59 protein-coding genes and 1 pseudogene (1 of these 60 running past the window's edge) are annotated in these 55,796 nt (G+C 51.3%); 34 read left to right on the forward strand and 26 right to left on the reverse strand.

Going from position 1 to position 55,796, the window contains the following annotated elements; genetic code table 11:
- Positions 1-95 precede the first annotated feature (95 nt).
- On the forward strand, positions 96-881 hold the full coding sequence (locus OOF89_RS16950) for a ParA family protein (protein ID WP_266080805.1): 786 nt from the start codon (positions 96-98) through the stop codon (positions 879-881).
- Entirely contained in the window at positions 878-1,357 is a 480-nt protein-coding gene (locus OOF89_RS16955; RefSeq protein ID WP_266080806.1) for a hypothetical protein, read from the forward strand. Before OOF89_RS16950 ends, OOF89_RS16955 begins: the two co-directional genes overlap by 4 nt.
- 21 nt (positions 1,358-1,378) lie before the next feature.
- On the opposite strand, the gene OOF89_RS16960 is transcribed toward OOF89_RS16955, so the two are convergent.
- The 4 genes from OOF89_RS16960 to OOF89_RS16975 all read right to left on the reverse strand — a co-directional run bounded on the left by OOF89_RS16960 (position 1,379) and on the right by OOF89_RS16975 (position 6,136).
- Complete coding sequence (locus tag OOF89_RS16960) at positions 1,379-2,587, reverse strand: Cdc6/Cdc18 family protein (RefSeq protein WP_266080807.1); 1,209 nt, start codon at positions 2,585-2,587, stop codon at positions 1,379-1,381.
- Positions 2,588-3,253: 666 nt separating this feature from the next.
- Entirely contained in the window at positions 3,254-3,814 is a 561-nt protein-coding gene (locus OOF89_RS16965) for a VOC family protein (RefSeq protein ID WP_266080808.1), read from the reverse strand.
- A gap of 31 nt (positions 3,815-3,845) precedes the next feature.
- Entirely contained in the window at positions 3,846-4,628 is a 783-nt protein-coding gene (locus tag OOF89_RS16970) for a class I SAM-dependent methyltransferase (protein ID WP_266080809.1), read from the reverse strand.
- A gap of 77 nt (positions 4,629-4,705) precedes the next feature.
- Complete coding sequence (locus tag OOF89_RS16975) at positions 4,706-6,136, reverse strand: hypothetical protein (RefSeq protein ID WP_266080810.1); 1,431 nt, start codon at positions 6,134-6,136, stop codon at positions 4,706-4,708.
- Positions 6,137-6,970: 834 nt separating this feature from the next.
- Here OOF89_RS16975 and OOF89_RS16980 point away from each other — a divergent pair.
- From OOF89_RS16980 to OOF89_RS16990, 3 genes are all read left to right on the forward strand, one after another.
- Positions 6,971-8,566, forward strand: a complete 1,596-nt coding sequence (locus tag OOF89_RS16980; protein ID WP_266080811.1) for a hypothetical protein — start codon at positions 6,971-6,973, stop codon at positions 8,564-8,566.
- A gap of 449 nt (positions 8,567-9,015) precedes the next feature.
- On the forward strand, positions 9,016-9,519 hold the full coding sequence (locus OOF89_RS16985) for a DUF6290 family protein (RefSeq protein ID WP_266080812.1): 504 nt from the start codon (positions 9,016-9,018) through the stop codon (positions 9,517-9,519).
- 504 nt (positions 9,520-10,023) lie between these two features.
- Positions 10,024-10,491, forward strand: a complete 468-nt coding sequence (locus tag OOF89_RS16990; RefSeq protein ID WP_266080813.1) for a hypothetical protein — start codon at positions 10,024-10,026, stop codon at positions 10,489-10,491.
- A 208-nt stretch (positions 10,492-10,699) separates the two neighbouring features.
- On the opposite strand, the gene OOF89_RS16995 is transcribed toward OOF89_RS16990, so the two are convergent.
- From OOF89_RS16995 to OOF89_RS17005, 3 genes are all read right to left on the reverse strand, one after another.
- The gene (locus OOF89_RS16995) at positions 10,700-11,257 is read right to left on the reverse strand and encodes a hypothetical protein (protein WP_266080814.1); all 558 of its coding nucleotides are present in this window, start codon (positions 11,255-11,257) and stop codon (positions 10,700-10,702) included.
- Between the two features lie 136 nt (positions 11,258-11,393).
- Positions 11,394-11,846 (reverse strand): hypothetical protein, encoded by a 453-nt coding sequence (locus OOF89_RS17000; RefSeq protein ID WP_266080815.1) that lies wholly within the window; start codon positions 11,844-11,846, stop codon positions 11,394-11,396.
- Positions 11,847-11,972: 126 nt separating this feature from the next.
- Positions 11,973-12,197, reverse strand: a complete 225-nt coding sequence (locus OOF89_RS17005) for a hypothetical protein (protein ID WP_266080816.1) — start codon at positions 12,195-12,197, stop codon at positions 11,973-11,975.
- A 197-nt stretch (positions 12,198-12,394) separates the two neighbouring features.
- Here OOF89_RS17005 and OOF89_RS17010 point away from each other — a divergent pair, with 197 nt between their 5' ends.
- Positions 12,395-12,670 (forward strand): hypothetical protein, encoded by a 276-nt coding sequence (locus OOF89_RS17010; RefSeq protein WP_266080818.1) that lies wholly within the window; start codon positions 12,395-12,397, stop codon positions 12,668-12,670.
- A gap of 327 nt (positions 12,671-12,997) precedes the next feature.
- Here OOF89_RS17010 and OOF89_RS17015 read toward each other — a convergent pair whose 3' ends face one another.
- The gene (locus OOF89_RS17015; RefSeq protein ID WP_266080820.1) at positions 12,998-13,375 is read right to left on the reverse strand and encodes a hypothetical protein; all 378 of its coding nucleotides are present in this window, start codon (positions 13,373-13,375) and stop codon (positions 12,998-13,000) included.
- Between the two features lie 167 nt (positions 13,376-13,542).
- On the opposite strand from OOF89_RS17015, the gene OOF89_RS17020 reads away from it, so the two are divergent.
- Positions 13,543-14,373 carry a hypothetical protein gene (locus tag OOF89_RS17020; RefSeq protein WP_266080822.1) on the forward strand — a complete coding sequence of 277 codons (831 nt, stop codon included), beginning with the start codon at positions 13,543-13,545 and terminating at the stop codon, positions 14,371-14,373.
- Positions 14,370-14,573: a hypothetical protein gene (locus OOF89_RS17025; RefSeq protein WP_266080824.1), complete on the forward strand. Its 204-nt coding sequence runs from the start codon at positions 14,370-14,372 to the stop codon at positions 14,571-14,573. Before OOF89_RS17020 ends, OOF89_RS17025 begins: the two co-directional genes overlap by 4 nt.
- Positions 14,574-15,028: 455 nt before the next feature.
- Here OOF89_RS17025 and OOF89_RS17030 read toward each other — a convergent pair whose 3' ends face one another.
- The gene (locus OOF89_RS17030) at positions 15,029-15,214 is read right to left on the reverse strand and encodes a hypothetical protein (protein WP_266080826.1); all 186 of its coding nucleotides are present in this window, start codon (positions 15,212-15,214) and stop codon (positions 15,029-15,031) included.
- Between the two features lie 630 nt (positions 15,215-15,844).
- Here OOF89_RS17030 and OOF89_RS17035 point away from each other — a divergent pair.
- Entirely contained in the window at positions 15,845-17,134 is a 1,290-nt protein-coding gene (locus tag OOF89_RS17035; RefSeq protein ID WP_266080829.1) for an outer membrane protein assembly factor BamB family protein, read from the forward strand.
- 355 nt (positions 17,135-17,489) lie between these two features.
- On the forward strand, positions 17,490-17,711 hold the full coding sequence (locus OOF89_RS17040; RefSeq protein ID WP_266080831.1) for a hypothetical protein: 222 nt from the start codon (positions 17,490-17,492) through the stop codon (positions 17,709-17,711).
- A 101-nt stretch (positions 17,712-17,812) separates the two neighbouring features.
- On the opposite strand, the gene OOF89_RS17045 is transcribed toward OOF89_RS17040, so the two are convergent.
- Both OOF89_RS17045 and OOF89_RS17050 read right to left on the reverse strand, forming a co-directional pair.
- Positions 17,813-18,067, reverse strand: a complete 255-nt coding sequence (locus OOF89_RS17045; protein WP_266080833.1) for a hypothetical protein — start codon at positions 18,065-18,067, stop codon at positions 17,813-17,815.
- A 132-nt stretch (positions 18,068-18,199) separates the two neighbouring features.
- Positions 18,200-18,811 carry a hypothetical protein gene (locus OOF89_RS17050; protein WP_266080835.1) on the reverse strand — a complete coding sequence of 204 codons (612 nt, stop codon included), beginning with the start codon at positions 18,809-18,811 and terminating at the stop codon, positions 18,200-18,202.
- Positions 18,812-19,378: 567 nt separating this feature from the next.
- Here OOF89_RS17050 and OOF89_RS17055 point away from each other — a divergent pair.
- Both OOF89_RS17055 and OOF89_RS17060 read left to right on the forward strand, forming a co-directional pair.
- Positions 19,379-20,650: pseudogene (locus OOF89_RS17055) on the forward strand (amidase); the annotation flags it as partial.
- A gap of 664 nt (positions 20,651-21,314) precedes the next feature.
- Entirely contained in the window at positions 21,315-21,608 is a 294-nt protein-coding gene (locus OOF89_RS17060; RefSeq protein WP_266080837.1) for a hypothetical protein, read from the forward strand.
- A 145-nt stretch (positions 21,609-21,753) separates the two neighbouring features.
- Here OOF89_RS17060 and OOF89_RS17065 read toward each other — a convergent pair whose 3' ends face one another.
- Genes OOF89_RS17065 through OOF89_RS17075 form a run of 3 tightly spaced genes read right to left on the reverse strand, consistent with a single transcriptional unit; the run spans position 21,754 to position 23,628 of the window.
- On the reverse strand, positions 21,754-21,996 hold the full coding sequence (locus OOF89_RS17065) for a DUF655 domain-containing protein (RefSeq protein WP_266080839.1): 243 nt from the start codon (positions 21,994-21,996) through the stop codon (positions 21,754-21,756).
- Positions 21,881-23,185, reverse strand: a complete 1,305-nt coding sequence (locus OOF89_RS17070) for an MFS transporter (protein WP_266080841.1) — start codon at positions 23,183-23,185, stop codon at positions 21,881-21,883. The genes OOF89_RS17065 and OOF89_RS17070 overlap by 116 nt, the downstream gene beginning before the upstream one ends.
- Positions 23,186-23,187: 2 nt before the next feature.
- The gene (locus tag OOF89_RS17075) at positions 23,188-23,628 is read right to left on the reverse strand and encodes a CopD family protein (protein ID WP_266080842.1); all 441 of its coding nucleotides are present in this window, start codon (positions 23,626-23,628) and stop codon (positions 23,188-23,190) included.
- 72 nt (positions 23,629-23,700) lie between these two features.
- On the opposite strand from OOF89_RS17075, the gene OOF89_RS17080 reads away from it, so the two are divergent.
- The 5 genes from OOF89_RS17080 to OOF89_RS17095 all read left to right on the forward strand — a co-directional run bounded on the left by OOF89_RS17080 (position 23,701) and on the right by OOF89_RS17095 (position 28,763).
- Positions 23,701-24,363 carry a hypothetical protein gene (locus OOF89_RS17080; protein ID WP_266080843.1) on the forward strand — a complete coding sequence of 221 codons (663 nt, stop codon included), beginning with the start codon at positions 23,701-23,703 and terminating at the stop codon, positions 24,361-24,363.
- 87 nt (positions 24,364-24,450) lie between these two features.
- Positions 24,451-24,957, forward strand: a complete 507-nt coding sequence (locus OOF89_RS17085; protein WP_266080844.1) for a halocyanin domain-containing protein — start codon at positions 24,451-24,453, stop codon at positions 24,955-24,957.
- Between the two features lie 684 nt (positions 24,958-25,641).
- Positions 25,642-26,529 carry an NAD-dependent epimerase/dehydratase family protein gene (locus tag OOF89_RS17090; RefSeq protein WP_266080845.1) on the forward strand — a complete coding sequence of 296 codons (888 nt, stop codon included), beginning with the start codon at positions 25,642-25,644 and terminating at the stop codon, positions 26,527-26,529.
- Between the two features lie 165 nt (positions 26,530-26,694).
- A complete protein-coding gene (locus tag OOF89_RS24785; protein WP_456071290.1) occupies positions 26,695-26,826 on the forward strand; it encodes a DUF7837 family putative zinc-binding protein in 132 nt (43 codons plus the stop codon).
- A gap of 407 nt (positions 26,827-27,233) precedes the next feature.
- Entirely contained in the window at positions 27,234-28,763 is a 1,530-nt protein-coding gene (locus OOF89_RS17095; protein ID WP_266080846.1) for a DUF4394 domain-containing protein, read from the forward strand.
- Between the two features lie 130 nt (positions 28,764-28,893).
- Here the strand turns inward: OOF89_RS17095 and OOF89_RS24790 are convergent, their stop codons facing one another.
- From OOF89_RS24790 to OOF89_RS17120, 6 genes are all read right to left on the reverse strand, one after another.
- On the reverse strand, positions 28,894-29,532 hold the full coding sequence (locus tag OOF89_RS24790) for a DUF7344 domain-containing protein (protein WP_456071289.1): 639 nt from the start codon (positions 29,530-29,532) through the stop codon (positions 28,894-28,896).
- A 101-nt stretch (positions 29,533-29,633) separates the two neighbouring features.
- Positions 29,634-30,368: a ferritin-like domain-containing protein gene (locus OOF89_RS17100; RefSeq protein WP_266080848.1), complete on the reverse strand. Its 735-nt coding sequence runs from the start codon at positions 30,366-30,368 to the stop codon at positions 29,634-29,636.
- 184 nt (positions 30,369-30,552) lie between these two features.
- Complete coding sequence (locus tag OOF89_RS17105; protein WP_266080850.1) at positions 30,553-31,227, reverse strand: prenyltransferase; 675 nt, start codon at positions 31,225-31,227, stop codon at positions 30,553-30,555.
- Positions 31,228-31,322: 95 nt separating this feature from the next.
- Entirely contained in the window at positions 31,323-31,991 is a 669-nt protein-coding gene (locus OOF89_RS17110; protein ID WP_266080852.1) for a DUF547 domain-containing protein, read from the reverse strand.
- 194 nt (positions 31,992-32,185) lie between these two features.
- Positions 32,186-33,148, reverse strand: coding sequence for a spondin domain-containing protein (locus tag OOF89_RS17115; RefSeq protein ID WP_266080854.1), 963 nt, complete (start codon positions 33,146-33,148; stop codon positions 32,186-32,188).
- A 344-nt stretch (positions 33,149-33,492) separates the two neighbouring features.
- On the reverse strand, positions 33,493-33,630 hold the full coding sequence (locus OOF89_RS17120; RefSeq protein ID WP_266080856.1) for a hypothetical protein: 138 nt from the start codon (positions 33,628-33,630) through the stop codon (positions 33,493-33,495).
- A gap of 188 nt (positions 33,631-33,818) precedes the next feature.
- Between OOF89_RS17120 and OOF89_RS17125 the strand changes: the two genes are divergently transcribed.
- Positions 33,819-34,319 carry a DM13 domain-containing protein gene (locus tag OOF89_RS17125; protein WP_266080858.1) on the forward strand — a complete coding sequence of 167 codons (501 nt, stop codon included), beginning with the start codon at positions 33,819-33,821 and terminating at the stop codon, positions 34,317-34,319.
- A gap of 93 nt (positions 34,320-34,412) precedes the next feature.
- Here OOF89_RS17125 and OOF89_RS17130 read toward each other — a convergent pair whose 3' ends face one another.
- The gene (locus OOF89_RS17130) at positions 34,413-34,901 is read right to left on the reverse strand and encodes a histidine kinase (protein ID WP_266080860.1); all 489 of its coding nucleotides are present in this window, start codon (positions 34,899-34,901) and stop codon (positions 34,413-34,415) included.
- 376 nt (positions 34,902-35,277) lie between these two features.
- On the opposite strand from OOF89_RS17130, the gene OOF89_RS17135 reads away from it, so the two are divergent.
- From OOF89_RS17135 to OOF89_RS17170, 8 genes are all read left to right on the forward strand, one after another.
- Positions 35,278-36,237 (forward strand): transcription initiation factor IIB, encoded by a 960-nt coding sequence (locus tag OOF89_RS17135; RefSeq protein ID WP_266080862.1) that lies wholly within the window; start codon positions 35,278-35,280, stop codon positions 36,235-36,237.
- 358 nt (positions 36,238-36,595) lie between these two features.
- Entirely contained in the window at positions 36,596-36,925 is a 330-nt protein-coding gene (locus OOF89_RS17140; protein WP_069451581.1) for an AbrB/MazE/SpoVT family DNA-binding domain-containing protein, read from the forward strand.
- Entirely contained in the window at positions 36,922-37,371 is a 450-nt protein-coding gene (locus OOF89_RS17145; RefSeq protein ID WP_266080867.1) for a type II toxin-antitoxin system VapC family toxin, read from the forward strand. The genes OOF89_RS17140 and OOF89_RS17145 overlap by 4 nt, the downstream gene beginning before the upstream one ends.
- A gap of 57 nt (positions 37,372-37,428) precedes the next feature.
- A complete protein-coding gene (locus OOF89_RS17150; RefSeq protein ID WP_266080869.1) occupies positions 37,429-38,139 on the forward strand; it encodes a phosphoglycerol geranylgeranyltransferase in 711 nt (236 codons plus the stop codon).
- Positions 38,140-38,430: 291 nt separating this feature from the next.
- Positions 38,431-38,994: a GNAT family N-acetyltransferase gene (locus OOF89_RS17155; protein ID WP_266080871.1), complete on the forward strand. Its 564-nt coding sequence runs from the start codon at positions 38,431-38,433 to the stop codon at positions 38,992-38,994.
- Positions 38,995-39,114: 120 nt separating this feature from the next.
- On the forward strand, positions 39,115-39,567 hold the full coding sequence (locus tag OOF89_RS17160) for a GNAT family N-acetyltransferase (protein WP_266080873.1): 453 nt from the start codon (positions 39,115-39,117) through the stop codon (positions 39,565-39,567).
- A 142-nt stretch (positions 39,568-39,709) separates the two neighbouring features.
- Entirely contained in the window at positions 39,710-39,946 is a 237-nt protein-coding gene (locus OOF89_RS17165) for a hypothetical protein (protein ID WP_266080875.1), read from the forward strand.
- A gap of 207 nt (positions 39,947-40,153) precedes the next feature.
- Positions 40,154-41,509 carry a hypothetical protein gene (locus OOF89_RS17170; protein ID WP_266080749.1) on the forward strand — a complete coding sequence of 452 codons (1,356 nt, stop codon included), beginning with the start codon at positions 40,154-40,156 and terminating at the stop codon, positions 41,507-41,509.
- Positions 41,510-41,714: 205 nt separating this feature from the next.
- Here the strand turns inward: OOF89_RS17170 and OOF89_RS17175 are convergent, their stop codons facing one another.
- Both OOF89_RS17175 and OOF89_RS17180 read right to left on the reverse strand, forming a co-directional pair.
- The gene (locus tag OOF89_RS17175; RefSeq protein WP_266080751.1) at positions 41,715-41,885 is read right to left on the reverse strand and encodes a hypothetical protein; all 171 of its coding nucleotides are present in this window, start codon (positions 41,883-41,885) and stop codon (positions 41,715-41,717) included.
- Complete coding sequence (locus OOF89_RS17180; protein WP_266080753.1) at positions 41,882-42,115, reverse strand: winged helix-turn-helix domain-containing protein; 234 nt, start codon at positions 42,113-42,115, stop codon at positions 41,882-41,884. Before OOF89_RS17180 ends, OOF89_RS17175 begins: the two co-directional genes overlap by 4 nt.
- Positions 42,116-42,250: 135 nt before the next feature.
- Here OOF89_RS17180 and OOF89_RS17185 point away from each other — a divergent pair, with 135 nt between their 5' ends.
- The 7 genes from OOF89_RS17185 to OOF89_RS17215 all read left to right on the forward strand — a co-directional run bounded on the left by OOF89_RS17185 (position 42,251) and on the right by OOF89_RS17215 (position 51,633).
- Positions 42,251-42,781, forward strand: a complete 531-nt coding sequence (locus OOF89_RS17185) for a hypothetical protein (RefSeq protein WP_266080755.1) — start codon at positions 42,251-42,253, stop codon at positions 42,779-42,781.
- Positions 42,782-42,791: 10 nt separating this feature from the next.
- Complete coding sequence (locus tag OOF89_RS17190; protein WP_266080757.1) at positions 42,792-44,195, forward strand: hypothetical protein; 1,404 nt, start codon at positions 42,792-42,794, stop codon at positions 44,193-44,195.
- Between the two features lie 115 nt (positions 44,196-44,310).
- A complete protein-coding gene (locus OOF89_RS17195) occupies positions 44,311-44,619 on the forward strand; it encodes a hypothetical protein (RefSeq protein ID WP_266080758.1) in 309 nt (102 codons plus the stop codon).
- A gap of 43 nt (positions 44,620-44,662) precedes the next feature.
- On the forward strand, positions 44,663-47,575 hold the full coding sequence (locus OOF89_RS17200) for a VirB4 family type IV secretion system protein (RefSeq protein WP_266080759.1): 2,913 nt from the start codon (positions 44,663-44,665) through the stop codon (positions 47,573-47,575).
- Positions 47,572-47,832 (forward strand): hypothetical protein, encoded by a 261-nt coding sequence (locus OOF89_RS17205; protein ID WP_266080760.1) that lies wholly within the window; start codon positions 47,572-47,574, stop codon positions 47,830-47,832. Before OOF89_RS17200 ends, OOF89_RS17205 begins: the two co-directional genes overlap by 4 nt.
- Positions 47,829-48,893 (forward strand): hypothetical protein, encoded by a 1,065-nt coding sequence (locus OOF89_RS17210; RefSeq protein ID WP_266080761.1) that lies wholly within the window; start codon positions 47,829-47,831, stop codon positions 48,891-48,893. The genes OOF89_RS17205 and OOF89_RS17210 overlap by 4 nt, the downstream gene beginning before the upstream one ends.
- Positions 48,886-51,633 carry a type IV secretory system conjugative DNA transfer family protein gene (locus OOF89_RS17215; RefSeq protein ID WP_266080762.1) on the forward strand — a complete coding sequence of 916 codons (2,748 nt, stop codon included), beginning with the start codon at positions 48,886-48,888 and terminating at the stop codon, positions 51,631-51,633. The genes OOF89_RS17210 and OOF89_RS17215 overlap by 8 nt, the downstream gene beginning before the upstream one ends.
- Here OOF89_RS17215 and OOF89_RS17220 read toward each other — a convergent pair.
- The gene (locus OOF89_RS17220) at positions 51,630-52,148 is read right to left on the reverse strand and encodes a helix-turn-helix domain-containing protein (RefSeq protein ID WP_266080763.1); all 519 of its coding nucleotides are present in this window, start codon (positions 52,146-52,148) and stop codon (positions 51,630-51,632) included. The two genes, OOF89_RS17215 and OOF89_RS17220, sit on opposite strands and share 4 nt — an antisense overlap.
- 984 nt (positions 52,149-53,132) lie before the next feature.
- Complete coding sequence (locus OOF89_RS17225) at positions 53,133-53,390, reverse strand: hypothetical protein (RefSeq protein WP_266080765.1); 258 nt, start codon at positions 53,388-53,390, stop codon at positions 53,133-53,135.
- A 1,163-nt stretch (positions 53,391-54,553) separates the two neighbouring features.
- Between OOF89_RS17225 and OOF89_RS17230 the strand changes: the two genes are divergently transcribed.
- The gene (locus tag OOF89_RS17230; RefSeq protein WP_266080767.1) at positions 54,554-55,030 is read left to right on the forward strand and encodes a hypothetical protein; all 477 of its coding nucleotides are present in this window, start codon (positions 54,554-54,556) and stop codon (positions 55,028-55,030) included.
- A gap of 28 nt (positions 55,031-55,058) precedes the next feature.
- On the opposite strand, the gene OOF89_RS17235 is transcribed toward OOF89_RS17230, so the two are convergent.
- On the reverse strand, positions 55,059-55,796 hold the 3' portion of the coding sequence (locus OOF89_RS17235; protein WP_266080769.1) for a hypothetical protein. The gene runs 21 nt beyond the window's last position; the window shows 738 of its 759 coding nt (coding positions 22-759); its start codon lies beyond the right edge, outside the window — the gene reads right to left on this strand; its stop codon occupies positions 55,059-55,061.

Here is a 55,796-nt window from a genome sequence, read left to right on the forward strand (position 1 = left end):
ACTGATGTCTGACGTAGAACTAAGTTCCATGCAGAACACGGATAATATAGGACACAGGTACCACCCGTATTACCCGTGTCACACGGACAATACACATGACACTTGCAATTTCAATTGCGATGCAAAAGGGCGGCGTCGGGAAGACAACAACCGCACTCAACCTCTCAGGAGCTCTCGCCGATCGAGGGAACGACGTGCTACTGGTTGATGCTGATCCTCAGGGCTACGCAACAAAATCCCTCGGTCTTGGAGATCAATACCTGGTTGACGACATCACGATGTATGATGTCTTCCTTGATGCAAACAATTTCAGCGACGTCAATGAGTTGGTCGTTGAGTATGACGAGTTCGATGTCTTGCCCTCGCATCTTAGAATGTTCAAACTCGAAAAGGAGCTTCACTTCGAACGACGAGCCGAGAAACGGCTGTCGATGATGCTTGCTGAACTCGATACCGACTATGACTACATCATCATGGACTCACCGCCAAATCTTGGCCCGCTCACGGACAATGCAATTATTGCTTCGGAGCACGTGTTGTTCCCGGCACAAGCTCACGAGGCTAGCAAAGACGCGCTCGAAATGCTCTTCGATGAGATAGAATCGATCGAGAGCGAGTTTGGAATTGATATTGTGACGATGGGGGCAGTCGTCAACATGATCACCCGCGACAATATTAACAAAGAGATGATCGACTGGTTCAATACTGCATTCGGTGAAGAACACGTCTTTGAAATCCCAGATCGAGCTGCCCTTCGACGAGCATGGCAGCAAGGGAATTCGATTTTTGGATATGAAGGGAAACGACACGAAGAAAAAACGATTGAGGATCTGCAGGAACGGTACAATGAACTAGCTGACCACGTGGAGGGATACCAATGACTGAGCAAGTCGACAAAAATGAGGAACTCAGCGATCGATTTAGCACGCGAAGCAAGCCGAAAAGTGACACAGAAGATGCGGAGGATACAGATGATGAGAAAAATACAGGTGACACAGGTAGTGTAGATAGCACGGGTCACACGGGTGATACAGATGGCAAAGACGATACGAGTGGTAAGGGAGACATAGATGACCCAAAAGACACGGGTGACACGGGTAGTACAGGTGAGATAAATGGCACGAGTCATTCGGGTCACACAGGTGATACAGATAGCACACGGAACCGAACGCAATACGTGATGTACTTGCCAGACGATCTTCAGCAAGAGCTCAACGACCTCTACGATCAGTACAACGGTCAAAGCTTAGTCAACGGAAACGGTGGTATCGAGAAACACAAGGACTTTCTTGAGGGATTAGTTCGAGCTGGACTCGACAACGAAAACCTAGACGAGTACATCGACGTGAAAGAGTAGCCGATAGAGACATCCAGACAGTTAGGCTTCAAAGAGATCGGAAACACGAGCGTTACTTTGCTGCAAAGCATTTTCGACGATCTCCTGCCGAATATCAAGACTATACAGATAGTAACTACCGCCGTGGATACCGTCATTCCGCTCATCATGCTTGATGAATCCTTTCAGTCGAAGCTGACTGATACGATCATGAATCGTTCGGTCAGAGACGATATCCGTGTCAATAAGATTCGCAACGAGTTGGTACCGTTCGTAGATATCCGATCGTTTGCATGGCGTTTTGCCTTCTTCCTCGAGCTGGAGTAAGCTGAATAGCGTCAGTTGGCTTTGTGTCGGGAGGGATTCGAGTTCGTCTTGCACTTTTCCCTTCTCGATGAGATCTCGCGCTTCGCGAACGTAGCTTTCGCCGACCTCTGAGTCGTCTCTTGTTCGCGCCAAATCTCCTGCTTTGTATAGTAACTTCAGTGCCTGTCGTGCACTCCCCGATTCTTGCGCCGAGAATGCTGAACACAACGGAATCGTGTCACCGTCCAAAACGTCATCCCGAAATGCCTTTTCGGCACGCTGTTTGAGGATATTCCGGAGTTGATTCGCATCATATGGTGGGAAGTGAATTTCTTCATCGCATAAACTGTCCTTCACGCGCGCACTCAGATTATCCCGGAACGTGAAGTCATTCGAGATCCCGATAACGCCGACTAGTGTATCGTCAACACTCTCATTATCGTTCGCTCGTGGCAGTTCATAGAGGATGTCATCGTCACTGCCAATCGAATCAATCTCGTCCAAAACGACTAGTAAGTGAGTTGCATCTAAGTCGTTGATATGATTCCACAACATTTGGTACACTTGACTGGCAGCATACCCTGTTGACGGGATTTTCTCGGATGTGTCTCGGAATTGGTTCACGAGATCGACTGAAACCTGATAACTGCTGGACGCAGATTTGCAGTTCAGATTGACTACCGTGATATTGAGATCGTCGTAGTTCTCTTGATCGGATAGTAGTCGGTTCAGTACCAGTCGTGTTGCGAGAGTTTTCCCAACACCGGTTTGTCCGTATAAGAAGATATTTTTCGGCGGAGCAGCGTTAATGACGGGACGTAGTGCTTCCTGATACTCGGATAATTCCTCGTCACGCTCGACCAGTTCTTCCGGACGGTAGTTATCACGGAGAACGGCTTCGTTGACGAAGATCGGGTCATCCCGAGTGAATTCCTTCAAACCCATTGGTTCTGGTCTGATACCATGATAGAATGCCATATAAACCCACCGTTCACGAGCAACATGAGCTTCACGAGCTTCATGAGCTACTACTCTATTTAAACACAGTCCCTCTCCGGTTTTCACGAGAAAGACTTCAGAAACCACTGGGTCGTTGTTATGAGAACCAGATACTCTCGTTTCTTTGTTCGAGACAACTCGGTGGGTAGCCATAGTAGACGTATTTACAGAAGAAAAGATTTAAATCCCTGATTGTTATATTAATCCGTAGTAGGTCTAGACTAGAGGTGTGTGGATTAGCAAAACAAGCGTTTCTAATGCGGTCGGACATTCTCAAGAGGGAGCTCGTGAAAAGTGGTGTGTGTGTGTCCGTTAAAATTGTGCTACTTATTAGCATAGACTCGTGAAATCCGGAGTGTCAGACGTACCGCCGTCTGCTCATTTTACAACAACCATCGATATAACCCAACGTTAGTATGATATACTAACGCAAGTCTTCGATTTGAACTCGAAGCTACTTTTGAGATATCGCTACTGGGTTAACAATTTATGAGGTCTATTTTGCTGGAGAATTAGTTTCCGTGGAGCTTTTCTAAGTGATTCATCACTGTCGCTGTCAAATCATTCAATTCGTGCTGGAGCCACTCCGTGGTCTCTGCGAGTGGTTGTCACTCAGTCTGAGTGATCGGGCCTGTGGCTCCACGAGGGCGCGGGACCGTATAGTCGCTCGTCAGTATCGTCAGCGTATGGCATTCTCTCGGGTGCTTCGAGGAGTTCGAGATACAATCCCCACTCCACTCGACAAAATATGTAGGTCAAGCCCTCCGTTGGCCCGTCGTCATTTGTCTGTGGCCCGTCAAGCATCGTGACGTCGTCTCGTTCTCCCAATCCATCTATTGCTACGTCGATATCCTCTACCTGGAGGCCGAGATGCGTCGCTCCGATGTCGGAGTTGTTCGGTGGCGTATCGTCCTGGTCGGGAGCATCCCACTCGAACAGCTCAAGGTTCATGGTTGGACCGCATCGCAACATTGCAAGCGAGGCTGTCGCATCAGGATGCACATCCAACCGACGCTCCATCGAATCACCATCGGAATCTCCGAACGGCCCTTTCTGATAGAGCAATTCACACCCGATGGCATCAACAAAGAAGTCAACTGCCTCATCGAGATCAGGAACGGTGATTCCAACGTGGTGGACGTTTTGTGCCGTCAACGGATGGTCGTTTGTCATAGTATTTATCTCAGATGGTGGTGTGCATAGGTTACTTTCGAAGGAGAACGATCCCGTCACCGACTGCATTCACTGGCTCTGCGAGGAGGACATCGAAGCCAACGCTTTGGGCATGGTCGACGAGCCATTTCATACTGATTAAGTATTCATCATCACGAGTGAGGACATTATCACCGGCTTCTAACTCATGCTTTCGGGAGAACTCGCCGACCTCCTGGGCGTGTTCGATGGCAGCCGGGTCGATACCGTCGAGTGCGGACCAAAACGTGGACGCAAACGCCTCGACGCCCCGATTTGCCCACCGTATCTGAGTCTCACGGTCGGCCGCTGTATCACGAGCATCGTTCTTCAAGAACGTTTCAGCGATACAGACGTAGCCTCCCTCAGGTAAGGCCGTATAGCAATCTTCGAGAAAGTCGACTTTCTGGTCGAGTGGATCGGGGATGTGGTGGAAGGAATACAACAGCACCACCATTTCCGGGAGTGAGGTGACTGTTTTCACGTACTCGGTCATATCGGCTGTTTCGAACGATAGGTTTGACACCCCGATTTTTTTCGCGTTATTCCGTGAAACCTCGGTGACTGTCGCTCGATTATCGATTCCGAGTATCCCTGTTGTTGGCATTTCTTCAGCCAATCGGACAGAGGTTTGCCCTGTTCCAGATCCCATTTCGAGTATTCGGTCAGGAGCCGCATGAGAGACAAGTTCTACAACGTTCTTCTGTAATGCCTCGTAGTACGACGTTTGTCCGAGGTATTTCTCAAACGTCTCATCACTAGTGTAAAAGCTCGGCGTCCCATCGAAGTCACCCATTTGTGTGCCCTCCTGCGCGAGAATGGACCCGATTCAGGGGATGTGCATTTCTCATCGATCGCATTGTTGAATGCAATCTATTCCACTGGGGTATAACAGATTCGGTAGGCGGGATAATCGGGTGATGGAATGGTGTAGAGGTAGCCTTGGTATCCTTCACCATGAATCGGCTCCAACGCGGGACGCTCATCAGCCGCAAAGTAGTCTGGTGTGCTGGAGATCGATCCCCAGAGGTCGTCTTCTTCTCCGAGAAATTGCTGGCACTCAACCCCAACGTGGTTCGCTTTATCAACAATTCCAAACTGGAGTTCACCTACACCGTGATTGTAGCGTGTGAGCGAGATGCTTTGATTGTACGTCGCATAGTGTGCCAACTCGTTCGGCCAGGTGAGTCGATAGTAAAGCGTCAGGCTGTCACCCGGCGGAAGCGGCTGGGGAAAGAGGAACTCTAATTTCTGTTCAAATGCTGGCTGCTGTTCGGTGAGATCGTTGACTTCCAGTCGCTGGCCGTCACGGTCATCGACAAACACGAGTGGATCGATGTCCTCGAATGTGATCTTGTTCTCGCCGCTTTCTTTGTGGGTGATCGAATTCGTTGGCTCTGTTCCGGCGTTCTCGACAGTTATCCAGCGAAAACTGTTCCACTCGTCGGCTGGTCGGTCAAGAAAGTCGATTCGCTTCACATGCCGATAGAAGTGGGAGTTATCAACTAATTGTGGGTCGTCATTCTCTAGGCTCCATGCCGTTGCGATACGGTCGCGTCGAAGCTGAAGCACGGCTTCGTCGATGCTGTCAGTCGAGGCATACTCCCCGCTCTGCTCAGTCACAACTTGATTTGCGACGACTTTCGCAACGTGATTTAGGAGATCTGCGTGCTGTTGGCCTTTCTCTGTGAGGATAAGACGATCGTCGTCACATGTGAGGGCATCATGTTCAACAAAGCGGTCGATAATCTGTCTGATTTGGTAGCTAGACGTGGTTTTCTCCATCTTGTGGAGGCGATTTTCGACATCACGATTGACCGTCTCGATCTTGGCAGACCGCAGATCACGCCGGCGGCCACCTGGTCCACTTCTGGTAGAGACCGAATCCAAGACGAGAAATGGTTCAACGCTCCGCGACCCATAGAGCGGCGCGAGACAGGCCCCGATTTGTTCTTTATCCGATGTGGATCCCCACTCAACGGCATCCAGTTTGATCTCGAGGTTTTGAAGGGTGGCGATGACACGATCAAGAATTTCGTTCCCAGTATCTGTGAGAACATAGCTACGATTCTCCCTCTTGATCAGCGAGATATCAGCGGTTTCGAGTGCTAGCGATTGGAAATGGCTCGAGACAGTTGATTGATGTCGGTTGATCGTGTTCGCAATTTCTGTCTGGGTCGTTGCAGTATCGCTCTCAATGAGTACGAGCGCGGGGAGTGTTGTGGGGGTGATTGTGCGGAGAATTTCGCCAGCAGTCGTGAGTACTGGCGTGGGCCAGTTTTGGTGAAGGGAGCGGGAGGCCATGAGTTAGTAGATAGTTATGGATGTAATATGCCCGGAAGTAAGCGTTATGGATGTAATATGACCTGGTATGGACATAGAATGTCCATATGCGAAATACTTAATTGAGTGTTTGGGAGATAGAAGGAATGTGATGGACCACCTCGAAGTGGCGGACGAACCTACTCAGAAGCTTTCGGGAGTCCGTAGTGGTCCTGACGGCCCAGTTGGCAATACGAACGATGAAAAACACCAGTTGCAACGATTCGTAATGAACCACTGGTGGTTGACAAATGAAGAATGGGTTAAAGATGCTCTACCATCGGTAAGAGACAGGCAGCTAAGCTAGGCAAGAATCAACGCCAAGAAATGACAACTCCGTCGGAAGTTATTGGGTGCTCCAACACCCGTCACACCTTCCGACGAACGTACAAGTGTTATTTCTTGCTCAGTGGACAAAATTGTTCGGGTTATACCTGCAGGTATAACCTCTTGTTCGCCTGAGTGACTCTGAGACGGGTCAGCGTGCGACGTATGCACGATGACACACTACACACAATATCTACAATACGACGACATTGAGGCCAAAACTAACCAGCAGTGCATCACGCCGGACGATTTGAAAACGAACGGCGTTATTTTTCTCCGTCGTCATTCACGCGAAGGTGTCGGCAGCAGCGAGAAGGACATGCTGAACTGTGAAACCACACGAGGGCGTCGGAATTCCGACGCCCTAAGCCGGGTCCATGGACCCGGCTACCCTGCTACCACTAGTACTATACTCACACTAGTGAGTGTGAGTGAGGGGGGGTACTCCCACTGGCCAGTGGGAGCAGTCCCCTTCGTGAGGTGGTTTCGATGAGTGGCACGGGCCACATCGATTTGTTCGTATTCGAACGAGCAATCGAACGAGTCCACGAATACGTCCAAGACAGATACGACGTCGGAGCGTCTGAGTCAGACTATTACGTGCGTATCGTGGTTGAGAATGCGATTGAAGAGTGGTGCGACAAAGATCCGAACGCGGAGATTGAAGACCTCATCCACAATGCCATGGACGCACTCGGTGGCGACGACAACGAAGAAAAAGATCCTTTGTTTTCGAATTTGTCGGTGGCGCCCGACGAGAAGACGCGCCTCGCTCGCGACGTGCGAGAATCAATTGAGGCTCTGTTTAACGAGGATTATGCGAAACGTGCGCCTGAGACAGACACGAAAGGCGAGTATCTCTCGCGTATTCTTTTCGAGTTCGTTACCGATGGTCGGCATGACCGTCTGCGCCGGAAGGTGAAGCGGATCGATCTATTCGCGCGGTGCGAGAGTGGCAATGCGAGCTCGGTCGAGCAGAAGGTTGCTCGTATCCGTTCGGAGCTTTCGGATAAATTCGATAACGGGTATCCGGTACAGCGTGACGATCTCGTTGCGGCCGTGAAGATGCAGCCACAGACGAAGACGCAAAAGACCCGCGAGAAGTTAATTCAGGAAGTCCTCGATCATGACACGGTTGAGTACGTGGAGAGTCCGACGACGAAGGACGTGTTCATGCCGCGTGAGCAGGCTATCCAGAGAATGGAAAACCTTGGGTTGCCCGGTATTTTGGACGGACCGAAGTACGACCGTCTTCAGGCAGGATACGAGTTCGCGGATCTCTCGAAGGATGACAAAATAGAAGGAATCAAAGTCGCACTCGTCCGACTCGCGATGCACGCCGATTTGGGAGGAACATACCGGCTGACTGCGGAACAGATACGCCGGCGTGTTTTCGGTATTGCCGAATCTGTGCGTGTCGATACGATTCGTCGATACATGAACGAAATAGCCGACGAAGACGGATTCACAGAAACTCAGACGGAGGAAAATAGCATGAAAGCCGTCCGCGTACACGTTCCGACGATCATCAAAACAGACGTTGATCTCCTCGAAAAGGCAAATCTCGCAAAGGAATACGATTACGAAGACGCGCCGGATACGGGATTGGTTGTGAACATTACGTCTCTGTTTGATGCCGAAAGCGAGTCTACCTCTGATGAGCCCTATCTATCGGAGCAATCCGACGACAGACAGAGTACAGTGCGTGAGGTAGATGCACGCTTTGATGAACTCGTGGAGGGGGTTAGCAGACTGGGGTTGAATAGAACCAGCAGAGGGTCGTCGACGGATCCCTCCACATCTTCTACACGTCTCTCAAAGCCGGTATCCTCGCTGACGACAGCCGACGAACTCGAGCGGCATCCATACCGTGACCCCGAGAAATTGCGCACTGTCTACGAGCAGGAGGGCACAATCACTGGCACAGCTGCTCACTTCGACGTGTCAGAAACCACAGCTCGCCTGTGGTTGATTCATCACGGGATCTATGATCCCGAGAGGCAGGGACTATCATCTGTTGCGAATCGGCTGGAAGAGCTCTCACCCGAGGATCTTGGACTTGCACCATTGGGTGAGTACCCATGATGATCCCGTCTTTCGGAAATGAGTACAGATCTCGATCGGACTATCGCCCAACGAAGTTGATGAGAACGTCGTATTAGACGGCTACTGTGGGGTGTAATTACTCTCACTTTTCTCACCACGATTTTGAAGTAGAAAAAAGCGGGAGAACTGGTCTGGCGTGATTACGGTTCACTTTCGGGCGTTAATTACGACAATGTAATCTTCGTGTCGTTCGTCTTCCGTCTACACCATCGATGTTTCGTCGTGTCGTCGATGGGGCCACTCCATGGTCTCTGTGGTTTGATTCCACCCCCGTTGTCTCTCTTCTACCGTTGTAGTGCTCGTACTCCGTCTCCTGCCGACGATACTAACCCAGGTACCTAGTACAGAACCTTGTGAATTCTCCACACGAAATGAGTCGCACGTGCGTCTGACTGAATTTCTTGTAGACGCCCTGTAATCGTCCGTGCATGAAACAGATCACACTCCGCGTACAGGAGGAGGTGAAAGAATCACTTGAGGACGAGGCGGCCGAGGACGGGCAATCGCTCTCCGAGTACATGCGAACGCTCATCGAACACAGAGACGAGGACACTGAAGACGCGGTCGAGTATGAGCAATTACAACAAGAACACGAGCGTCTACAGAGCGAACACAACCGTCTACAGCAGGATCACGACCGCTTACAAACCGATCATGATCGCCTCAAACAAGAGCACGAGAGTCTCACGCAGCAACATAGCACTCTTCAGGACGAACACAAGTCGGCCACTGAGACGCTCACAGACAAGCGTGTGGAGGCCGCGCGATTACAGGAAGCAAACGAGCGAATACAATCCGATTTAGATCGTGTGCGCAGCGAACGTGACAGTGCACAGGCACGCTACCAAGAGGCGAATACCAAGCTCAAGCTCCATAACTCCGAGAAAGACGGGTTCTTCTCGCGACTCGGCCAAGTTTTCTCCCGTGGCTAAGCAAAAGGTGTAGCATTATACGGTTTATTGGATCTAAAACCACCGCCAAGACGTCTTTCGAGTGCTTTACCCGGGGATTTTCACTCGTCAGGTGGTGTGTAGTGTACTTCTTCTTAAATCCATAAGCGGAAGTAACCAACCCCCGGGATTCCCGAATCAATCTGTGCGCAACGCTTTCTCACCCTGAATTGGTGGGCGATCTAAGAGAATTGTAACGAACGGCTCGCACGCTGTCAGCTCTCCCGTATTCACTCATCTGTTCGTTTTTCGGCGCTACTGGTGCTAATAGAAGCTGGTATAGTATAGCAACAGGGTTCTGCTGGAACCCACAGCGTGTGACAAAGGGGGTGGTTGAATATCGAGGAGATACGCCGCGACAATCAACGTGTAGTCCAGGAATACCAGCTGTATCGCGGTACGCTCAACCTGTAAGTAGCACGAGTTGAACTCGTTGTCTGGTCGGCTGAACAGAAGTGATATGCCGGGTGGAAATCACGTATCAGTATGAATCTGGTACTCACGAATATTTTCAGTTCACCCTTCTACCTGTCTCACATCATCTTCTCGGCGCTCATCGGGTACTGGATCTATCTCGACGCTACCGAGCGCGGAAGTGATGCAAATCTCCTCTGGGCTCTCGGATGTACATTCATTCAACCGCTTATTCTCGGCTATCTGCTGTACCGGAGCGAAATTGGAGGGCGCACCGAACCTGCTGGAGTCACAGAGCGGGTGATTGGTACCGTTGTCATTGGCCAGCTCGTGACTGAACAGCTCTGGTTTGGTCTCCGGTTCACCGGTATCATTGCGTCTCGGGTCTACCCTCCAGCAGTTGAGTTACAGTATTATGTCGCTCTGTTCGCGGTCGGTGTGATTCCTGGATATTGGCTTGTCTGGAAGCGAGGATGGGCACGTATCCGCAGGGAATTCGGCTGGGTTCAGGAGTCAGAACGTGCCACCGTTCAAAATTAGTAACTTGCTCTGATTTTCACTGATACGCAGAGGTACAGTATAGACGTCACGTATCTGATCTATTATCGATTTCTGGAATTACAATCTTTGTCGTATGCTTGCTCTTTGCATTCTACACAGGCCCGCAGTTCGGTCCCGAATAAATATCGCCGAAGACATCGCCATCCAAGCTCTTCTACAATCTGACTCACCATGTATGGTTCGAGTGTTACCATTGGTGTGGTGAAATGCCGTGCTCCTTGTGCAGCTCAGCAAAGTCGAACGTCCGAATATCGACCGAGTTCACCGTCGCAGCGTTCTTGTACACATCGATAACATCAAAGTCGTCTCCTGAAACACGAACCTCAGCACGGTCACCCAGTTGAACACGATTAAAATCTTCTCGACTTGTCCATCTATTCGAACAGCCCCATGAGCCTTCCTTGGAGAAGTCTGTCCCACAAACACGAATAAGGTAGTCTACGTTGAACCGTGTTGCAAGTCGGTTACGGGTGGCTTTTGACACGACAATGTTCGTCGGCGAATGGACACTATCCCCAACCATGTCTGGATCATAGCTTCCAACAATGTCTCCTTGGGCACGATCGAACATGATATTCAACGGTTCGTCTACGTACTGTTGTCCGTTGTACTTCCATTCCAGAGAGACAACTTTTGCTTGGATGTAACCGGTTTTTGCTACTCCAAGGTGAGAGAGACAACTTCCGAAACCCCCTGCAGTAAGAGTTACTCCCATTGTCCCAAGCACTTGCCGTCGAGAAATCATGGTGATGACTGGTGGTACTCTTGAATAAGCTTTCTGTATATTGTGGTCGCCTAATTTTTCGCGATTTATTGGATACTGTTGTTCTTGACCGATTTACTCCTTGTTGGAGTCCACATTCTACTCATGCAATGCTTTGTCAGTGACTCATAGTCGTTTCCACCTGACAGCGTGCACGTGCATTACTTGTGTGCCAGATCGAAAGCCGCAGTGGTGCCCCTTCTTCGGCATCAGTATCGCCAATGTGAATCGAGAGTCCGAGTATCTCACTATCGTATTCAGTGAGATTAATTGACTGCCACTTCGTTCGAGTATTGAGACGAGCACGAACAATATATTTCCCTTCTTTGCCATCCCAGACGCACGGCAGACTCGCTCCACCGAGACTCGCACTGGTTCGGGCCGTCGCTTCATGATCGGCCCAATAGACTGGATGGCCATCGCGTTCGATAAAGACATGGACGGTGTGCGGTTTGTAATCGAAATTAACGATGTCGACCTCGCCGAGGATTGGTGGGGCAGTTGATCCACGCGAAAAACAGCCGCTAATTGCAGCGGTTCCAAGAAGAGTAACGAGGTGACGACGGCGCATACCTTCAGTCAGTGCTATCCATTAATAAGCCTTCTATGAATCCTAACAAAGCTGCTATCCCTAGCCGTAACGTTCTAAGCCACGATTGTCTTTTGACATCAAGTTATCCACTGACTATCAATCTCGCTACAAGAAACCCATTCGTAGTGGTTGTCCCCACGTAGAGAGTACCCAGAGGCCAACCAGAATTGAGAAGACACCGCCGACACGATAGAGAAAGACACCTGTTTCGTTCAAACTGGATTCAGGTGTGACTGAGACAGGGTGGCGGAGGGTGAACAGCAATTGTGGGCGGATAATGCTCAGGATACCAAAACCGATGGCAAATAAGCCGACGAAGAGACTAAGCATACTTTGATAAAGAGATAAGCATATATAATGTTTTATGGTGGCTGTTGTAAGAGGGCTCGCGACTCGTCCTATCCGTTCTCTTCTTTACCCATTCTTCTAGATGGTCACTCAATTCGCCTGTTCCACTCGCTTCTCTAAATTAGATCCATTATACAGTAGGTATAATTATGTATTTTGCAAGCGTAGTAGTATTGATCATGTCCGTCCGCACCACCGCTCGAAAACCAATCAGCAAAACATTCGCACGAGACGTCGTTATCATTTTTGTCGGTCTCCTCGCCTTGTCATGGGTCATTAGCGGTGGGACGACTCTCACCTATCTTGCGTTCCTCTTTGCGTCTGCACTGCGCAATATCTACTTCGGCTGGATTGGCAGTGGGCCGCTCTTCTATGTTGTTGTGGGTATTGGACTCCTCGTTGAGGCACTCATCCTCACAGTCCTTTATCGGCTTGCTCGCCGAATTCTAACGTAAAAATGACGTGATTCGGGATCGAATTCTAGTACGAAATGGATTTTTGCGCTTTTTACTCAATCAATACAACTAGTATTCTGGAGAATATTATTAGATATGAAACAATATTCTCGACTCCTCCTTGTGCTTGTTCGTCTTCATTGCAATTGCTGGTAGTAATGCAGTTCTCCTTCCGCTAGATTCCTTCTCGACACTTCCAATCAGTATTCTTGTTCTCAGCATCTGGTGGCCGATTGCGTACTGGTTCGTGTACTATCGAAACCAAGGGACAATGTCAGAAGGGAGTCAGCCAACGATCGTCACATCGTCCGAGAGTCCCAATTCTCTTTAGGAACGAATTCTCCGCAGGGATGGGATAATTAAGCCAACAATCAAGCCTTCGACGGCAAACAGCGGAATAATCATGAGGCCAACGACGACCGAGACATAGGCACCAATCGCCCCTGCAACGTTGAGACTTCCCGTCGAGAGAACAACATTGATCGCTCCTACTCCAACGATAATAATGAGAGTCAGGATTCCGCCAAGAAGCCCAGCAAGGCCACCGTCATAGAGGCTATCAGCCGTTGTATTTGCTGACCATCCAGCGATCAGACCGCCAAGAATTCCCCATGGAGCGAGGGCACTGCTGCCACTCAGGATGCCGATTACGCCACCTGCAATTGCTGTGCCTACTGCCCCGTGGTAAACGTTCTTGTTGACCATTATGGACTATTCATTGATATCGGGTATAATATTTTCTACGAATATTCTGCCTTCAAATAGCACGCCCAGCTAGTATCCTGCTTGAATGTTCAGAGAGCACGGTTCAGTTGAATACACAATCAGGTAATCCACTAGAATCATATTACCGACCACTAACAGAGAAACGAATGGCTCGCAACTATCTTGCCGCTGTCCTCGTCCTTTGCATGATTGCAGGCGGTGCTTTCGTCCTTGACGCCACACTCCTCGATACGCCCTCTCAATCAGAGAACAACGAACTTACAGGCACACTTGCTCCTGGGCTGACCGCGACGGGTCTCACAGAGCCGGGCAAACTCATGGACGCTCATGAGCGAGTTCTCGAAACAGATTCACATACTCTCTACGGCACGGTGCTCCAGCACTATTCAAACGGAACTACTCGGAGACACTTCGTATGGATGGGCCAACGGAGTCACTCCTCAACACGGTCTCTCTATCGGAGTCACTATTTAGTTACCCAGCCACATTATAACGATCGTCCACTGACACAGCTGGCGTATTATCACCGCAACAATCAGACCTATGAAGCAGCCAGCTCCCCCACAACAACCACATACCAAGTGGTGAATGAATCCAGCGGTGAGATGGTTTCTAAAGCACTCACTCGCCACGGACGACTACCGTTGCTCTTTTCGGTGTTTAAACGCACAGATGGTGTCACAGTCTCGCAGCTGAATACGACCACTTCACACCCTTACTATCGGGTTCAGCTGACCAAGCTATCTTCTCCGGAGAGCTTTGCAGTCGCTGAGCGAATGGAGACAATACGAAATGCATCACTGACAGCCGTGGTCGACGCATGGGGAGTCATTCATCGATATCAACTACGCTCCATGGGGACAGAAGCCGGGCAGACGATTCATGTTCGAGAATCGATGCGAGTCACAGCGATTGGTCAGACATCGATTCAGCAACCAGCGTGGTATCAGCAAGCTCGAAACAACATGACGTCATGAGGACTGATTATGACAAGGAGAAACGGCTACTGATCGGCATCATTGAGGGTGCAACAGCAGTTCTCACGTACAATCGGGTGATGAACTCGATCACGCGAACGCCGATTGAGACTGATAGATTGGATGTCAGCGGAAGTCGGCATATCGACCGGCAACGGACGGAAGGGCAAGTGCTTGAATCAGTCCAACAGCTCGGATAGGAGCAATTTGATTGGATTCACCCGCGTTATCGGTTGGTGTTTGAGGTCGATTATTGCGCTGAATGAAGGTACTGAGCATTGTTGAATTGCGTAATAACAGGCAATAATGCGTAGACGGTACGGAGTCTTGATGAGTATCTGGTTACCTCGCGACGGTCTATCTGACGCTACCGTAGGTTTATATGACTTCAAATCAACATAGTGTATGGATATAATAACTGGCGTTATCCTCCCGATTGCAGGCTTTGGATTAGTACTGTATCTTGTCTACACCCTCTATAACTACTATCGAGCAGCACGTGGCCAAGGATAAAAATCGGAGGATCGTTTATAGAAATGAACATCGAAACATAACCCTCAGATAAGAACGTGAGCCTAGTAGTCGATCACTGCACAACGATCGCGTGAACTTCCTGAACGATTTTACACAAAATGGACACTTTCTACTTTCACGATCAGGGTGAGTACGCCGAAAAGCCTCGTCCAGTGAAGTAGAATCCGAGTACTACCAATCCGGCGGCACCAAACGTAATCAGGCTATCAGTGACAGCAATTCCAAACAAACCGAACATAGTGAAATGGATGCCATAGAGCATGTTCCGAACGGCCCCAAGCTGTGTGAGGTCGTCTTCGAGTACCATACGAACAACAAAGTTTCATTCGCTAAATAGACTCCCCCAAATTTTTCTATTGATTGTCGAGTTGTTGCTCCATCTCACCTGTATCTACGTCCCACTGAGCAATCACAGTCGGAAACTCGGACTCTCGAATCGCCCGAAAAGATCGTCATCAGAGGTTTCCCTCTTCACTGTCTGCGAAAATCGCACTCCCAACCTCAAAATCGTCCCAAGCACTACGTTTCTCCCCGTTCATTGTATCGTCACAAACGCCATGAAAAACCCAAGGATCACCAAGAGAGGCCCGCCGACATAGCGGACCATGTCGATCGCTCCCTGTGTCGGAGTGGGATCTTTCGCACCGCTGAGCCGGTTTCGAGCAATCCGTTCCGGATACAGTATGAAGATCACCCCAATCGCGAGAAACACAAGACCCAGTGGATTCATATTTCTCTATAGTTTGTCTCCTGCAATAATACTGCCTCTAAGAACAATACCAACTGACACAGGGTTCACCTCACCCAATCTAATCTGGTACGTCAATGGGAGGAACCGCGAGCTGCCTCAACGAAGCACTATCCGTCTCCTGTTAATACTAACTGAATGGGTATAATTATGGCCTCGCAATGAATCTAAAAAAACACGAGGACTCCTATGGCTCCCAATTCAATCAGCCGTCGTCACCTCTTACAGGCTAGCGGACTATCATTCTTTGCTGGATGTTCAGCGTGGTCAAAGCCAAAGAAGACGGTAGATCCACAGAACATCGAACTTGATCGTAGTAGCTGGACTCATACTCATCACGATACGGCAAACACCAATCACGCACCACAGAGCCATTCTCCGTCAACCGTTTCGCTAACACAACAGTGGCGAATACCGAATGTTGAAACATATGCAACGGTCTCTGATGGTCAAAGCATCTATACTGTTCTTCGACACCAATCACAAGATGTTCTCTGGCGGGTGAATACAGCGACTGGAACTCCTGACTGGCGGTTTCGACCGACGATTGAGGATGCTCGAAATATTCGTATTAACCTTCCAACACTGTCGCAGACGACGGTTTACGTGAATGTAGAATTTAGAACAGATGGCAAAGCAAAGAGTCGGATCTATGCACTCAATCGCCACGATGGTTCGCCACAATGGCAAACCGACGTTACTACACATGCGGCGGTTCGCCTTCACGAATCTGGCATCGCGATTGTCGCCCAACAGGATCCGGACATCTCGCTGGTCGAGGCACTCGACGCGACCACTGGTGAGAAGCTCTGGGAGTTCCCACAGAAAGAATCCTCATTTCCGTTTTTCGGGAAGAAGAAACAGACTGGGTATCAAGAGGACTGGATACCACCTTTGATACCGATTGTTGGGAATCGCCTCTACGTTGCGGTTGTCAAGGAGGATTGGGCAGAGATGCATGTCCTCAACGTCAAAACTGGTGAGGTGCAAAAACAGTTTGATATCCCTAGCCGTGTGGAACATTCGTTGGTTGCCACAAATGGGTTGTTATACGGGACAACCCATACGAGTATTCCGGGAACAGACGTCGCAACTGGGGTGTATGCGTTTGATCCTCGTGAAGAACAGCTGTCGTGGGCGACTGTGACTACGGATGATGTTTATTGGATTGGGGTTTCGAATGAGATCGTCTATTTTCTTGATTATGGCGGTATGCGGAGCGTAGATGCACGAACTGGGAAGGAATTATGGCAGAAAGACTCTGTGTTTGTGTATCCAGCGATTCTCGGAAATCATGTTGCAACATCGAAGCCGAAATCAAATCGGCTCACGTTCCATAATCAGCGCACGGGTCACTCTGTAGCTGAGATCTCACTCCAAAAATCCGATGAAATATCATATGTATTATCTGATAATACTGGCGTGTACATCACTACCAGAATATACAATAAAGGATCCACATTATACAAATTTAGTTAGTACCGGTGAGATGGTATTGAATCAGGATCACCAATAGAAGAAAGCTAGAAAAAGCCAAGATCTGGTACTCTACGGACTACGATGCTGAGGAAAGCTACTCTTCCTGAACGAATTTCACCTATCGTCCTGTCAATAAACCTTAGAAACGAAAGTATATAAGTTCGATACGCTTGCCAAACTCTCTTAGTTCTGCTTAGTGCAAATTGTGGGAGTCTGAGTCGCCGTATCACTGTGAGCAACTTCGATTGAATATTTGGTGTATAAGCAGAAGTAGACCACCCCTGGGAATACCACTGTATGGACTGATCAATGTTGAATTTTTAACGCTTGCTAACAAAGAAATAACCGGTAACAAATGACCAACGCCCTCAATGAATATCTTAAAGAAAGGCCAGCACTCGGCGGTCTTACCGTCCTTGGTATGCTCCTCATTGGAATGATGATTTGGGCAAAAATATACTATCCTCATCGTTCTATCGGAACTATTCTCTTTGACCCTGGTCTTTGGTTTGTCTTTGTTCTCATCGCCCCTGTCCTTTTTCTCAGTTATTACCTCAGTTCTAAATATTTAAACTGACCAATAACAAATAGCGCCTAGTCAATAATCCGAAGATACTACAAATTGTAGCTACAGATCGTACAAAAGACACGTGATGCCCGTTTTCTGCTTTCTAACCGCTAATCGCCACGATGATTGGCGGATGACGAAGAGGTATTAATCCCCTTCGTAATCACATAGAGTAATCCAGTGAGGAGCGCGGTATTTTGGATGACTGTGATGAGAGTACTCCGTAGTCCATAGAGGAGTTCAATACCGAACGCTGCGATGAATTCGTCGAGAAAATGGGCGAGGAGAAAGCCGAGTAAGAGGATTGTTCCAACGCGGAGGCTTTCGGTGAGTAGCCACTGACTATTGATGCCGAGTTTATTCATAGAACTAACTGGTTTTCTACTGCGATAAATCTACGCTCTCTATTTAACACGAGGGAGAATCTACGCTGAAACAATCAATCTATTTTGGGAGGAAGTCGAGTAATCAACTGTCAATTCTCTCTTTTCCCATCATCATTGAGTTTTCTCGGTACTTCCCTCATCGACTCGGAGCGTGAATCCCCACGTGAACGTCTCATCATACCCATTTTCGTCGCTGATGTTGTACGGGGTCTCAAATCTGTACTTCCCGGTTGGAATGCACCCTCCAACAGTGGGATCATCAACAACAATTAGTTCTTCACTCGATGATTCGCCCGGTTCGAGGGTTTCTGTCCCGGAGTACTCATTTGACCAACGTAGCTCCCCCTGTGATTTGCCGTCCGACCCAATGCAGTCAGGAGCATAATCAGCTGGTGGGCTATCTGGGGCACGGAGCGAATACAGGAGGATGCCCGAATCACCTGCCCGTGAGCTTGCACCTTTGTAGTAGGCTGGCTCGAACTCCCTCGTCGCTTCACCGGTGTTTTTCGCTGTCGCTTTCAGATGAGCAGTTTGTGTTTTGGTGAGTTCCGCCTGAACGACGTCGATAGTTAAGTCAACCGGACACCGTTCTGGAACCGAATCGGTCTGTCGGACGGAAACTCGTTTTGGGAATGGTGAGTTACCTGATGATGCGTTTCCGAGACAGCCAGCAGAGACTGCGAAGAGAGAGAAGAGGCTGAGTAGTGTAGTTCGGCGTTTCATGTTCGGAGGTGTTTCTATTAGACAATAAGCTTCGTGTACAGTGAAATATCTCTTTTACACTTCTATAAGCGGCAGTGGAACCACCCTGGCACCCCACTCAAAACCATGCGTGAATGCCATACCCTTCACTATAGTCTCGATAGGATCGTCAACGAGAGGATGGACGACTGTACTTTCTGAAATTACCAATGTTGATTGCGTATTGCCAGTATTGAGAATACCGGGTATTGTACTTGGACTTGTGATGTGCTCATTTATTATGAATGATGTCGTTTTAATATCCGATGACACAATCAATCCCAGCTCAAGTGTTCCTCCAGAAAACCGTTCCAAACACCGATTTTTTCAATTCTCTCATCAATATGACAATTTTTGCAGCACTAACAGTGATTCTATTCTATATTACAAACATTTTAGTAAGACGAAGGATTAGCAAATATTATTATTTAATTAAGTTATTGTTGTTATTTGGCGCAGTTATGGTCTCGTCACTTCTCGTAGGATGGGTTTCAGTAAACATGATTTACTTGATAATCATCCTGGGAATTAGAATTCGTTGGCCCACTCCACGGAATTCCCGTACTCGTAAAGGACGCACTTGAGACGACAGATATGCCAACATCGTTCGGTTCGGAAGCCTTTGCAGACTACATGGCTGAGCACGATGCGACCGTTATCCAGGACCTTCGGGAAGCGGGAGCAGTGATCCTTGCTAAAACAAATCTACCGGACTGGGCGACCTCTTGGTTTGGATTTTCGTCCATTACGGGCCGAACGAAGAATCCGTATGCAACGGATCGGGATCCTGGTGGCTCAAGCAGTGGAACTGGCGCTGCAGTGGCCGCCAATCTCGGTGCCATTGGTATCGGCACCGATTGTGGAGGGTCAATTCGTGTCCCCGCCTCGTTTGACAATTTGGTTGGATATCGTGTGACTCCCGGCCTAATCAGTCGGGCAGGTGTGAATCCTCTTGTCTCTCATCAGGATACGGCTGGACCGATGACACGAACCGTCAGAGACACTGCTAAATTACTGGATATCTTGGTTGGCTACGATCTGGACGACCCACTCACTGCTGTGACCGAACTCGAATCCATTCATGGTTCATACGTCGATCAACTCAGGCCAGACGCCCTTCGGGACGCACATATCGGTGTTGTCCGTAATGCGTTCGGTGACAGTGAGAACCCCAACGCAGCACCTGTCAATGATGTCATTGAAGACGCGCTCGTGACCATGCGTAACTCTGGGGCAAACCTTATCGATCCGATCGAACTCCCGAACCTCGACGATCATCTTGCACACACCATGTTGTACGTGCTGCAGTCGAAGCGAGACATCAACGGTTTCCTGGCACAACGAGACGTCCCAGTCGAGACCGTTGATGAACTCTACGAGACGGATCAGTATCATGAACTGCTCGACCTTTTCATCGCGTTTGTTGAGGATGGGCCTGACGACTTAGAGAACGAGGTCGAATACTGGCGAAGCCGAACAGCACAATATACATTCCAGCAAGAGATCCTCAATGTTTTTGCCGAACATGATCTCGATGCACTGGTGTATCCGGATGTTCAAGTGATTCCGCCACTGGAGAGTGAGATTCGGGAGGGCGAATACGAGACAATGACGTTCCCGACAAATACTCTCATCGCATCTCAGTCGTTATGCCCTGCAATGTCAGTGCCTGCGGGGTTCACGGATGACGATCTGCCGGTTGGTATCGAATTCCTTGGAAGGCCGTATGATGAACGAACAGTGCTCGGGTTTGGCTATTCGTTCGAGCAAACGACCCACCATCGAGGGGCACCAGAGACCGCGCCGTCGCTTTCCAAATAGGGGATGAAGCTCCGTCTCATTTCTCCCGCTTAATGCTGATTTCTGTCTTTGCCGCAAACCCCCGACTGTCTGGGTGGTAGCCAGGTACACATCGATCCAGCCCACTTCAATCCAGTAGGTGATTGACTCATCATCCCACAAGTCACAGTTACGAAAACAGACATTGATGGGTTTGCCGATAGTTTCACGGATCGTACGTCTGTATTTGGCTGCGGACTCACTGTCGTTACCAACGAATATTGCGTTGGATGTTATATCAGACAAATATGAAAAACGACCACCATTATTTTGAGATCGTATTTCCAACTACTCTGTAGGATTCCATCTGCCACTTAGTGCATGAACAAGATCAAGAAGAAAATTGGACTGTTCGTCGTTCGATGTCTGATGCGAGTTGGATTGATTGAAGAGCCCGGTGACAAGTGGCGAGAGCAGGAAGAAGAAAAGGAATGATTTTCTAAAACTCCTAAACATAACTGCTGCCGGCAATACGACTGACGATGGCACGCTCGATGTTTTTCGGAAGACGATGGGGATGCCAAATCGGCTGGCTACGATTGTAACGGCATAAACGATGTCCCTGCTGGGATGATTTTTATTTATTCAGATTACGTAGATATCTGCGTAGATTTTTATTGCTCCAGGGACGAGTATCTTACTGATCATGAATACAGACCGTCTCTTGAAAGAACTCGAGATTGTTGGAGATTTCGACGAAAAACAAGATCGACATCCACCGGTTATCCGCCTCATGCAGGACGTGCTTGAACATGGGGAAGTGCATGCGGAGTTCGGCGATGACTCAGACCGCTATGTCGAGATTCGACAGGGAACGACAACCTTTGATTTCGATGGTGAGATCTTTGTCATTGACGATGGGATTACAGAACACTACTTTACGATGAACCAATTAGTGAACTGGGAACGGCCGAGGAACGTCTTCGAACCAACTAAATAAGTAGTACCTCGTGACCGTCGATCGACTCTGCCTCGATTTCTCAATGGTTCCTTCCCTGGCTTGAGGCAAAACGTTAGAGAAGAACCGTTTCTGAATAGGATTGAAAGCCAGACGACAAATTGCCACTTGAAAATTTTTTACCCTTCTATTCGTGGAACTCAGTGAACAGATGATATTTTGTCTCGCCACGAAGTTCCAAAAGAATCCGTTCGACTACTATTTCAGTTGGGGCATGTAGTCCTGTGACTCGCTCCTCAAGGTCAGAAAAATTCTCAAACGAGCGGCGTCGTCGTTTTTCTATAATGCGATCTCGGAGTGTTGGCCCGACACCTGGAAGTAAATCGAGTTGATGGCGTCGGACGGTAAATTGGTGACCAATAGGCGACACTGGCGTATAACGCGCCAGCAGCAACCGGGCCGACCGCACGTGCAACACTCCCTGCACTCTGTGTCAGCCCAAACGCACCACCTTGCTGATCCTCGTCCGCATTTCTCGATACAAGGGTCGTCAGCGTCACATTCGCAATACCGTTCCCAGCCGCCAGAAACGATAAAATTGCTAATAGTGCGAGCAGCGATCCCGATACCATCGGAACCGGACTACTACTAAGTGCGTGGAGTAACTGCCCTAACTCAGGTGCGAATGGAATCGCGGCAAGTGTAACGAGTTGGGTGCTAATGCCTGCAATCGCCAGAGACCGATCGGTAAAGCGTTCGGTTAGTCGACCGATGAGGCCACCCTGCACAACAGCAATCACGACACCGACATACGCAAGCACATACCCGTTCACTGTCGGTCCGTATCCGTACAAATCCTTTGTCAGCAGTACAAACATGCTCTCCATTCCCGAAAATGCCAGTGAAAGGAGAAAGAACGCAATGATGAGTCCATTCAATCTTGGGTCCGAAAGGGCGTCCAGAAGACGAGTGAGACGCCCCGTATCATCAACAGCGTTCGTTTGTTGTGTCCGGGTTTCAGGCAGTATTACTACCGCCACAATGAGATTGAGTGCGCAGATCCCTGCGGCGAGAAAGCTCGGGAGCGTGAACACTGTCGTCGGAATAAATGCCGGAAGGAGCCGACCGGCAGTCATCACGATCTTTGGGCTCGATGCGATCCCGCCCAATGCTGGGCCGAAGACAAACCCGAGCCCGAATGCTGCGCCAACGAGACCGAGACCTTTCGCTCGCTCGTCTGGCCGTGTGATATCAGCTATATATGCCTGTGCGGTTGCGATATTGCCACCCATTGCGCCAGCTAACAACCGAGCGGCAAACAGGACAATGAGGCCGTTGGCAAGGCCAAAGAGCGTCCACGCAATCACACTACCAAGAAGTGAAATAAGCAGTACTGGCCGGCGCCCATACTGGTCACTCAACCGACCGAGAATGGGTGCGAAGATGAATTGTGTTATCGAGTACGACGCGATCAATACACCGACAACAAATTCACTTGCCCCAAATTGCTGCGCATAGAGTGGGATAATCGGGATGAGAATCCCAAACCCGAGGAGATCGACGAAGACAGTAGTGAAGGTGATAACGAGTGCTCGTCTGTGTCCAGGTTCTTGTGCCATTGTTAGAGGAGCCCAGCGATGACGAGTAATGCAGCTGCTGCCATCGCTGCGACGAGATACAGCCCCCACGAGTTCTCGACAGCAGTTTTCGTATCACCTGTTTCGAGCGCGCTGGTGAGTTGACTTGTTGCTGCATGTGAAACACCAGCAAGAACGAGCCACAACACAACCATCGACACGACAAGGTGCCCACGACCGGTCGACTGGAGGCTCCCGAACGTATAGAGTCGCCCGGCGAGATGTCCACCTGTGATGAATAGTAATGCGACGGCTGCCACTGAGAGGTAGCTGAATCGCTTTGCAATAGTGCTAAGCGCCCGAGCATCAAAGTGATTCGCGCGAGCAGCTGGTAAGACTGCACCAACGAACAGGAGGGTTCCTCCAGCCCATGCACCGGCAAACACGGTGTGAATAACTCGAATAATTGTATCGATGAGTGCCATCATTCCATCCTCTGAACCGTATGTTTATACGTGTTCGGATAATATCCGACTGTGTATAATCCAAATACGATTATGAACTTCGATAGCAATCGATCCAGAGGCGTGTTGACTCCGGCCGACCGAGCGTATCTGCTTGGGGAAGCAGAGATGAGCCATGAACAGTCCAAACGAAACGCAGAGGCACGGATTCGACGGCGAGTGACAAATAGCGTTCTCGACTTCGATGTCCTGGTTCACCACTTCAAACAGAAGGATCGCCAGCAAGTGTTTGCACAAGCGGCGGAAAACGACGACTTCATCGACGGCCTTCGAGCGATGCTGTCGTTCGTCTACATCGGGATGAAAGAGCAAGGAATTGATTTCGAGACGGTACTCAAACCGGCCATCCAGAAGTCTGAAGAGGTGTACGCTGCAGACCGGCTCGCAACGACCGTTGACGTCGATGTCGCTTTCGACGTAGAAACAACCGTTGGGCCGACGGTCGATGATATCACTACTCGGCTCGATGCAGGCGATGCCGTGACACCACGTGAGCTGTTTTCCGTTATTATTGATGAACAAGGAGTCGTTGATGGATTCGATGAGATTCAACTCCGGCTAACTGGCAACGACAGTGACGTCTCGGAAAGCGAGTTCGTGGACAGAATTGCACGGTTTCTCGATGTGTCCGTTGAGCAACAGAGTGAGTCGCTCGTCGTCCTTCGCCCGGTCGAGGATACCACAACTACTGACTGATAACTGTGGGCGGAATATAATCTATTTCGGATTAACCAGTAACCCGAAATAGAAAGCGTTATTCCCACGGTTCCCAGAGAGCCAACTATGGCTCCAAAGCCATCCGAAAATCCGACGAACGACAAACAAACGACCGGCACGAGCCGTCGCCGTATTCTTACGCTCGGTGCATCTCTCGGAGTAACAACGCTCGCTGGATGCCTCGGCAGTGGAACCGACAGCTCGGACACAACAGAGAATACTGATGGGTCGGCTGTCGATTCGTGGATGAGCGACGCCCTCAACTATGATGGTGTCGTGGACAAGACGGGGTCAGATCGAGTCGTGGTTGCTGTCGGTGCGGGAGGTGACACTGGCCCGTACGCGTTTGATCCCGCCGCAATTCGTGTATCTCCTGGAACAACGGTGGTCTGGGAATGGACTGGTAAGGGTGGCGCACACAATGTTGTTGAAGAAAATGGTGCATTTGCAAGCGACTTACTGAGTAACAAGAATGCGACATTTAAACACACTGTTGAAGAATCCAAAACGTATCAGTATGTCTGTGAACCACATCGCAGCATGGGTATGAAAGGAGCTCTCGTTGTCGAGTAGATAGGGTGACCATTCATTTCCACAATATTTAATAGGAATTATATATCATAGGGTTGCATATTTCTGGTTAGTGGGGTTCACACGGCATAAAAAGTAGGATGTTCAGAATAGTTTGTCTATTGATGTCGGTAGTAGTGGTCACCTCTCGGTATGGTTGCTCTTCTAGTAAAATATCATAGATATAATTGCACAAATGGTCGTGAATATGCTGTTTAGTCTAAACACGCCGTCGAACGGTGAACGTGATTTTGGTGTAATCTAAATCCACTACCGGGAGCCCATCAACGGAAGTATACAAATCCGGTACGCTTGCCAGACTTTGTTAGTTCTGCTTAGTGCAAAACGTGGGAGTATGAGTCGCCGTCTCAGGACAGCACGAAATTTGTTCCACCAGTAGGAGACTACTTCTCGATTCAACCTCCACGATCTTACAAGCGATTGATGAGGATATTCATTCTCGCGTGAACCCCTTCGATAGAGTTGGCGGTTCGCGAGAACGTACAACGGCTGGATGCCTCGACAATAAAGGGGTGATTGAATTTATCTATATACACTCCCAATGTCGCTACGTAACCGTCAGTATGGGCTCCAACCTTTCTGATGAGACAGCCGATAACTACCGTTCAATGTACTGTTTCACAAAGATTTACAACGGTATTCTGGGTACTCTGTTTGAGGATAAAAATGGCAACTCTTGTAACCGGTGGCCTTGGTCGTTCGGGACGGTGGATAGTTACCACTCTCGCAGATGCAGGTTACGATGTCGTCTGTGTCGACTTCACCCATCCCGGGTGGGGCATTCAGGGTCGAGAAAACGTCGAGTTTCGGAGATGTGACCTTACCGAGTTCGGAAAAGTAGCGCATATCGTCGCCGAGATCGATCCGGATCACGTTGTTCACTGGGGTGCAATTCCAGCAATGGGACGAACCGCTGGGGTCGAAGTATTTGAGAACAATGTCATGGCAACGTACAACGTGTTGGTTACCGCGGGTAGAGCAGGCGCCGACATCGTCGCGGCCTCAAGTGAGAGCGCGTACGGAACTGCATTCGCTGAAGAACCGTGGCTCCCCGATTATTTCCCGATCGATGAGACACATGAATTGCGACCTGAGGACTCCTACGGGACATCGAAGGTCGTCGGGGAGAATATTGCAGACATGGTCACACGGAAAAACGGCGTCAAGATCGCGTCGATCCGCCCATCGTGGATTCAATATCCAAATGAATATCGATGTCTCGATACCCGTGACGACCTCTCTGCAGGTGTTGGAAACTTTTGGTCATACGTCGACGTGCGTGATATCGCATCGCTCGTTCAAGCAGGACTAGAAGCGGACTTCGATGGTCACGAACCATTCTTAGGTGTAGCTGCGGAGAATTACATGGATCGACCATTACGAGAGTTGATCGCCGAGTACTTTAGAGAAGTTCCTGAAACGTTCGACGTGGATGGTGATGGATCGGCATTCACGACACGGAAGGCTCAAGAACTCCTTGAGTGGGTGCCAGCTCATTCGTGGGACACTGCTGCGACCGAGACAGTTCCCGATCCACAGCTCACTGTCGATTGATTCCAGGTGTAGATTTGACCGCGACGTATCGCGGCATAATTAGCATTCCTTTATCGATCATCGCGTGGTCGTAACGATGCAAAGCAGTTTCCTGTTCGCAATGCGTTTGTGTGTTGCCGCAGTAGCGACTTGGGTGGGTGCTAGTACGTGACAAACTGTAATTCGATGTTGGGCACGTGCCCGTTCTGTCGGGCGACGATTCCAAGAAGTAGTCTCCACATCGAATACGAGACCGAGACTGGGAACACAGTCTATGCGGAATGTCCCGGTTGTCGTGAAATCGTTCGACCAGACTAATTGTTGTTCCGAAAATCGGTGATCAATGCTATGATGGTCTGAATCTCCTACGAGGATATAAATCGATAAGCGGCAGTGGGATAATAGCATTCTACAGAGACTGCATACGGCATCGAGGTGTAGACGTAGCCATGATACAGTGACCCACATGTACTGCGTGTTTTCGTATGTAAATTGTATTGATGGGGTCTACAATGCCGATACGTGTGGACTATCAACGTTAGCCAAATGATTCTTTATTGAATTGTATCCCATACTTATTATTGCGGTACTGGGACATGTGTTGACGGTAATACACCTGTCCACCTTGTTACCTCGACCATCGGAGGTGTCCCTGCCGATAGCACTGTTAGCAGCACTCTTGCGTTCGTTGCAGGAGTCGCCAACAGCCCGACTATACACAGACTATGACCGCAAACAACAATCCCCCCACGGACGATGGGACGCTCGAATCGATCACAGACCTTTGTGCAGACGCAACAGACCAACTCAACTCGCGGCGCGCATTCATGAGCAACACAGTGAAGGCTGGCGTCGGCATTGGTGCTTTATCCTTTGCTGGGTCAGGGACCACAGCAGCGGGCGACAAAGCACGAATCTACGGCTTCACGGTTGTTCCGCCCACCAAAGACACGCACAAGCGGACTTCCAAGTGTCAGTACCCCTCGAGCGAACACGGACTTGCGCTGTACGCAAAGCACGGCAAAACCGCGCTCGTTCCGGTGAACCTCTCGTCGGGCACGTTCAACGTCAAGAAGGCTAGCCCAATTACGGGGCTAAAGAAAGATACCCTGCTTGTTGGATTGGATTATCGACCATCCAACGGCGTATTGTACGCGTTGGATGCTCACGGTCAACTCTACACGATCTCGATGCCGAAAAAGCACGGCAAAGCCGTCTCGGCCCGGCCGGTCGGGTCACCAGCCGACTATAGTGGTGCCGACCTCAGCGATGGGATCGGGTTTGACTTCAATCCAGTCGCGGATGCGATCCGCGTTGTGACGACAACCTCCGAGAGTTTCGTCACGAACGCCGATGATGGAACGATCATTCGACAGGATCCCGATACATTCTACGCGACGGGTGACCCAAATGAAGGGACAGCGCCGCAACTCAGTGCCGCAGCATATACCAACAGCGTTCCGGACCCAACGACAACCACGCTGTACGATATCGACAGCAATCTCGATGTTCTCGTCCGCCAGAACGCCGATCCGAACTCACCGAACACTAGTGAGCTCACAACGATCGGTGAGCTCGGCATTGATGTCGCCGCGATCAACGGCTTCGACATTTCGGGGACGACTGGGACGGCCTACGCAGTGTTGACTGTTGATGGGAAGACTGGACTGTACACGATTGATCTCATGTCGGGGACGGCAACGCAAGTTACGGGTGACGGAATGGACGACACCGTTACCGACATCGATGTGCTGAATTATGCGCTGACCCTCGAAAAGTTAGAGGCAGCCTTCTACACGCAGGGCCAGCAGATGTTCAGCGAGTGTGAAATCGAGAACTCTGCGGCGGCCAAGCGACTCGGAGAAGAACTGCAGATGTCAACCTATGACTATTTCAACCTCATCCGTGATCACGAACAGACACACGTTGAGACGCTCACACAAGTGATCACGGATCTCGGTGGTGAGCCTGTTTCTGGCCTCGAGTTCGAATTCCCATTCGACACTGTTGAGGAGTACTTCGCGCTCGCCCAAACGTTCGAAAACCTCGGTGTGTCCGCCTACGATGGTGCGATTGCACTCATCGAGAATCCGGATCTCCAGACCGCTGGGGCGACGATTGCAACCGTCGAAGCCCGGCACGCCTCCTATCTCAACATTCTCAATCAGGATGTGCCGTTCCCGATGGCGTTCGACGAGCCGAAGACGATGGAGGAGGTGCTCGCAGCGGCCAGCCAATTCATCGTCGATCAGTAACACGACGACGATTGCGTTTCCCCTTTCTTAGGAACTGGAGTAATCTGCTCCCGTTATACTGACATCAAAGCTTCTGATCGTGTTTTTCGAATTTTAGACAAAGCCGCCCTCAGAGCATTGGGACAGGATACTAGTCTGGCATCCCGATTGTCCGTGAGTCTTGGTGGCTCACGTGATGTCCCACCGTAATCAGTGTGAAAAGGAGGACAATGACAGTCAGTACCAGTTGATCAGACACTTGTCCGACGATAGGGAAATTAACAATTGTCATCGTCAGAAGTCCACAGCTAACTATCACTCCACTACAATACCAGAAGGCCCACCCTCGAATCGGAGTCATACGCACGTCGGATTCATTCTCTTCCGATGTTTCCGATTTGTGTGGTTGGCTGGTCGAGAGATACGGATCGAGTTGCCTGGCGATGTCAGTTCGCGTCACGAGTCCTCGTCCTTGATCATACTCAATCACGCCCTCTTTATCGAGTTTGGGAAGATGTGACTGATATAAGTTGACATAGGTCCGCTGACGTTCTTTCGACACTAATCGTTCAATCGGTGTCTTATATTCCCATGCTGCAACTTGTTCAGCGAGATCACGCATTCGAACCGGATCCGTTGTTTCCTGGAGATAGCGGAGTGCATAGCGTCGGCGTTGGACCTGTAACAGATGGTAAATCGTATCTTTCGAAAGCTGGTGAGGGTGCTCACTCCCCTTGTCAGAAGTCGAACTACCATCAATTGGTTCTGTTGTCTCAGAACTCGTACTCATGAAAGTCTCTTATTTCTAATCTCTTTTAGGCCGTAAAAATCGAGGAAAGTTTGGTATCTTGTCTTTACAGGAATCCTACAACAGGATTCTAGTAATACGTCTTATTCCGAGACGATGAACTGGCCAGCGATTTCTAGAACCTCGTCCATCGATTTAGCCTCGTCAAAAGCATCTGGATACGGCGACTCCATGTTCACACCGTTGAACACCGCTGCGTGACGGGCTTCGACACTGTGAATTGAAAGCGCTGCCGAAAGCAAGTCACTGTTCTGGATCGACGGTGCGGCACCCGCGTAGGCAGCCACACCCGTGTTTTCGAGTGCCATCGCCACACCCAAGAACTCAGCAGGTGTCTCGTACCCGAAGTTATACTCAGCGGCTTCGACGGGTGTGCCACCGAGGTCCGTAATCACCTTCGTGAGCTGGTCGACGTGGACTGCTTCGTGCTCACCAACGACTTTGACCTGGTCTGGGATCTGCTCTCGAACCTCATCACAGACGTCGCAACCAAGATCGGCGTTCATGAAGTCGTCAGCAGAGAATTCGTCGAGCCCTTCCTGGTAGAAGGTTGCTTCGAGGTGTTCAAGGGTCAGTGCGTAATTCAGAATGTCAATGTCGTTCATGCTATTATCTCCGGAACCGCTGTCGTTATCATCGCCATCCGATCCATGCTCATCTGCTCCGGCCGTCCCCATGCCGAGTCCTGTCATGCCCGCTGCCCCCACAGCTGCGGCGCCGGCAAGGAACGTGCGCCGGGAACTGAGTTGCTCGCGCATGCTGGTATTCGTTTGTTCGATGCCTTTGGTGTCTGGTTTGGTAGGTGGATCCTGGGTCATGATCGATCACTGTACCCAGCTGGTACACCGTTAGATACGGCCATGGACTACAAGAACGATTTCCGAACTCTCACCCAAATCCAACCCAAGTAAAAATAGCGACCTCAGTCCCAGGTAATCCAGGTCAAAAAGACGAGTGCAATCGTCTCAAAAATTCGAATGAGCATGATGGCTCGCTGGGCAATCATCGGCATCTCCGCCGAAAACCACACGTGCAGTACGTGTAGAGGGTACGAAGTCGTCGAGCCGACCAGCGCGTCGCCAGCGTGTTCTTCCCGACAGCAGCGTCCGCTGTTCGGTCTGGCCACGTGGTGTCTAACAGATTCACGAACACGATTGCTGTGAATGGAACGAGAGCAAGTACGACCTCTATTGTGAGACTGCTAGTTTGGACAACATAGCCGTAGAGCGGAAGAAGCATCCCACCAAGAATTGCGTTATCCAGTTCACCGAACCCTCGCCATGCCAACCGAAGTGGGCCGACAGAATACTGCCAGCCGAGCGCGATCCCAATCGCAAGCACGACGAACGCAATGGATGGGAGTGCCTGCCAATACAGAATCACAAGCAAGGCTGTCGCTGTAAGTGATACAGTTCCAGCAGCCAGTGCTACATTTGGTGAGAGTCCAGTTTCAGGGAGTGCACCACTTCCACCCGAAAAGGGTGTCCGAGTCGTGAGTTCGTCTGTCTCGGCGTCGGCATATTCATTTGCGTGGTGGACACTAGCAGATCCCACAAGCACGACTACGAGACCGATAACGAACCGCTGTGAGTGGAAGGATTCCCCGTGTGTAGCGGCGATGGCGGCACCAAGCCAGTAGACGATCATAATAAGCACTAATTGTGGCGGTCGTGCCATCCGAACAATCGCCCGTATGATAGTCCACTTCTCATGCCGTCCTGGATCCTCTCCGGTCTGTGAATCTTCCATTGTTGAGCGCATACAGTGCTAGTTTACTCGGGAATATCCCGATACATTCCTTTGTGGAGCGCCCAATCATATGGTTTGTACTTGATACGAGGGTGTTCGGATCGCTGAAGCACATCGTACTGACGAAGACAGTCGTAGATGCCGCTCCGTCCACCGAAATCTCCGCGATAATACAGAAACAGGCGAGAGACATGAATAACATCTGCGGTGGTGTCATACGTTGTTGATTGAGAGAGAAACGACCGCGCACTCACGTCGAGTTCAGCGTCGATATTCGCGAGACTATATGCCACGATCGGTGGACAGCTCTCAGCTCCGCAATTCAGCGCAAAATGGATACGTGGGTCAAGGTACTGGAGCCGATGTCGTCGCTCGAACTGACTCGGGAACAACGATGGAATGTATCCAAGTCCATATTTCCATTTTGAATGGCGGAGAAGGCCATGTTCAATAGCATCGAGACTCAGTGCAGTTCCAGCTACATCGATACGAGGTTTTCTGAAAAACCGGCGTTTGGTATCGAAGAGGCCTGGGTCGCTCTCGAGATGATATTGGACGGTGGCGTTGTATAGATTAAGCCAGAACGTCAGTGCCGCGTGGTGGCTGTCCTGCAGAATTGACAACTGGTTGTCGTTCAGTCTCGCAAGGTGGCGCACGTATTCGTGTGGATTCTCGCCATGTCGAACAGCCATGAGAAACTGACGTGCTATCTTGGTGAGATTCCGAGTATCATGTATAAGCGGACGTTAGGGATGGCACTTAGTATGCTACTCGTGGTAATGAGTGTTTGTTTGGTAGCACTGACTGCTGACTTTGAGGTTGATCTGGACAGTGGAATATCTTCGACCAAGTTATTCTCTCGATTAGGAAGGGTGAGAGAAGTCACTCAATTGCTACCGCCACCGCCTGGCGTTTCGGTCTCCATTCCCGACTGGTTCCCCATCCCCGTCTCATTTCCCTGTCCATCCTGATTCATTGCCACCTGCGGAACGACAGTCACATTGATGACTTGGCTCACGGCTGGATACTGATAGCCATCGTTTGCCGCACTCACTAGTCGGACTGGCTGGGTTTCCTCTGGTCCCGTGTTGGGCGATGATTGTCGTTCGACTTGATCAGGCCCGACACCTGGCGCCTGGTTTTGCTCCGTTCCTGCATCCCACAACAGAACCTGCGGTGTGACATTTCCTTGAATCGGATGGCCTGTGCCATCAAAGAGAGCAATTCCCGATTCGTCGGGACTGAAAAAGAGATCATTCGATGGCACAAACATCGTTGCGAACGTGAGGCGTTCACCAGGCATTGCCTGGGTCATAAACTGGTACGACTGCCCCGGGCCAATTGGACTGGGTTCATTTCCATCAACGGGAGTATCGAAGACACCGCTAGTTGTCACACCGTCTTGGTTCGGCAGTGACTCGCCGAGTTGGGTTGGATCACCATCCTCTGCGATTCCCTCTACTCCCTGGCCCCGATCCTGCTTACCAGGTGTGAAAATCGGGTTTGACCTCATGAACACTGCATATGCACCGGGTGAAAGTGGAACTGGCTGGGGTTGCCCTTCTGCTGGCTGTAAGGTCATCTCCGAGGAAACGTTCTCAATGCGGACGCGAAATGCTGTTCCCGCTTGCGAGCGTTCTCCGCCCGTTCCGGTTTCAGTTTGTGCGCTTACCACAGGAGCACCAGTCAGAAGTGAACTCCCTACAACACTTCCTGCACTCAGTTGTGCTGTTCTTCGTAGTATCTGGCGGCGTGATACTTGTGAGTGAGTTCGAATGGTTCTCCTTGCTGTTGACTCTGCGTGTCTGCAGGTGTCAGAACTCCATTCCTTGCTGTCGGTCTGTCTCATTCTGGATCCCCCCTGGAAAGATGAGCAACAAGAGATGATAAAACGGGAACTCCGTCCATCAAGTGTCTCGCTAGTCTGTCCTGGTCAACCCACCAATACACCATCTCGAAAGCAAGGTAATAGACGAAGAGGGAGTAGTAATGTATAATGGTCGGACAGACGAACATTATTTTTCACCGCCGATGACATCAGGGAGAATCCTTCTCCTGTTCCTTGTCAAACCAGGCACTCAGACCGTGATGATCAAAGAGAGACAATCAAGAGTAAACTGACTGTAGAGCCGGTCAGTTGGTCACTGGGTATCTTCACCCGAATAGAAGCTCCGGTCCAGCGTTAGCAGGACGTTACTCGCAGAGGATTTCGGTAGAGAACGGAAGTGGAACTGGCCACCACAGCGTCTTCAGGGAACCATAAAAATCCGCCACGACAGCGAGTGGGAGGTTTTTCGTCGAAAACTCGTTCTGGAGCAAGGATACCATCATCTCAAAGGGTTGTACACGCGTATGGAATACCTAATTACGGACTGCATGAGTGCGCGTAAAGGCAGGATCCGTACTAGTGACATCGATCTTGGTTTGGCGCGTCGTGGTTCAGCCATGACAGTTACGTAAACGTAACTGACTATCCGCTTTCGTCATATCTAATCGTGCCGTACAGAGTGTGAGAACCAATGCAAGTGAGTGTCACCAAACTCGTCGTGGTTGGAATCGTCACCGTCGTTCTCGTGGTCGTCGGCGGTCCGCTGGTCGCCGACGTTTTCCTTCCCGAACAATCTACGACTGTGAGCGAAGCAGCCGTTCCGGCTGATGCGACCGCGATAAAGACGGGAACGTTCAACGGTGCTGATAGTGCCCACGACGTGTCGGGAACTGTGACTCTCTATCGCGACAGTGATGGGCATTTCCTTCGCTTCGAAGCGTATGAGCAGACACAAGGACCTGATGTATTCGTGTATCTGACACCCGCGGCAAACCCCGAAACAGAGGCAGATATTGAGGCTGGAACGAAAGTGCGCATTGACGGCGGGGCGGACGGTGGCGAGAGTACGAAAGAGGGGACGTTCACCCAACGACTTCCCGCCGATTTCGAACCTCAAGAGTACAACGGTGTGAGTATTTGGTGCGATGATTTCAGTGTTCCGTTCGGGTCAGCAACGCTCTCGGATGTCTGAGCGAAGTGCGTTGTCCGTAGCCCAGTCATCACGCTGACTATTTTTCAAGATAATGGACAGTAATAAAATAACTAGCGAATTCTCGGTGATGAGTTAGATGGTTCGAACGTACGGATACACTGCACCCAGAACAACGCCATACGCGAGGTGCCAAACAAGGCTTGGCAACGCGAACGTTGGCACTGCTGGTGCAGCTGGAACGCCGACAACCTGCAGCCACAGCGGGAGAATGATTGAACCGGTCAGGACCCATAACACCACCCCATAGATCGCCCCAAGGCCGATGCTTGCCCGCTCACTCTCAGCGTATTTGTGTAATGAGGTCAGTGAGATCATGGCGGCGAAGATAACACCGAAAATCGCGCTGTTCGAGAGATGGATGAACCAGCCAGCAATGCCGCCGCTCAGTCCATACAGAGCAGGGATTACAATTGTAAGGGCGTCTGGGCTCAGAATGAGTAGAAGGATGCCCATTGCGACACCACCCGCGAGCCCGGCGATAACCGCCCCTAACCACGGGCCATATCTTGGAGAAGTTTGTTCCGCGGTAACTTCATCAGTCGTTGCTGTTTCTGTTCCCATATGGTAACATATGGCATGATCAAGTAAACAGTCGTCGAATTCTTCGAAATACACCGCGTTCTTCAAAATTGACAATGTACACTAAAATCCCTTCAGCCTTCAACAGCGGCTGATTCAATCCGTGCCTCCGAGACGATTCTCATGCGCGCTACTCACGGGTATGCGGTGTAGACAGAGAGGACGATCGGTACATTGCCATAGACACGACTTGTGGCCTCATTCGTTGCGACAACCTACGTTATGCTCGTGTCTGATTACTACAATTGAATTATGTATGGGCTGATTATAATGATATTAATATAGTTCTCATTCATGTCACTAGAGAATTAGACAGAGACGTTAACCACGCTGGAACCGCATATACGATAGCTACCCAATGAGACGCCTTACCCGTCGGATGACAGACGACGAGACGGAGCACACTACCAAGGAACATAAAGGCGTCCAGAACTGTCCTGAATGCGACTCACAAACACTGCTCACGAGCGCAGACGGGAGTGAACTCGTCTGTGAGGACTGTGGCTTAATTATTGAAGAGCGGACCGTCGACCGGGGACCAGAGTGGCGAGCGTTCAACCATCAAGAGCGCGAACGCAAGTCCCGGGTCGGCGCGCCGATCACCAAGACCATGCACGACAAAGGTCTCACTACGAATATCGACTGGAAAGACCGAGATGCATCCGGTCACGCGCTGTCCGCCGAAAAACGCAACCAGATGCACCGACTGCGAAAATGGCAAGGACGAATCCGGACGAAAGATGCTGGTGAGCGCAACCTCAAGTTCGCGCTCTCCGAGATCGACCGGATGGCGAGCGCACTCGGTATCCCGCGCTCGATTCGCGAAGTTGCCTGTGTACTGTACCGGCGTGCATTGGATGAGGACCTGATTCGAGGCCGCTCGATCGAAGGGATTGCGACCAGTTGTCTCTATGCAGCGTGTCGTACGGAGAATATTCCGCGGAGTTTCGAGGAGATGGAAGAAGTATCGCGTGTGAGACGCAAAGAAATCACCCGCTCATATATGTATCTTGGACGGGAACTCGGACTCGAAATCCACCCGGCGAACCCGAAACAGTACGTCCCTCGGTTTTGTTCAGCACTTGGATGCAGTGATGCCGTTGAAGCGAAAACGAACGAACTGCTCGACATCGCGACAACAGAGGGCCTGCTCTCGGGAAAATCACCCACTAGTTGCGCCGCGGCCGCGATTTACGCCGCGTCACTCCTGTGTGATGAACAACAGACACAGCAGGCCGTCGCTGATGTTGCACAGGTCACCGAAGTCACCATTCGCAACCGGTATCAAGAACAAATCGACGCACTCGATCTCAACTAATCACAGCCGGAACAACCAACGCAAATCGTGAGTGTCCACGCTAACAAGTGGCGACCATCTCGATAGACTGTCTCCAAACCGATGCCTCGTCAGCCTCTGGTGAGTTCAACTGCTGCAGATGGTTCACACTAGCGGAGAGGGTCATAGGTGTGGCGCCTCTTTATTTCAAATCCTATATCAATTTGTTTTCACTCTGTCATCCGAATAAAATCAGCCCATTTCACAATCACTTGATCATGGGTATGTCCACTAGTGCTTAGTGCAACATGAGGCAGTGGACGGTTCTTGGGGGGCTCAATCCCCTCTCACCGTATGTTTTAATATTCTGGAAGTCATACTATCTACTCAGTAAAGAACTATGAGTAGTAAGAGTGAAAATGGCGACCACGTCGTTCGTATCAGCCGCAAAGGCCAGGCGACGATCCCCAAGTCGCTCCGGGAGAAGTACGGCATCGAAATCCCAGGCCGTGTGCGCTTCCGCGAAGAAGACGGCGAACTCGTCGTCGAGCCAGTCCCGAAACCAAGTGAACGCTTCGGGTCACTGGGGGAAGACTACGAGCGTGGCGAGGTCATTACGCACCATCGAGAGGAGCAGGCAGCTGAGCGCCAGGCAGAGGACACCGCTGACCAGCGTGACTATCAGCGCTACGTCGCTACCGACGACACAGACGAGACCACCGACGAATGAGCTATCGCTACGTTCTTGATACGGAACCTCTCCTTGCGTACTACTACGGTGAACCCGGTGGGGAGACTGTCCGCGACCTCCTGACGGATGTCTACATGGGTGAAGAGGCCGTAGCGGTCAGTGAAATCACGGCGACCGAACTGATGTACAAAATCGCCCGCTTTGAAACTGGCTCCCCACCGGGAACGCCAACAGAAGAGACACTGGCGACCGGCCGACAGGCCGTGCGTGACTTGGTGGACGGCGGTGTCACACTGTGTGCTCCCTCCGAGTCGTGGCCACTGGCAGCTGAAGTGAAAGGAGCGGGAGGGATCGCGCTCGGCGATGCATATGCTGTGGCGCTTGCGGTTGCCGAAGATGCAACGCTTCTGGTCGGTGCTGACGACGATTTCACGGAGCTCGTCGTAGATGTATCGGTCGAACGGATCCGGACAGAGCCAGCGTGACACGTGGGAGACGAACAGACGGAAAGCGGTTTGCGTATCTCCGTACTACATTGAGGTATGGCGGCTGCGTGGGCACAGTGGGACCACATTGCGAAGGTTGACCCGGATAAAGCACTCCACGATGAGGATACTTACGCTAGCATTGCTGACACGGGGACCGACGCAATCATCATCGGTGGCACCACGAACGTCACCGAAGCCCGTGTTCAACCGATTCTTGATGCGCTTTCTGCTACCGAAATTCCCATCTTCGTCGAGCCAACCTACCGTCCGTCGTCATCTCATACCGAGGGACTCTCTGGGTACCTGCTTCCGATCGTTCTGAACGCCGATGACCCACTGTGGATCACAGGAGCACACCACGAATGGGTTCGCTCATCTGATCCTGAGTGGGACTACGTCCAGCCAGAAGCCTATATCGTCCTGAATCCGGCGTCATCAGTTGCGACGCTCACCCAAGCAGACTGTGGTCTTGATACGGATGACGTCGTTGCGTATGCTGAACTCGCTGAGCAGGTCCTCAGCCAAGAAATCGTCTATCTCGAGTATTCTGGCATGCTTGGTGATCCAGCTGTTGTCGCTGCCACACGAGATGCGCTCTCATCAGCGCAGCTCTTCTATGGTGGGGGGATTCACGACTATAATTCGGCCTACGAAATGGCAAGTGTCGCAGACACGGTCATCGTCGGTGATGTGCTCCATGAGGCCGGTATCGAGGTGGTCGAGGCAACTGTTCGTGGAACAAGGGATGCAAAGCACGACTCGTAATCCTGTGCTCTCTCCCATTGTAGTGGTGAGGAACAGAGAGAAAGAGCCGGTAATCAGTCGTCCATAGGCTAGTTTGAGCTACTAACCAATGCTGTCTCGGCCCATCTAAATTTAGTTGCGATTTGACTCCAGAGTGGGTCGGGCATAGTACACTTGGTTGTCGGAACTCAAGCAATCAACACAGTAATCCACTGCTTTGGTCTTAAAGAAATATTGATGATGTCTCTGTTATCAGTCATCAAATAATAAAGTGGAGGTATTTACCGAGATTCATCATTACTAGTGATACGGATGCCCGGCCCAGCATATCTCCGCAGCGATTCACTTACCCTGTGTACAGTCGAAGAGGAAGATCTCGCATTTATACAAGAAGGATTCAATGATCCACGAATCCGCAAAAACATTGGACGATATACTCCCTCAAATCACGCGCAACAACAGACGCATCTCGAAGAGCGAATTACCGAGGGCGAAAACAGCATCTACTTTCTCATCTGTGTCGATGAGACGCCAATCGGGCTCATCTGGCTGTTCTCACTTGACTATCAGCGAGGGAAGGGGGAAATCGGCCTCTGGATTACACCAGACGAATGGGGCAACGGCTACGGAACAGACGCGGTGGCACTCATTGTCGACTATGGATTCAAGCAGCTGCGTCTCCACAAACTCATCGCACGGGTCCAAGAATCGAATGCTGCCTCCAAACAGATCTGGGACTCACTTGGCTTTACAGAGGAAGGGTTTCAGCGCGACGAATTCTATTCCGATGGTGAGTATGTGAGCTACTATTACTTTGGAATCCTCGCCGATGAATGGGATAGAGACTCTGTGAATGCTAACGTGGATTTCACATGATTTAGGGATACTAGACGTGTTTTATTATCTCATCCAAAAGTGAACATTCGCACATCTCTAAAAGGGAGATCAATACCGACTACCGTTCACTTTTTCCTGTTCCTATCTATATGAATGCGTATGGATATTCGTGTGTTAGAAGCGGAGAGTGAACGTCGAGAGGCAGCCCTACTTCTCCAACAGCTCTGGACTGATCGTGACCGTGACGAAATTGTTGCGTGGACAGGTGAGGAAGAGTACCGCTTATTCGGTGGTTTTGTTGACGACGAACTTATCGGGGTCGCGGGCGTCGTAATTCGAGAATTGCTCCATCATAGTCGCCATGCCTGGCTCTACGATCTTGTTGTCGACGAATCCCGAAGAGAAGAAGGATACGGAACGGAACTCATCCGATTCGTTGAACAGTGGGCGACCGAGAATGAGTGTGAATACGTTGCGTTGGCGTCGCCACTCGCGAAAGAGGAGATCCACCAGTACTACGAAAGCCGAGAGTACAACAGGTGGTTATCGAGAAGGAGCTCTAACGTGAATCAGACGATCGTTCTGCGACTAGCTGTTTATCTGTTTCTTTGAGCTCATGTCGTGCTATCTACAATCGAAAGGGTAAGGGTGTTGATCGGGAGTGTGCGCCTCCAACTAGTCGCTCGTAGGTTAGTATTTTATACTAACTAATATCGCCCACCGATTTAACGACGTTCAGACACTACTATCCGACATGAGCGAGAATGCCGCAATCATTGCTCGGATAATCGAGCATAACACGGGTGGGCAAAACCGTGCGACAATTGATCGTGATCACATCGGTGTGATTGCAACCCAGCATGGTCGCTTTGACGGCGATATTGATGATTCGATAGCCGAGACCCTTGCTGAAGGATACATCGAAGAGCAGGACGGTGAATACGTTGCGACTGAGAACGTTTGGGATCTCATTCCCGGTATTACTCGCTAGCTCGTCGCTCGGTCTGCTTGCGTTTTGATCTCTTTCCGCCTCTCACTCTTTCTTCAACGCTCTTGTTAGTATACAATGCTAACAAAGGCGTCTGAAATTCTAAAAACCCGCTTCAATTCACTTAGTAACGTACGTAAAACTTATCTAATGGTGGGTAATAACGTATTCTAGAAACAACGCCTGCACTGAAACGCGAGTGATTCCCCTATGACACCACCACCAACCGCTGACACAGATGGCCACGAATCGCACAGTCGACGGGCGTTTCTCGCAACAACCGCCAGTCTCGGCCTTGCATCACTGTCCGGGTGTGTGTATGGCAGTGGAATTGGTGCGGTAGATACTGGATCGAACAGCACCAATAGCACGAATTCAACTGGCGGTATGCCGTCAGGATTCGATCCGACAAAGTATACTGACCAGTTCAAGCACCGAGTCAACATCGCGAAGAAAGGCGCAGACAACACGGGGAAGCAAGAGGTCGATGATGTTCTCGACCGTGTGATCGACGACGATACACTCGTCTACTTCCCACCTGGTCGGTATAAACTGAATACGAACCATCGCCACGTTGGACTCCGTAACCTCGGAATTATCGGACAAAATGCCGTCCTCACGCACGGACGTGTAGACGCGATCGAGGGGTTCGATGTCACCGAGGGGGAGTATCACGGCCCTGCTCAGCATTTCAAAATCGGAGTGCCTGATACACCGCACAAGGGACGCTTTGTGTTTGGTGGATTCTCAGTTGATTGGCGCGGGAAGAACGAAGGGATGCAGATTCTGAACCATCATACCGCCGGGAAATCGATGATTCAGAACATTCGGCAAGTCGGCATGCACTCGCTCGGCTGTCAGGGACCATTCCGACTGAACCCCGCGACTGAGAATGCGTTCATTCGGGCCCGGAATATCGACATCCGGCATGGTGGTCTTACCTACCAAAAGACAATCAATACGCGAGATACCTACGACGGGGGGCCGTATGCTGGTCGTTCGTGGGCGACATCGGGGATTACGATGCATCCACGCACGCAGGGGAAGCTCCGCTTAGAACGGGTTATCTGTGGCGGGTGGCCTGACAACGGGATCTACGTAATCGGTGGACATCCGGGTACAGGAGACGGCACTGTCGAAGTGATAAACTGCATTTCAGGCAATTCACAGGCGTCAAACATCCGCATTGGGGGCAAGAACTCGAAGATCATTGGATGCAAGGTCATCATCGATCAGTCGTTCGGGAACGAGTTCTACGACGAGCAGCGTCCTATCCGATTAGACGACGGCTCATGCACAATCAAGAATACACAGATCGTCCAGAAGAAGCCCACTGGATGGAGTATCACCGTCCAACATGCGGTTCAAAAAGCGATGATCGAGAACGTCTCGATAACGATCTATGATATGCCGATGAAAGCACTCGTCGTTGATGATGCAGCAAGCAACGTCACGGTTCGGAATTTGCAGGTTCAAACGCCCGGCTGGCAGGCGACGGAGAACATGCTCCTTCGTGGGTCGGGTGACGTGATGGAGGATATCACAGTTGATGGAAAGCCGGTTTGATCTGACGATTATACGGTTCTGAGTTTTCGGAGGACGAGCAAAACACAGATGAGCGATACAAGGAAAGCTACTCGCTTTGCCCACACACCCGGTAGGTACATCGAAAGATGATACCAGAACCCAATGAAGGAGAGACCAAAAACGAGGAATGGAGCTCCAAATGCAAATAAAATCGCGGATGCACCTCTTCCGATAGCTCCCATCGTCACGCCCTCCATTTCGCAATGAGGAAGGTACCAAGGATAATCACGATAGCACCTGATCCCTCGATCCCGAACACGTAGGTAACGATAACAGCGGCAAGAATCGCGCCCCAGAAGCGCACTCTCCGACTGTGCTTGATCGCATCGATGAGCGTGGTTTTGAGTGCAGTCATGAGTTTGAGTCTTGGTCGTCTTCGGTGTTTTCGCGTGGGTCAGTGAGGAGGTGGTACAGTGCGGATTTGGCGTGGATGTTTTCGATGTAGCCCGCTGCTTCCAGCACTTCTAATCGCTGATGGATGTATTGCCGGGTGTAGCCTGTTTCGTCGACCAGATATGATTGCGTTCGATCGCCCTCGTGAAACAGGTCGAGTATTTGCTTGTCAACATCCTTTAGTCGAACCATCGGCTGCAATTCGTAGCGTATCATACGTAAGTGTTGTCTGTCATTGACCTATTGTAGTTTACGGACAGTAAAATACGAAAAGACACTACTGTCCGTAAACTATTTATTTCTCTTTCTAGTTGAGTAGGATGGAATATGGTTCCCCCAGGAAATCACGAGCAGAGCGACAGAAACGGGTCAGAAACAGCGTCTAGTGACTCTATTTCACAGACAATTGCAGGGATGGTTGATGCTGGTATAGTGCTGGTCGACACAGTGGCCGTGCGTGCTGGTCAAGCAGTCGGAGTCACAGATGAGACGGTTGCAAAAGCGATTCCGAAGGCATACAGTGTCGCGCTTACGTCAGGCCTCGTTATTGGTCGTGCCGCCGCCCAATCGAGTGGGAGCGTGAATGTCTGTGATCAATCCAAATTCATCGGACAGGCACTCCCGTTCTTTCTCACCGCTGGCGGGACGTTCCTCGTCGGTGCCTACGCGCTGAGCCAACTCATCGGTGGTGGCGGCCAGGCACTCTCGATGTCGAGTGGCAAGCAAGGGACGTTCAAAAGCATGCAGATGGATGGGCACAAGGGCTTTATTAGCGCCCTTGTCGGTCTCTCACTGCTTGGCATCATGATGGGCTGGATGGCTTTCCCGGTTGATACCAGCTGTCTGCCCGGTGTCTAAGGAGGAATGCATGCACGCCAACACCCGACGAGTGTTGGTTGTCAGTCTTGCTGTGCTCCTCCTCGCACCGATGCTGATTACCCCAGTAGTCGCCGTTGACTCGCACTCGTCACACTCGATGTTTCAAGCCACCTCGCCCAACGGATCTGCAGCCAATAATTCGACGACAACGACGCCAGCCAACGGCTCGCATGCGCCGGGCAGTGGTTCGTCCGGGAGTGGTGGCTTCGGTGGGTTCATGCCTGATATCCCGGGGCCAAAAGAGACCGCGAAAATTGCGGTCAATTATCTGGCTGGGACGTGGCTTGCCAACCAGCTCACTCAGGCGTTCAAGGACTTCATCAACGCCTTCACCGGCTTCATCGTTGGGACGCCATACCCGACGAACGACGGTTATCTCGGCATCCTTGGCTACCCCGTGGAGAATCAGAATCCCAATTGGAACGCCGTCTTCTGGCAGCTCTATGTTCCATACGTCGGCTCAACGTCGATGATACTCCTGGTGTTGAACCACTGGTTTTCTGCGATCAAGGTCACGACACCCGGCATCGGACAGCATCTTGATGGGAGTGATTTGCTTGTCAAGACGACGGCTGGTGGGATGTTCATCGGCCTCTGGTGGCAGATCGGGACAGCAATCGCCCGGCTGAACAATGCACTTGCGACCACGCTCGCTCCAAGTGGGGCGGAAATGGTCACGACACTGAATGGGCTCGTGAAAGTGGCCTCCGGTGCGATTCTCACTGTCGTCTTGACACATGGTGCGGGCGTCTCGGAAGTTGCTGCTCTAGCACTCATGTATGGCACGCGGCACGCACTGCTCATCCTCTACCAGGTGTGCATGCCCCTCCTGGTGATCATGGCACTCACGGCACCGGCCGAGTGGATGCGCGGCTTCTTCGCGCGGTTAGCGTGGCACTACATCACGCTGCTCATCCTCGTCTTCCCAGCGGCCTTCCTCCTCCGGCTTGGACTGATCATCGACTTCGATTTCGGATTTGGTCCACTTGGGGACGTGCTCGCCGGAATGGGTTTCCTCGGTGGTGCAATCCTGTCGGTCGCGATCCTCGGCTGGACGTCGATCGCAACGCGACGCTATGCGGGAAAGATGAGCAAAGCGGCCGGGAACAGTCGTCCTACGAAGGATGGTATGGAGAAATCCTACGAGCGTGCCAAAGAGCGCAAAGAATCAGCGACCACGTGGATCCAGTCCCGTGAGCACCAGCTACGTAACATTCGTCAACGCGCAGGTGAGCGCACAGAATCCGCTAAGCAGTGGGTTCAGAGTAAGCGAGACAAATCTCGAGCCGTTCGGACCGATGGTGGAAAGGAGAGTATGCGGAAGCGACGTGTGAACAGCCGGGATTGGGAGTACACAGCAGAATCGAACAGAGCGAGCCCAGACGATGACTGACAGCCAGTATCGACTTGCACCCACGGAGGACGGGTTTTGTCCTCCCACTCGCAGTCGAGCAGTGTCGTCTTTAGGCGGCACTGTGCTGCGGTGATCCACTACACCCAGATCACACATGTCAGATTCACCTGGAGCAGAAGTTCTCGATCAAATGGCTAGCGGACGGGACGTCTTCGGCCGGTGGGACATGAACGAACTCGTTCGTGCCATCTACCCGGCACTCGGGATCTTGGTCCTCACGCCATTCCTCCCGAAGCGACTCCAAATCGCGGGCATCCTCCTAACACTCGCCGCGCTGGCGGGTGCAGGAGTTGTGCTCGCTGTTGAACCGGAATACCTCACGGCAGGTGAGTTCGTCGCTCAACGGACAAAATGGCTCACCCGACAATCCGTGAAGCTCCATTCCCGTCAGAACCGCCGCTAACCCACAGTATCGCCCGCAAACCAACACTCCGACATTCAAACCAATGAGTCAGAACGCCCAACCCCCAAACGAGCATCCGACCGCACAGAAACTCTTCCAAACAGTCCCCCTCATCCGTCGATTCGTGACGAGTACCAGTGGCCAATCCACCCAAGAGTGGGTTCCCGTGAATCGACCACTTCCAGCACACAACGCCGTGGAATTGGCAGATCGTTCGGTCGTCGCCGCGATCCGCGTCGACCCAGCGAACATGAGTACGAAAACGGCGTCCCAATGGGAGGATCGCATCAAGCAGCTGGATGAAGCCCTCTCAACAACCGTCGATTTCGAGATTGAGCAATACAGTACGCTTCGCTCGCTCGATAAGCAGAGCTATCGTGAGGATTATCACGAGATGGCGGCTGAACGGCCCGACGAAAAAGATCTAACGGGAATGAACCGCCTGCAACGTCGCCTGCTCGATGAACGAGTGGAAATCATCGACGACGACCACGAGAGCGTTCTCGTCCGTGAGCACTACATCCTCGTGAAGGTCATGCCGGTCGAACTCTCTGAATCGTGGGACGATGCTGCCGGACTGTTTGGGAGTGCGACCAATCTCCCGCTCATCGGCGATCAGATCAAGGCTCGTCGGATGAACAACTACGGCAATGACCTCGAGCAGCTTCGCACTGACCTGACTGCCCGCCTGAACAAGCGGGTCGAAAGCGTCGTTCAAGCACTCGGAAGTGTTGATGGCATCACCGGGACGCCGATCTCGCTGGTCGAATTTACGCGGTTGCTCCGCTCCTACTACCGAGCGGACAATGCAGCCACGATACCCGATGAGACGATTCGGGCACTAATCCATGATTCGCCGGTTGTAGGTGCGAACGCAGATGTCGATGTAGACTACGAGGTCAACGTGCATGCGAAGGACTGCGACCCACTTGCCGAGAACTATCGGTCATTTCTGGCCCCTGAATCAGTTCGGTATGATGATCAGCGCTATCTCGTTCTGGACGAGGAGACCTACGTCCTCGGGATGTGGGTTGAGAATTGGCCGGAAAACCCTGACATCGGCATGTTTCGCGATGTGCTGAACACGCCCGGCGTGCATATTACGCTCTCAACGCATGCGCTTGGGGTCTCCAAATCCGACGCCCGGCAACAGTCCCAGAAGAACAAGATCAAACACAAGAGCGACTACGAGAAGAAAGAGCAGGAAGGGCATTGGGGAGCTGAATCAGCCTATCGCAAGTGGCAAGCAGCTTCTGACATCGAGGACTCTCTGACCGAATCAGGGTCGGGACTGTTCATGACGAGTACCTACGTAAGTCTTCGTGCCAACTCCAAAGAGCAGCTGCTCGACGCGGCGAGGACGATGAAACAACGATTCAAAGAGCAACCTGCTCGGTGCGAAGTTGTCCCTGCCCACTTCCAACAGGAAGAGATGGCCCACTCGGCCGCCCCACTGGTCTACGATTCGATGAACAAGGCCACACCGATGCTTGGGCGAGCGTTGGCAAAGCAGATGCCCTACACGTCGAACAACATCTACGAGCCATCGGGGATCGAGGTTGGCATCCACCACGACCGTGATGAGCCGACGATTGTCGATCCGTACCTTCGGGGTATGGGCTACAATATGATGGTCTTCGGCAAAATCGGGAGCGGCAAGTCCACTACGTCGAAGAAGATCCTCACCCAACTCAAAGAACGCAACCCCGAGATGAACGTCGTCCTCATCGACCCTCTCGAGGGGCTCGCTGGCCCGTCGAAGCTCTTCGATGCTGAGCAGATCGTCGTAGGCGGAGAGACGGGTCTCAATCCGTTGGAAATCAAAGAAACGCCCGAGGAGAAGCTATCCGTTGTTGGTCGGACGACGCCGTTCAGCGAGGCGATGGAGCGCTTCATAAGTTTCGTCGAGACGTTCTACGACCTCGAAGGCCGAGAACTCGAAGCAGAGAAAAAGAACGTCTGGGAGAAAGCCGGACGCCGTGCCTACAATGAAAAAGGAATCACCAAGGACCCGAGCACACACGGCAACGAATCGCCGACGCTTCGCGACGTAATTCAGGAGATTGCACACATTGCTGGAGTCGGCGATAACCCCGAAATTCACCAGATGGGCGACCTGCTCGACGCTGATCTGAGCGAGACGGACGTCCCGCTTCGAACCCGCGAAGCGGCCGAACGGGTCCTCTCAGAGGATATTGAAGCGTTCCGCACACGCTACCGCCACTTCACGAAGGAAACTGGCTTCGACTTGAACGCCGATGGCGGGAGTTTCTATCTTGATCTGCAGCTCAAGGAAGGGAAAGGTGAGACAGGGCTGATGCTTGGATTGCTTCTGACGTCGGTCTACGAGATGGCCAAAGAGAGCGACGATCCGACGATGATCTTGATTGACGAAGCGCAGTATCTCACCAAGCACGCGGACAACCTGACGTTCTTGGAGCAAGTCGTCCGTCACTCTCGGCACTATAACCTCTCGCTGCTGTTCTCTACACAGTCGATCAGCGAATTCTACGCGAAGGACGACGAGGGGACGAGTGCGCTCAAATCGCAAGCAGAGGTCATCTTCAACAACTCCTCGATGATGTGTTTCCACCATTTGGACGATATGACGCCCGAGTTCGGGAGTGAAATCGGGCTCAACACCGAGGAAGCAACCTTCGTCAACAGTGCTCTGCCGGGCGACAAAGACCGTGGCTATTCGGAAATGCTGCTCGCCGTCGACGAGGATGGAACACGGGAGTGCTACCCACAGCGGGTTGAGATGAGCATGGATGTGAATCCGGTCGAGTTCTCGATCGTCGATTACGAACCGAGTGACCACGGGAATTGGCACGACTACCTAGAGCGCCAGCTTGGCGACCGCTTCGATGATGGGCAGCCATCCAGTGGCGAATCGGAGAGTAAGACGGCCGAGAAACGTTCGATAGTGGCAACTGACGGGGGTGAGCAGGAATGAGCCTCCTGTTCCAGGCTGTCGATATCGTCGTGGCCGCGTTTCACACACTCGCAAATGTTCCACCTATCCAGCAGTTCTCAACATTCCTCGCCGAGCGGATGTTTGCGGTCTTCTTCACGAATAGTCTCGTACCAGCGTTCCTGGGTTACTCGGCACCGGAACTCAACGCACTGCTTGGTGACATCGTTGCGTCGTATATGGCGATTATCGGTGTACTGATTGGAGGCTCGAAATTCATTCCGGGGGCAGGCCGATGAGTCGCTTCAGTCGGTCAGCCGAGTACCGTGCTGCACAACTCGGTGCAACGTCCAACGACCAAGCTAGTGATGAACTCATTCGCGTTCGGCCATTCAAAGACGATGGCGGGATTGACACCGCAATCGAGTGGTTCGAATCCGTCCATCCCTCTCACTCGGACCTGAGTGGCAAACGAAGCGTGCCCCGTGCAGCAGAGATCGTCTATGACGGTGAACAGATCAGCTTCCGGTACCTCCCGTGTAGCGACGATTTCCACTGGTTCCTGACTCGACTCCGGCACAAGTATCCTGATTCGGACGTTCGGCGGGAAGACGCCGACCTCATACACATCGATGAGGGGGATTACGTGGCAGGCGGTGAGTGGACGCTCCGCAAACATCGATGGTGGCCGATTCGTCGTCGTGACCTCGAAGGCTTCCGCGAAGACGACCCATACGAAACCGTCCTCGGCGATATCGTAGATGATGCGGTGAAAGCCGGTGGGGCAACTGGTCGAGAGCCGGTACGGAGCGTCATCCAAGTCATGTTTCGCCCAACAACGCGGAACTGGCAGACTGGACGGCTTCTCACGACGAATATCACTGAACTCTACTATCATTTGAACGGTGTCTACACGATTCACGACCTCGCCGAGACCAAGCGCGAGAAAGAGACAGCCGATGCAACGGAGATCGGGAACGTCCTCGATCGACGCGCGAAAGAGAAAGCATTTGATGTGATGATTCGCCACCTCTCGGTTGGTGACGACAAGGAAGCTGTCAAGCACCATGCTGAGGCGGTCGGTGCCTCCTTCGCGAGCTATTACAACTCAAAGACCGAGCAAGCGTTTATTGTCGAGCCGAGTAGTTCGCCGAACGCATTGGCGGAGACGATGGCCCGCCGGGAGTGGTTGGGTGAGAAGATGTTGCTCACCTCACTCGAGATCGCCCCGATTGTGCATCTACCACCGGCAGATATCTCGATCGCGCAACTCGACCGCCGCCAGACCAAACGCGGCGAAGAGGTGCCGGTTGGGTCTCACGAGCACAGCGGATACATCACGGGGGAGAAAGATGCTTAATCGACTCTTCGGGAGTGGTGAAGACGATTCGGCGGATGAATCACCGGAGATTGAAGCCGAGGAGGATGCTGCCGTTCCAACAACGATCACGAACGAACCGTATGGGTTCACCCAAACGGGTGCAGAGTACGCGGCGGATGGCATGACTGAAACGATCACTGAAACCGAAGAGCAGGGACCGGTGGCAGGCCCAGAGATCCGCGAACTGCTCGAACGTGCTCGTGATCATCCAGACATGCCACTATGGTTGGGCTACAACGACAGCGCCCAGCAGGGCTTCGATCCGGCCCCTGTCGAGTTCAACCAGCTTTTCCAGCATCTCTGGGTTGTCGGAACCACAGGTGCCGGGAAAACCACCGAGATGCTAAATTGGATGGTGCAGCTCGCCTGGGCAGGCTATGGGTTCATCTACTTCGACCCCAAGGCCGAGGATAGCAAAGAACTCCTCCAGAAAATTCCCGAGTATCGGCATGACGACGTGATCTGGATTGAGCCAGGTGACGACGACCACGATCGGAGCATCGGGATCAACTTCCTCGAAGTCCCGGACTGTGAGAGCGAGATGGAGCTTGAACAGCACGTCACCGATCGTATTCAGGTGCTCAAAGCTGTTCTGTCGGGTGACGACTACTGGGGCCCACGGATGAACGCCATCGTGGAGTCGATGGCACGAGCGATGATGCAGGCGAATCACGAGATCGAGGACCCAGACGAGCAGTACTGTGTGCTCGATATGTACTTCGTCCTCCTAAACGCCCAACGGCGAGAAGATTTCGCCGAGGAAATCGATGATCCGTGGGTCGGTGAGTTCGTCTCCGAAATCGCCGAGATGGATGATGACGCTGTGCGACCCGTGATTACGCGGCTGAAGCCGTGGGTCGAGAGTCCTGTCACTCGTCGCATTGCGGGCTGTCGGGAGAGTACGATCGACTTTCGGGATATCCTCGATGACGAGAAGATTGTAATCGTTCGCACAGCGGTTTCCGACGATGATATCAAGCAACTCGTGACACTCGGCACGCTTCGTCCACTGTGGAATGCGATTCAAAACCGTTCGATCGAAGGCGCGGAGAAAACGCCGTTCTTTGCGATTCTCGACGAGGCAGACCGCGTCCTTCACAAGAATCTCGACGTCGACGACATGCTAGCACGTGCTCGCTCGATGCGCCTCTCGGTGACGCTAGCCTGCCAGTATCCGACGCAACTCAAAGAGTCGGGTGTCCTCAAGCCAGTCAAGAACAACTGCAACACAGGCGTGTTCTTCCGCGTACTGGACGACGAGGACGCCCGCCCACTCACCCGGCGGTTGAGTGACTGTGATATCGAGGATTTCACCGAACTCGAAAACCATCGGATCTGGTCCCGAATTCCGCTAGACGGCGGTACCCGGTTCTCTGGTGCGCTCAAGCTCAAGACATTTGCGCCGTATCCAAACATTCGCGACGAAGACGAAGCGGAGGCAATTATCACTGAAAGTCTGGAGCGGTTTGCTGCCCCGCCACTCACGGACGACGAGATGATGCGCCAGCTCAAGTTTGGTGGGATGAACGAAGCCGTCACACCAGAGAAGGCGAGCGCCAAGACACTCGATACGGCTAACGACGAACGATCGCGTGACGCGGCACTGAAAGCCATCTACGACGAGAGCATCCGACAGGGACAACCGGGTGAGTTCATCCCGATTGAGGCGTGTCTCGATCGACTCAGTGGGTATCTCCCCGCGAGGGGCGGGGTTGAGACCGCCGAACGTGCATGGCGGCATGTGCTCAAGGATATTCCTGAAGCCTACCTTGACTATCGCGAGGAGAACGAGCAGGGGCAAGTCAAAGTACGCTCTCGGAGTTTCATGAACATCGGCGATCGCGAGAATGACGGCGGCGCAGAACACTGGGCACCAATGGCTGATGCCTACGTCCCACTGACGCAACTCGGGTTTGTCGTTGATATCCTCGCACAGGACGGCGGCGACATGCCAGACGCACTCGCCAGCGTGGAGGACGCATTAGACATCCCAGACGACGCGGACAATGAGGAAATTGCTGACGCCGTCGCACACTACCGAGAGCATCATCCCGTGATGAATCGGTTGGCTGGTGCTCGCGAGGTCTACATCGAAAGCGAACACACGACCGGGAATAGCCAACCCTCACAGACTGTTCGGAACGTCATGCAGGCGGTCAACGAAGGGAAACGATGTCTGCTCGTCTCGCGGGAACAGACAGCTAGACGAGTCCATACGACGCTCCTTAAGGAACCGAAGGGCTGTCACAAGAACCATTCCGTCGATGGCGAACAACGCTTCTACACGCTCACGGGTGACGTAGCGATCGACGGCGAGGTCATAACTCGTCCTGGGAGCAGCGACAACGTCTGGGTGTATGAGGAGGGCAGTGGGGAGTATGTCCTCCGCGACGACAACGGAACAGAGCACGCTCGTTTCGAAAACCCTGAGGCGATCTTCGAGGACGCCACTGCCTACCCGATGGGCGGCGACCGGTCGGTAAAAGCGCCGATCGTCCCCGACTATGACACGGATATGCTGGATATCATCGTCGTCAAAGAAGACGCGAAGACGCCAGCAGACTTGTTCCTCTACCGGCCAGATGGCAACCATGTCCCACTGGATATGCTTGCTACCGACGACGGGGAAGCTACCCAGACGGTCGCTGACGACGATCACAACCACGAGGAAACCGAGTCAGAAGATGACGGCGGAGATATCGTTGACGCCCTCCGCTAATCGACGTCGAGCAGGTTCCGCATCTCTGCGACGTTCTCGTCACTCACTGCATCGCTTTTCGACGCCAGCAAGACGAGCGCTTTCTTGATTTTCTCCTGGTCGTCCAGCTGATTCTCGACTGTTTCAAGCCGATTCTCCATAGCTGAAACGCGCGCTGCTGTCTCTGCAGTTGGCGGTGGACTGAGTGCCGTGTCAGTCGTCTCGATGAACTCTTCGGCGAACTCGGTGAGTCGCCAGATCCGCGCTGGACGTCCACCGCCAGCGGGATACTCGCGCTCACCAGTGTCCTTGATCAGTCCCCACTCTTCCATCGTCACCAAGTGGTGATTAGCACTCCCAGTCGGCACGTCGGCACGCTCGCGAAGAATGGATGTGTTCAACTCGCTTTCATCTGCATTGGCGAACGCAGCAAGGATGCTCCGACGGTGCTGGCTCCCCTGGTTGAGCTTCCGCTCGATGGTGTCCATCTGTGCGCCCCAGTCCTCATCGTCATAGTTAGATGTATCAGCTGGCATGAGTAGTCACAAGCAAGGATAACGGAGTGAGACAACTATAATATTACGATTGTACCAAGTTGGTTTACCCAAGCCGAAGGAAGAGCCATGGGAACCAACCAATGGGCAAAAAATAGCGAAGCCGGGCTATCAGAGAGAAACATCAGAAACTGGAAACAAGTGTGTGCGACACAACGCGGGGGGCTGGCGCCCCCCGACGACAGAGGAGAATGAACCACCAAGAAACACAGACGAATCCAGGACTGTAAGAGCCAGTGGGCACCCCCAATCTGTCACGAAACAGATGATGAACAGTACACGCGAAAAGGGGCACCCCAACAGGCAGTCAACAGAGGTATTTGAAGCAATGCGACAGAGCAGCCAGCCGGGGGGCAACAGCACCCGGACAGTCTACCAGAGCGAAGCGTCGACGACAACGAGGACACGAAGAAGAGGACAGTCCACTCTGCAGAACAACCCGGGAAGAACCACAAGAGAGGGAGGACAGTCAGGCCCTGCCGGACTCAGAGAGAAACAACGGAGTGACGGAAGGGGACAGTCCAACAGTGCGACGAGCAGAACCACGAGAAGGAGCGTACTGGCAGCAGGGGCAGCTAAACAGCACTGGCGGCAAGCCGCCATGAGGGGCACCGGGCAGTGTACCGCACAGCGGAGAGGCTGCAACAGTACAGCGACACCGACTGCAGCAGCAGACCTGGAATGATGGCCAGCACAGGCGAGTGGGGGCCGTGATATCCTTGAGCCAGGGATAGACGAAAAGAGTGGACAGTCTGCCCTGCCAGGACATCATGAGAAACCCGCGAAGCGACTATGTGGGGTGCCAGTATCTGCACTGGAGTGGGGTGCCAATGAGCGACACGCAGTCAACCAGTCTTGGTACACTAACTGGGGTGCCAGCAGCACGTACTCACGGAATGCCCGTGTGACGGCAAAGGTGGGGTGCCACATGGGCGTTAGAAAAGTATAGCGACGAGAAAACGAGAGTTAGCGTTGATAGTAGAATTCAACGACTTTGAAGACAGCCCAGACAGTGATGAAGATGGAGCTAATGAAGACCACATTTATCCAGAGCAGCGGCAGTGGCTGGGTGATCCCAAAGAGGTCAAGCCCAAAGCTGATGAGCTTACCGAGGGCTGCATAGATGAGTGGCCCAATGAAGATCAGTGCGAGGAGCGACGCACCAATGACTTCGAGAACGTTCCGAGTGTAGGGCTTTTTGAGTGACTGAACAACTGAGCTCATAGTCAATATTACAACGGCAGTGATAATATAGATTTCTAAAATATTAGCTGTGTACCTAAGTACAGCTGTAGAGAGTTTCACCACTAGTTATCTACAGCGAGTCAACGATAGAACACGGATCACAGCACTATTGGGTTCCACATGGGCGCCATACTGAGATGCCACCAGGAGAGCAACCGTCTTCCACAAAACGCACGAGGAGGCGGCAGTGAATAGCGCTGCCAGACTGTCCACAGAAAGTCAGGGGGCTGCCGTGAGACGGCATAGGGCAGCACGTTGGACTGTCCACGACTAAGCAGCACAGTAGAGATGAGCTGGCTAGAGTCCGGTGGACTGTCCTCTACGTACCAGCAGGAGAGTGGTAGGTTTAGTAACGGTGGGACTGTCGAGTGAGCGCTGTTTACAGCGGAACTCTGGTGTGTTACCAGGAAGACTGTCAGGAGCTGGAGCTGGCTGTCTGGCCGGTGGAAAAGCAGATGAAAACCGCTGTGTTGCAGCTGGGTGGGCACCTCGTCTGGTTTCTGCCGGCTGACTGTCCAGTGGTCACGAGGAGCGGTAGCCTTTCGGCTTGGGCTGTTCGTTCGGTGCATTCGTGTGTCAGCAAATACTCTTCACATTCACTCCTATGGATGAAGAGCGTGTCACGTACAGGAAACTTTTCCATACTTCCCAATCATTTATTCCTCTACTAGTAGAAGTAAGCATAGCGTTCATTGAGAATCGTTTCTCGTAGTATCTAAGCTGATTGTTGCCTCTCCGATTACATCGTACATTAGCAATTGCGATGGCGCTCAATGAGGCGTCTTAGCCGCCCTGTGAACAGTTTGGATTCGTCCACGGAGGGACAGCCCTGAAGACGTGCTCAGCAGATGAGTTTGAACTACAAACTGAAGAAATAGATACGCATCATACACTGAATAGTCCAATAATTTGACTCTTTATCCATATTAAAGTGTTGATAAGAAGCAACGGGAGCTTTCCGAACCTAGCCTGCTAGCGAGAATAATGAATGACGATCATTCTTAAGGGTTTTCTGAGAATAACTATGTAAAGTCGCGTAGATCGGACTGTTGGTGAGACAGACAATAGCATCATAATTGGGTGTGAAATTGTTAGATATTAGCTAATGATTGAGTGAATAAACAAATTGGGAGGGTGAAATCATGGAAGATACAAAAAGAGACTCAGAAAGACAGAACGGCTCAAACGATTATTTCTACATCTATATTGATATGATGGAGTTTTCCGCCCAAGAACTCATGTTCGACCGATTCACTGGTGCACTCTCTACATTACAGGAGGTATTCGAAAGAATGAGACATAATTTAGAGGAATCGGGAAATTTGTCCCATAAGGATATCAATATGGCGATTAATAGGCTATCTATAGTGGAGGGCATTTGGAACCAAAATCCCAATTCATTCTCGTCCTCTGAAGAATACAATCACTATCACCGAGAAGTGATTGGAGAAGCCATAATGGTCGCTTCTACTCTATTGGATAACGCGAAATCATCAATTGAAAATAATAGCTTTAATAATTTAGTTAAAGAAGAAATTCGACAGCAACTCGATGAAGCAATTGAGACCATATATAATGCTGAAACTCATTTCAGATCCATGACAAAATTTCGCCCGTAGCAACTTTCCCCTGTCTTAAAAACATTTATTAGTTATTTTCCGAGGATTTGCCGTCTGACTCACCGGTATTTACATTCCCTCTAGAGTTTTCATTGTTCACCTGAGCAAAGAAGTCTGATATTAGATATTCCCCCATATAATTTTGAAACTTTATTGCCTCCTTATGGAATATAACTGAGCCAGAGATTGTTATCAATATCAATAATAATAAAAAGCCTTCACTAAAACTGGAGATGATTAATTCGGAATCAGTATAAGAAAACCAGCCTATTTCTTTGATTGGGATAATATCGATTATAAATACTGCTGAATATAGCACAGAGATGAGAAAAAGCGAAGTGGACATTCCTTCACAGAATGCATTCTCTGCTTGCATATTTCGTGACCTTCCTTGTTCGTTTGAATGGATATAACTCTGTACTATGACATACCTGTACTTACTACGTGCATTACATATTCTAATTCCATTAAACTTGTCCTCAAATGTGTGTATAAACTGAGTTTTCAAGCCGCTCTTGTCCAATTCTTGCTCAAAATTCTCCCTATGGCTTGGAAATATTTCACCTCTGACTAGCCTAGATCTATTAATTGCATGTGATATTTGGCCCAACATAAAGCTGCCAATTATTACGAGAACTAAAAAAACTGCAGCAAGAGCGAGATCCGAGCCTGTTGAGGGATTTTTTGGAAGGAATGGAATCAGTGAAGCTATAATGGCACTACCAGGAAGAAATATACCGAAGAACTCATATAGACTAAAGAATCG

This window comes from Haladaptatus caseinilyticus (genome assembly GCF_026248685.1).
Classification (GTDB): domain Archaea; phylum Halobacteriota; class Halobacteria; order Halobacteriales; family Haladaptataceae; genus Haladaptatus; species Haladaptatus caseinilyticus.

Coding starts and splice junctions, on each gene's coding strand:
- OOF89_RS16995 (WP_266080814.1), bottom strand. CDS start 11,257: ATGATTTCTCGACGGCAAGTGCTTGGGACAATGGGAGTAACTCTTACT.
- OOF89_RS16985 (WP_266080812.1), top strand. CDS start 9,016: ATGAAACAGATCACACTCCGCGTACAGGAGGAGGTGAAAGAATCACTT.
- OOF89_RS17130 (WP_266080860.1), bottom strand. CDS start 34,901: ATGGGAACAGAAACAGCAACGACTGATGAAGTTACCGCGGAACAAACT.
- OOF89_RS17125 (WP_266080858.1), top strand. CDS start 33,819: ATGCAAGTGAGTGTCACCAAACTCGTCGTGGTTGGAATCGTCACCGTC.
- OOF89_RS17230 (WP_266080767.1), top strand. CDS start 54,554: ATGGAAGATACAAAAAGAGACTCAGAAAGACAGAACGGCTCAAACGAT.
- OOF89_RS17015 (WP_266080820.1), bottom strand. CDS start 13,375: ATGGTCAACAAGAACGTTTACCACGGGGCAGTAGGCACAGCAATTGCA.
- OOF89_RS17195 (WP_266080758.1), top strand. CDS start 44,311: ATGTCAGATTCACCTGGAGCAGAAGTTCTCGATCAAATGGCTAGCGGA.
- OOF89_RS16960 (WP_266080807.1), bottom strand. CDS start 2,587: ATGGGTTTGAAGGAATTCACTCGGGATGACCCGATCTTCGTCAACGAA.
- OOF89_RS17200 (WP_266080759.1), top strand. CDS start 44,663: ATGAGTCAGAACGCCCAACCCCCAAACGAGCATCCGACCGCACAGAAA.
- OOF89_RS17155 (WP_266080871.1), top strand. CDS start 38,431: ATGCCCGGCCCAGCATATCTCCGCAGCGATTCACTTACCCTGTGTACA.
- OOF89_RS17020 (WP_266080822.1), top strand. CDS start 13,543: ATGGCTCGCAACTATCTTGCCGCTGTCCTCGTCCTTTGCATGATTGCA.
- OOF89_RS17180 (WP_266080753.1), bottom strand. CDS start 42,115: ATGGTTCGACTAAAGGATGTTGACAAGCAAATACTCGACCTGTTTCAC.
- OOF89_RS16975 (WP_266080810.1), bottom strand. CDS start 6,136: ATGGCCTCCCGCTCCCTTCACCAAAACTGGCCCACGCCAGTACTCACG.
- OOF89_RS17005 (WP_266080816.1), bottom strand. CDS start 12,197: ATGCTTAGTCTCTTCGTCGGCTTATTTGCCATCGGTTTTGGTATCCTG.
- OOF89_RS17190 (WP_266080757.1), top strand. CDS start 42,792: ATGCACGCCAACACCCGACGAGTGTTGGTTGTCAGTCTTGCTGTGCTC.
- OOF89_RS17120 (WP_266080856.1), bottom strand. CDS start 33,630: ATGATGGTATCCTTGCTCCAGAACGAGTTTTCGACGAAAAACCTCCCA.
- OOF89_RS17225 (WP_266080765.1), bottom strand. CDS start 53,390: ATGAGCTCAGTTGTTCAGTCACTCAAAAAGCCCTACACTCGGAACGTT.
- OOF89_RS24790 (WP_456071289.1), bottom strand. CDS start 29,532: ATGAGTACGAGTTCTGAGACAACAGAACCAATTGATGGTAGTTCGACT.
- OOF89_RS17175 (WP_266080751.1), bottom strand. CDS start 41,885: ATGACTGCACTCAAAACCACGCTCATCGATGCGATCAAGCACAGTCGG.
- OOF89_RS17085 (WP_266080844.1), top strand. CDS start 24,451: ATGGCTCCAAAGCCATCCGAAAATCCGACGAACGACAAACAAACGACC.
- OOF89_RS17170 (WP_266080749.1), top strand. CDS start 40,154: ATGACACCACCACCAACCGCTGACACAGATGGCCACGAATCGCACAGT.
- OOF89_RS17205 (WP_266080760.1), top strand. CDS start 47,572: ATGAGCCTCCTGTTCCAGGCTGTCGATATCGTCGTGGCCGCGTTTCAC.
- OOF89_RS17105 (WP_266080850.1), bottom strand. CDS start 31,227: ATGGCACGACCGCCACAATTAGTGCTTATTATGATCGTCTACTGGCTT.
- OOF89_RS16970 (WP_266080809.1), bottom strand. CDS start 4,628: ATGGGTGACTTCGATGGGACGCCGAGCTTTTACACTAGTGATGAGACG.
- OOF89_RS17090 (WP_266080845.1), top strand. CDS start 25,642: ATGGCAACTCTTGTAACCGGTGGCCTTGGTCGTTCGGGACGGTGGATA.
- OOF89_RS16950 (WP_266080805.1), top strand. CDS start 96: ATGACACTTGCAATTTCAATTGCGATGCAAAAGGGCGGCGTCGGGAAG.
- OOF89_RS17150 (WP_266080869.1), top strand. CDS start 37,429: ATGGCGGCTGCGTGGGCACAGTGGGACCACATTGCGAAGGTTGACCCG.
- OOF89_RS16965 (WP_266080808.1), bottom strand. CDS start 3,814: ATGACAAACGACCATCCGTTGACGGCACAAAACGTCCACCACGTTGGA.
- OOF89_RS17075 (WP_266080842.1), bottom strand. CDS start 23,628: ATGGCACTCATCGATACAATTATTCGAGTTATTCACACCGTGTTTGCC.
- OOF89_RS17060 (WP_266080837.1), top strand. CDS start 21,315: ATGAATACAGACCGTCTCTTGAAAGAACTCGAGATTGTTGGAGATTTC.
- OOF89_RS17145 (WP_266080867.1), top strand. CDS start 36,922: ATGAGCTATCGCTACGTTCTTGATACGGAACCTCTCCTTGCGTACTAC.
- OOF89_RS17160 (WP_266080873.1), top strand. CDS start 39,115: ATGGATATTCGTGTGTTAGAAGCGGAGAGTGAACGTCGAGAGGCAGCC.
- OOF89_RS17010 (WP_266080818.1), top strand. CDS start 12,395: ATGTCCGTCCGCACCACCGCTCGAAAACCAATCAGCAAAACATTCGCA.
- OOF89_RS17070 (WP_266080841.1), bottom strand. CDS start 23,185: ATGGCACAAGAACCTGGACACAGACGAGCACTCGTTATCACCTTCACT.
- OOF89_RS24785 (WP_456071290.1), top strand. CDS start 26,695: ATGTTGGGCACGTGCCCGTTCTGTCGGGCGACGATTCCAAGAAGTAGT.
- OOF89_RS17045 (WP_266080833.1), bottom strand. CDS start 18,067: ATGAATAAACTCGGCATCAATAGTCAGTGGCTACTCACCGAAAGCCTC.
- OOF89_RS17115 (WP_266080854.1), bottom strand. CDS start 33,148: ATGAGACAGACCGACAGCAAGGAATGGAGTTCTGACACCTGCAGACAC.
- OOF89_RS16990 (WP_266080813.1), top strand. CDS start 10,024: ATGAATCTGGTACTCACGAATATTTTCAGTTCACCCTTCTACCTGTCT.
- OOF89_RS17210 (WP_266080761.1), top strand. CDS start 47,829: ATGAGTCGCTTCAGTCGGTCAGCCGAGTACCGTGCTGCACAACTCGGT.
- OOF89_RS17185 (WP_266080755.1), top strand. CDS start 42,251: ATGGTTCCCCCAGGAAATCACGAGCAGAGCGACAGAAACGGGTCAGAA.
- OOF89_RS17140 (WP_069451581.1), top strand. CDS start 36,596: ATGAGTAGTAAGAGTGAAAATGGCGACCACGTCGTTCGTATCAGCCGC.
- OOF89_RS17050 (WP_266080835.1), bottom strand. CDS start 18,811: ATGAAACGCCGAACTACACTACTCAGCCTCTTCTCTCTCTTCGCAGTC.
- OOF89_RS17215 (WP_266080762.1), top strand. CDS start 48,886: ATGCTTAATCGACTCTTCGGGAGTGGTGAAGACGATTCGGCGGATGAA.
- OOF89_RS17030 (WP_266080826.1), bottom strand. CDS start 15,214: ATGGTACTCGAAGACGACCTCACACAGCTTGGGGCCGTTCGGAACATG.
- OOF89_RS17025 (WP_266080824.1), top strand. CDS start 14,370: ATGAGGACTGATTATGACAAGGAGAAACGGCTACTGATCGGCATCATT.
- OOF89_RS17000 (WP_266080815.1), bottom strand. CDS start 11,846: ATGCGCCGTCGTCACCTCGTTACTCTTCTTGGAACCGCTGCAATTAGC.
- OOF89_RS17165 (WP_266080875.1), top strand. CDS start 39,710: ATGAGCGAGAATGCCGCAATCATTGCTCGGATAATCGAGCATAACACG.
- OOF89_RS17080 (WP_266080843.1), top strand. CDS start 23,701: ATGAACTTCGATAGCAATCGATCCAGAGGCGTGTTGACTCCGGCCGAC.
- OOF89_RS17035 (WP_266080829.1), top strand. CDS start 15,845: ATGGCTCCCAATTCAATCAGCCGTCGTCACCTCTTACAGGCTAGCGGA.
- OOF89_RS17095 (WP_266080846.1), top strand. CDS start 27,234: ATGACCGCAAACAACAATCCCCCCACGGACGATGGGACGCTCGAATCG.
- OOF89_RS17220 (WP_266080763.1), bottom strand. CDS start 52,148: ATGCCAGCTGATACATCTAACTATGACGATGAGGACTGGGGCGCACAG.
- OOF89_RS17100 (WP_266080848.1), bottom strand. CDS start 30,368: ATGACCCAGGATCCACCTACCAAACCAGACACCAAAGGCATCGAACAA.
- OOF89_RS16980 (WP_266080811.1), top strand. CDS start 6,971: ATGAGTGGCACGGGCCACATCGATTTGTTCGTATTCGAACGAGCAATC.
- OOF89_RS17110 (WP_266080852.1), bottom strand. CDS start 31,991: ATGGCTGTTCGACATGGCGAGAATCCACACGAATACGTGCGCCACCTT.
- OOF89_RS17135 (WP_266080862.1), top strand. CDS start 35,278: ATGAGACGCCTTACCCGTCGGATGACAGACGACGAGACGGAGCACACT.
- OOF89_RS16955 (WP_266080806.1), top strand. CDS start 878: ATGACTGAGCAAGTCGACAAAAATGAGGAACTCAGCGATCGATTTAGC.
- OOF89_RS17040 (WP_266080831.1), top strand. CDS start 17,490: ATGACCAACGCCCTCAATGAATATCTTAAAGAAAGGCCAGCACTCGGC.